This is a genomic window from Micromonospora sp. NPDC002717 (assembly GCF_040295705.1).
In the GTDB taxonomy this organism is placed as follows: Bacteria; Actinomycetota; Actinomycetes; order Mycobacteriales; family Micromonosporaceae; genus Micromonospora.
The window spans coordinates 57672-115342 of sequence record NZ_JBEOVW010000004.1 but is presented as its reverse complement, the minus strand read 5'-3'; the positions used below and the strand labels follow the sequence as shown (position 1 = coordinate 115342).

The window sequence follows — 57671 nt, the reverse complement described above, 5'->3', positions numbered from 1 at the left end:
CGTGGTCCGACTCGATCTTGCTCGACGGCACGACCGATGCGTCTGACCACGCGGTACGGCACTTGATCACGCCGGCTGCTACGTCAGGTCAGTTTCCCCCCCGGCGGGGGTCGTCCATCCGCGAGCGCCTTCCGGCCAGGTGAAGATCCGCCAAGTGCTACTCGGTCTTCCAGCCTCTGCGATCACGATGATCCCTCACCCTGCCCGCGCGCACGCCTGACACGGTTGTCGAGCCAGAGCGCCAGCCCTTCGCGACAGCGGTACGCCGCGATGCCGGTCACCAGGACGGTGATGAGGATGGTCCAGAACCAGAATCGCGGGCCCACCCCGTGGGGTGGGCTTGCGTCACGGGTGAGACCGCTGCGGATCACGTCGTCGGAAACGTCGATCGCGACGACGTCTTTTGGGGCGGTGAGCAGGGTGGTGGGAGCGTCCGCGCCACGGGCGAGGGCCAGCACCCGCACAGTGCCGACGTTGCCGTACGCCAGTCGCTGATCCATTTCGAGGGGCGCGTCGAACGCGGCGGGAGCGTGGGGTGCGGGTTGGTAAGCGACGACCCGCGCACTCCCATCCACCGCCCAGCCCAGCAGCCGAATGGCGGTCACACCGGAGACGGCCGGCGTGTCCATCGCGCCGAGGTCCCTGCCCGTGGCCGGGTCGATCCGCCGCAGGCTCCAGCTGCCGCCGTCCCGCCGGGTGACCGTCAGCGCCTGGCCGTCGGTGCTCCAGGCGCCCTTGCCGGCCAACTCCGTCTCGGGCGCGAGGGTGAACGAGGAGAGCCGCCGGCCGTCGAGGTCGGCGACGGAGACCGTCCGCCCGGTCTGGAAGGCGAGCCGTGCACCGTCCGGGGCGAATGCGACCGGGGACCCGTTCCCCTCGTAATCGTCGGCCAGCCGGGTCCGGCGGTCGCTGTCCAGCCAGATGATGCTCAGCACCTGCCGGTAGGCGCTGCGTTCCGGGTTGGCTGGCACAGTGTCTCGGACGACCAGCGCGCGCCCGTCCGGCGACCAGCCCGCCGGTTCGACCATGACGGTGCCGGAGACCCCGCTGGCCACGGTACGGCTGCGCCCGGTCACCAGGTCGACGATCTCCACTCGGGGACGTGTGTAGCCGACTGATCTGAAGGCGACCCGGCGACCGTCGGGAGACAGCACCGTGTCCTCACCGGCTTGCGCCTCGATCTCCCCATTGATGATCCGGTAGCGGTCGGCGTCCGCACCGACGACCGCGATGATGCTGCCCTCGTTGCCGTACATCAGGCGCGGGGCCTGACCGGTGAAGATCACCGAGGCGGGACCGGGGCGCGGTCGATCGGTGGCGTGCAGGCTGCCGAAGGGCGGCACGCCGACCCGGTCGGGCAGCGCGGCCTCAGCGCCGGCCGCCGGGTCGACGGCGGGGGTACCCGCCAGCGGCAGCACCGCCCCGGCCAGCGCGACCAGCACCAGCGCCGCCACGGCCGCGAGCGTGGTACGGCGGCGGGAGCGGTGGGCGGTGGCGAGCGCCCGTTCGTAGACCGGGTACGCGGGAACGTCGGCCGCCGCAGTGTGCAGCGACTCGCGTAGTCGGGCGGTCATCGCGGGCTCCTCTCCGCTGCACGGTCGACCAGGTCGGGGGCGATGGCACGCAGCCGGCGTACCGCGTCGTGGCCGTGCCGCTTCACCGTGCCGACGGAGCAGCCCAGCACCTCGGCGACCTGCGTCTCGGTCAGGTCCTCGTAGAACCGCAGCACGACCACGGCGCGTTGGCGCGGGGTGAGCTGGCGCAGCGCGGCCGCCAGGGTGAGCCGCAGGGCCGTCGCGTCGGAGTGGTCGTCGCCGGGCCGGTCGGTGGGCTCCGGGTCCAGCCGTTCGGCGAGGCGGCGGCGCCGCCACCAGGAGACTTGCTGGTGGTACATCACCCGCCGCACGTACGAATCCGGGTCGCTGTCGCGGATGCGTCGCCAGTGCTGGTACGTCTTGGCCAGCGCGCTCTGCAGCAGATCCTCGGCGAGCTGGTGATCACCGGTGAGCAGATAGGCCGTCCGGGACAGCGCTGGTGAGCGGTGTGCCACGAACTCGTGGAACGTCTTGGTCATGCCCACCCCCTCGCCAGGTAAGACGCCTCCCGTCGCCGCGATGGTTGAGGCCGGGCACGGCGACAACATCGCACCGCCGCGCCTGACGCCGGTCAGCCGGTGAAACCGCCGTCCACGTTGACCACCGCGCTGGTCACATACTCGCCGCTCAGCAAGGTTGGCCCGAACCGCCACGGACTATCCACGGACTGATCCTGGATGACCTGTCTTGGACTTGGCCCATAGCAGCAGGTCATAGGCCCAGCACGGGCGTTAGCCGTACTCCATTCCGTGTATCGCTGGCGCATGGACCTCCGACCCGGCATTGGTCCAACTGTTTCGGGCGCTGGACAACCGCGTGCCTCGCGACGTCGTTGCCAGCAGCGTGCCAGTAATGGGTGTCTCAGACGGTTAGCAGCGGTCATGATCGGGCAGCAGTAACCCCAGACGAGCTGGCGATCCCGACAGATCACGACAGCCGAGAACGATCTTCCAAACTGGCGCTCGCACCGTCGTACCGGTACGGGGCGTACTGGATACCGCGCGACCAACGCTGCCAGAAGGGTAGCGGCAGGCAACCGGCCGGCGCTTCGCCTCCGATCTCGGTCTCCACGGCTCCATCGGCGAGCGTGACCGAGATGGCCGAGCGACCCGGAGCGAACACCTCCCGAACCCTGCCGGCGATCACTGAGCGAGCGATGTCTTCGAGCAGGGCGACGTCTTCGGGGCCGGCTCCCAGTTCCCATCGGCCGCCATAGTTGCCGACCTGCAGGATGAGTTCATGGGAGAAGTCCGCCCATCCGAAGGCGCGAGCATCGCGGTTACATGGTGTGACGTCGACCGATATCCCGCCCTTGATGCCGGCGACCTCCACAGTCGCCACCCCTACCAACTCCCTTGCCAACTGCCTCGCGATTTTCAGAGTTGGTGTCCGGGGCGGCTGGTCAGTGTCGGGTTCGTCCTGGCTGTGCTCATCGGTCACGCCGTCAGTCTGCCAAGCCATCAGGGGTAAGGACCCAGCAGTCTTGATCTTGCAGGGCAGAGGCGGTCGCCGCGCTTGCGGCCCGCCTCCGGCCGTCCTCGGTCGCCGCAGCTGTTCCGGGCGTTAGCCTTCGAGCCGTGAGGTTCGCTGCCGGACCACCGACCCGCTGGGTCATTGAGCTGCATTCTGGCGCGGTCGTCGAGTTGGCGGCCGATGGGTACAGCCGGACGGACGGCGACCTCGTGTTCTCCATCCTGGCTGACGCAACCTCTGCCGAGCAGGCCGAAGTGCGCGTGCTCGGACGGGCGCCGGCTGACCCCGAGCGGGCGATTGTTCTCGTGGCACGGATCCCGGAACGCGAGGTGGCCGGTCTTCATGGGGGAGAGCCCTGGCCGGCTGCACAGCGGGGAAGTGCGGCAACCGAGCCAGCCGCAAGGGAGCAAACAGAGTCGGGTACTGCTGCTTGAGCGTGTACGGGATCGCTGCCAGGCTGCGTCATTCGCACGGCGGCACGGTTCACGCTGCTCGGCAACGGGTGGTGAGGCACAGCGTGCGGTGATCGGGATCCGGACAGTCGATCCGATCACCGCACGGCTCAACCGTGGTCAGCTCGTCCGCGGCTCACGCGGCGAACGCGGCGTCGATCGCATAGGTGTCTTCGTACATGTGATAGGTCGTGATCTTGCCGTTCTTGACACCGATGTGCAGCGCGAAGTGGTTGGTGAACGTCTTCCCCGTGGCGAGGACCTCGAACCTGTTGTGCCCGAGCACGACCGCGTTCTCCCCGTCGACGACCGTCGCCGTGACGTTGTACTCCTGAGCCGGTCCGAGTACGCGTCCGAACGAGCCGAAGAAGTCCGGCAGCTCGGCCGGGGTGGAGCGCTGCCCGGACCAGGGGACGTTGGGGGTCCCGTTGACCGCGAAGTCGAATGTGTCGGCGAAGAGGTCGACGAGTCCGGGTACATCACCGGCGCTGAATCGTGCGAAGAAGGATTCGACGACGGCGGCCGTGCTGGGAGGTGTCGCGTTGCTCATGCGGATGGAACTCCTCTGTGAGTGACGTGGTTAAAGCAGCGTCGCGTGCGAGGGCGGGCCTCAGGCGACGACGGAGAGGACGATCTTCCCGGTGGTGCTGTTGGTCTCGCCGCGCTCGTGGGCCTGAGCCGCCTCCCTCAACGGGAGAGTGGTGTCGACGAGTGGCCGCAGTTGCCCACGAGCGACGAGATCCGCGATCGCCTTCATGCCCGCATGGTCGGGCTCGACGAGGATTCGGGTGGCGCGGACGTCGAGTTCCTCGGCAAGGTCGGCGGGGAAGTCGGGGGCCATGGGCAGAAGCGAGATGAGGATCCCGCCCCCTGCGCAGGGTCCGGAGTGAGCGCGGGGTGTAGCCCCCGCCGACGGTGTCGAGCACGACATCGATGTCTCGGAGGACGCCGAAGTCCTCCGTCGTGTAGCCGATCAACTCGTCCGCGCCCAGCCCGCGAAGAAGGTCGTGCTTGCCGGCACTCGCGGTGCCGACGACCCATGCGCCGCGCGCCTTGGCGATCTGCACCGCCAGGTGCCCGCCGCCGCCGGCGGCGGCATGGACGAGGACGCGCTGGCCCGGCTGGACGTCGGCGGTGTCGACGAGAGCCTGCCACGCGGTCAGGGACGCCAGCGGCAACGCCGCGGCGGTCGTGTGATCGATGTTTGTCGGTTTGCGGCAGAAGTGCCGGGCGGGGGCGGTCACGAACTCCGCGTACGCGCCCGCCGGATGCGGGAAGCGCGGCATGCCGAACACCTCGTCGCCCGGCGCGAACAAGGTCACCCGGGCCCCACCTCTTCGACCACCCCGGAGACGTCGAAGCCCAGGACGAACGGAGGGAGCGCGCCGGTGGCGAACTGGCCGCGAGCGCGGGTCTTCCAGTCGGTGGGGTTCACTCCCGCGGCGTGGACGCGGACGAGGATCTCGCCGAGTGTGGGGACCGGACGCTGCGTCTCGATGATCTTCAGGACGTCGGGTGCCCCGGCCGCGTCTTGGCTGACCGCGAGCATCCGGTCGGGCGCTCGCCCTGAGCTGGTTGTCACTGTGCTCCTCACCTGTCGTGTCGGCCGCATCAGGGGCCGCGCCCGTCCAGCATCTCCGGAGGGGCAGGGCCGCTACAGTGGCCAGATAGACAACATGTGTCAGGATCTGGCCATGCATCGCGTCGTTGTGCTCGCGCTTCCCGGCGTCGTCCCGTTCGAGCTGGCCATCCCCTCGCGGCTCTTCGGCGCCGCCCTCGATTCCGACGGCAAGCCGCTGTACTCGGTGACCACCTGCTCGCTCGATGGCGGCCCGGTCGACACTTCGGCCGACTTCGCGATCGCCGTGGATCACGACCACACGGCGCTGGCCCAGGCGGATACCGTGGTGATCCCTCCCTCGGCGAGCGGGCGGGCATGGGGCGAACAGAAGGCGCTTCCTGCGCCGCTGCGTGACGCGCTGGGGCTTGTCCGCCCCGATGCGCGCGTCATGGCGATCTGCACGGGTTCGTTCGTCCTGGCGGCGGCGGGCATCCTCGACGGACGCCGGGTGACCACTCACTGGCGTGAGTCCGACCGCCTTCAGGGCCTCTACCCGGATCTCGTCGTCGATGCCGACGTTCTCTTCATCGACGACGGCAGCGTTCTCACCTCGGCAGGCGTCTCGGCGGGAATCGATCTGTGTCTGCACGTGATCCGACGCGACCACGGCAGTGAGATCGCCAATGAGGCGGCCCGTTCCTGCGTCGTCCCACCCTGGCGCGACGGAGGCCAGGCCCAGTACATCCGGCGGCCCGTGGTCGAAGCGGACTCGACGACGACGGCGCAGGCCCGAGCGTGGGCGCTCGAACATCTTGATCGCCCGCTGGTCCTGGCGGAGCTTGCCGCCCGATCGAACATGAGCGTGCGGACATTCAGCAGGCGGTTCCAGGACGAAGTGGGGGTGAGCCCGATGACCTGGCTCACCCAGCAGCGGGTCGAACGCGCCCGGGAACTGCTCGAGAGCACGGACCTGACGGTGGACAGGATCGCGGAGGAGGCCGGGTTCGGATCGGGCGGTTCGCTCCGGCAGCACCTGTTGGCCGCCACCGGGGTGTCGCCGCGTGCGTATCGGCGAACGTTCCGCGCGGCGCCGGTGGGCGACTAGCGGGCACGACAACCGGTCCTGCCGACTTCCGGGTCGTCGACAGGAGGCAGCCCGGGATCGCCGTGTAGACGGGCGTCGTCCAACGGGCGATCCCGGGCCGCCGAACTAGATCGGCTGCTGTCCCGGCTGCGTCACGACCATGCGCCGGCCGCGGCAGCCCTCGCGGCGTAGGTGTCGAAGTCGATCGGGTCGCGGCCGAGGAGTCGCCGCACCGCGTCGGTCGGCTCGGCGAGATACCCGGCACGCATCCCCGCGAACATGGCGTTGAGCGCCGTCGCGTCGGCCGTCGAGTAACCCTCGGCGAGCAGCTCGGTCCGGTACTCCTCCGGCGTCAACTCCACGTACCGGATGGATCGGTCGGCCGCCCTGGCGATCGTCGTCACCGCCTCCGCGAAGGTGAGCGCGTGGCGGCCTGACAGCTCGTACACCTGCCCGTGATGGCCGTCCTCGGTCAGCAGGGTCGCGGCGACGTCGGCGACGTCCTGGGCGTCGATGAAGGGCTCCGGCATGGCGCCCATCGGCAGGGCCAGGCGGCCGTCGGCCAGCGGCTGGCGCCACAGGTCCTCGTCGAAGTTCTGGTTGAAGTTGTTCGGGCGGATGATCGTCCACTCCGCGCCGGAGTCGCGCACGGCCTGCTCCGCGGCCACCATGCTCGGCGAGAAATCCCCGTCGATCTTGTCGATTCCGCGGCCGGAGAGCGCCACGAATCGGCCGACACCGGCCTTCACCGCCCGCGACACGAAGTCGTCAGCCGTCCCGGGGTCCGCCGGAGCGATGAGATAGACCGCCGACGCTCCCTCCACGGCCGGCCGCCAGGTGGTCGGCTGCGTCCAGTCGAATCGCACCTCGCCCGAGCGGGAAGCCGCCCGTACGCGCGCGCCCGCCGCCCGTAGCGCGCGCACCAGCCGGCGTCCGGTCTTCCCACTTCCCCCGATGACGAGGATCTCGTTCGTTTCTTTCGTCATGGCCACGAGTCAACCGGCCCGACCGCCGGCCGGACATGGTTGGTCGTACGCCGGGCATGCGTGATCGTCCGCGCCCTATCGTGAAGGGATGGACCCGTTCGACAGCCTGCTGCGGGACGTACGCGCGGAGGGTGCCGCCTTCGGCCGGTCGGTGCTGTCACCGTCGTGGGCGCTGCGGTTCACCGACGGCGCGCCCCTGACGCTCTGCGTGCCGCTGCGTGGCGAGGGCTGGATCGTCCACCCGGAGAGCGACAAGCCACTTCTGGTACGGGTCGGCGAGGCCGTCGTGGTGCGGGGACCGGAACCGTTCGTCTTCTCCGCCGAGCCCCGGTCGACCTTCCGACCGGACGAGCTGCGGGAGGTCAGCTGTGGCCAGTCACCGGTGGCCCAGCCACCGGACACCGGCCCGGCCGAGCAGATAGTGCTGCTGGCCGGGGCGTACCACGTCCGGAGCCAGGCGCCGCAGCGGCTGCTCGGAGTGCTCCCGCCGGTGCTGGTCGTACCGGATGAACACGACTGTTCATCGCTCCGTGACTTTCTGGACTTCCAGCTCGGCGGGTGCCGCCCGGGTCGGCAGATCGTGCTGGACCGTCTGCTGGACTGGCTGCTGGTCTGCACGATCCGGGACTGGTTCGACCAGCCGGGCGCCGAGGCCCCCCGGTGGTATCGGGCGCTGAGCGACGGCACGGTGGGCTCGGCGCTGCGCGCCATGCACGACGCCCCGGGTGAGCCGTGGACGCTCGCCTCCCTGGCCGCCCGGGCCGGGGTGTCCCGCACGACGCTGGCCAAACGGTTCACCGAACTGGTGGGCGAGCCGCCGCTGACCTACCTGACCGACTGGCGAATGACACTCGCCGCCGACATGCTGGCCGAGACCACCGAGACGGTCGCCGCCGTGGCGCGCCGGCTCGGGTACGCGGACGCCTTCGGCTTCAGCGCGGCCTTCAAGCGGATCCACGGCGTGAGCCCCGGCAAGCACCGCATGCTCGCACAATCCCCGGCGGCGAGCAGTGAGCCGCCCCCGGGACAGGTCCCTCGACAAACCTCGCCCGCTGACGCGCACGACCAGCCGTCCCCTCATGGCAGCCGCTGACCAGCCCACCACGCCGCTGACCCCGTTCGGGATGCCGCTCGTGCGGTTCCTATAGTTCTCTCGGTGGCGACTCCATCAGTGTTGCAAGAGTCATTGCGCGATCCGGTGTTCTGGGCGCGGTACACCTTCGCCCACGAGGAGGGACCCGGGGCGGATCGGCTCGGTGACCTCGAAGACCTGCTGGACGACGACGATGACGATGCGGATGAGGATTCCGACGACTCGTCGCTCGACGTGGCCTTCGAGGTCGGCGACGGCCACCACGTCGTACTGAGCATGGACGCCTCGGCCGACTCCTACAGCCTGGAGGTCACCACCCCTGACTCGGCCGAGCCGGCCGAGCTCGGATGGGACGATCTCGCCCACTGGCACCCGTACGCGTTGCGCTGGTCCGAACTCGACCTGATCTGCCGGGCGATCGCCGCGCGGGATCCGCAGCTGCAGCACCCCGGGGCTCCGTTGGCCCTGCTGTGCCGATTCGCCGCCGTCTTTGACGATGACGACGTGGACCAGGCCGTCGCCGCCGTCGACGAGGCATACGCCGCATTGCGCCCTCCGCACTGGGAGGGTTACTGGCCGTGCGGCGCCGACTGGCTCGACCGCGCCGACTTCCGTGGTGAGAACGTCACCTGGCAGCGGGACGAGGCCGGCGACCTGTGGGCCCGTCAGGACGACCGCCACGACGAACCCTTCTACAGCACCCGGCTAGGGCCGGATACCGGCACGGGCGACGGGTTTCCACACGCCCCGCTCCGGGCCGTGCTGAACGCTGCCGCGGCGACGGTGGGCGACGCGCGGCCCGACGGTGCCGGACGCACGCCTTGATCCACCCGGTCACGGGTAGGGGCCGGGCGGGTGCCGACCATCGTTGCCGCTGGTCGCGGGGCAGCGACTCTTGGTTCCCCGATGGGTTGCGGAGCGCCAGGGATCAGCCGCTGCGAGGGGCGTACATGATGACGGCGACGCCGACGAGGCAGATGGCTGCGCCGATGATGTCGTAGCGGTCGGGGCGGAACTTGTCGACGACCATGCCCCAGGCGAGGGAGCCGGCGACGAAGACGCCGCCGTAGGCGGCGAGGACGCGGCCGAAGTTCGGGTCGGGTTGGAAGGTGGCGACGAAGCCGTAGAACCCGAGCGCGATGATTCCGGCCGCGATCCACAGCAGCCCTCGGTGCTCGCGCCAGCCCTGCCACACCAGCCACGCGCCACCGATCTCGGCGAGCGCGGCGAGCAGGAACAGCAGGATCGAGCGGGCGACGGTCATCCGTCGGACGGTAGCGGAAGCACCTCCCGGTCAGCAGGACGACCCACTCCGCTGGGCCGGTCGGGCGGGGTGCGGCGTGCGGCCGCGCGGGTGGTCAGGGATGGACCCGCCCGAGGAAGTCGCGTACGAGTGGGACCACCTCGTCGAGGTGCGTCTCCAGCAGCCAGTGCCCGCCGTCGAGCAGGTGCAGTTCCGCGTAGGGCAGGTCGCGCAGATAGGCGCGCGCGGCGCCCTCGGGCATGTAGCCGTCGTGCGGTCCCCAGACGATCAGCGTCGGCGGCTGATGGTCGCGCAGGTACGCCTGCTGCCGGGGGAACCAGGCGACGGTGCTGCCCTGGTCGGCGAGGAGGCGGACCAGATTGGCGCGGCGCTGCGGGGTGCCGGCGGAAGCCGCGGCGAGTCGCCACAGGTCGGGGCTCACCCGGTCCCTGAGCCGGTCGGGCAGTTCGCCCAGGAACTCGCTGCGGAAGCCCTCCTCGCCGACCGCCGCGGCGAGGCGCTCCCGGCCCTCGTCGGTGGGGCTGCGCCAGAACTGCTTGAGCGGCTCGTACTTGGGGCCGTGCTGGTCGGGATAGATGTCGCCGTTCTGGATGACCAGGCCGGCGACCCGCTCCGGGGCGGACATCGCGAGGCGCAGCCCGAACTGGCTGCCGTAGTCCTGGAGGTAGATGACGTACCGGGTCAGGCCCAGCGTCTCGGCGAACCGGCGGAGCAGTTCGGCGTGGGCGTCGAAGGTGTACGCGAACCGGGCCGGGTCGGGTGCGTCGCTGTATCCGAAGCCGGGCTGGTCGGGCGCGATCGCCCGCCACCTGTCGCCGAGGGCGGGCAGGAGGTGACGGAACTGGAACGACGACGCGGGATAGCCGTGCGGCAGCAGCACCACCGGCGCGTCCGCCGGCCCGGCCTCCCGGTAGAAGATCCTGATCCCGTCGACGTCGACGGTCCTGTGGTGCACGGCGGCGTGGCCCACCATCGTCTCCTCACCGGGCGGTACGGGCGGCTCCTCTGACGGTGCCAGAAAACGATCCCGCGCGCAGGCGAGCCGGTGTCGGTAGGGCGCCGGGTCGCCGTGGCGCTCGCGGGAGGCGCTCCGGTGGCCGGTGCGGAGGTGGCGGGCAGGGTCCCGCCGGCGAGCGCGGTGACGACGGCGGGGATCCGACGTGGCACAGGGCCTCCACCGGTGCGGGCGGGGACGGGCGCGACATGGCCGGGCGGTACGGCCCGCAGCACAGTCTTCTCGGGCCACCCGGTCCGGAGGTGCCGACCGTTCGGCCTGACGCACTGTCACCATGCCGACACACAAGTTGTGAGCATTTCCCGCGATCGATGTGCTGGCGCGGACCAGCGCCGTCGGTGACGGCCATCGGACGAACGAGGTGGCTCATGGTGGCTCTACGACGGCTGCTAGCCGTGGCGATCGCGACGGCGGTGACCGCCGCGATGGGGTTGGTGTGGACGGCGGCGCCCGCCCAGGCCGACGAGGCGTGGGAGAGCGCGTTGAAGAACCTGATGTCCCGCACGGCCACCTGGGCCGACGGCGGACTCTCCCAACTGGGGCTGCTCGGCCAGCCGCTGCCTCTGCTCGGCGTCAGCCCTGGCGCGCTCGTCGACGCCGACACGCTCGTGGACAAGGCGTCCGACGCGTTGGCCAGTGGCCTGACCAAGGACGATGTCGACCTCGGCGGCGGCACCCGGCTCACCAGCTCGGTGAGCACCAGCGGCGGCGACCACCTGCTGGACGTGCTGCTGACCACGAAGCGCGAAATGGTCGACAAGGACCTCACCCTGGCCGGGGTGACGCTGGGCAAGGCGGTCAGCGTCACCGGCTGGGCGACCCTCCATTTGCGGGCCCGGCACACCGCCGCCGGGGAGACCTACCTGGTGCGCGACGGGGACACCCCGCGCATCGACATCGACGCGGCGGCGCGGCTGCGCGCCGACCTCGACCAGGCCACCGCCTCGGTCGGCATCCTCGGGGTCACGCTGACCGCCGGCAGCACCCTCACCGCGCGTACCCATCTCAAGGTCACCATGACCGACCCCAACGGCGACGGCCGGCTTGCCTTCGACACGGCCGCCGGCGCGAACACCGGCGAACTCGGCGCGGCGGGCTCCCTCGCCGGCCTGGTGCAGGTGGCCCTCGACAACTCCGGCGGTGGGAAGATCTCCGACACCGAGACCGAGCCCGGCCCCGGCTCGGTGCACGGCGTGGTCAAGCTCGGGGCGGCCGTCTCCGGCGCGCCCTTCGCGCTGCCCGCCGTGGCGGCGACCGTGAACGTCGACTGGAACGACATCTCCGTCGGCACCCCCACGGTGACCACCACCGGCCTGGACGAGACGATCGCCAAGTTCCGCAACATGAGCCCGCTGGACCTGGCCTCCGGGCTCGCGCAGCTCGCCACCCTGCTCAGCGGCGTGCAACAGAGCGGCCCGGCCGGCAACCTCAACCTGCCCTTCCTGCGCGGCACGTTCGCCGACGCCGTGAAGGTCAACGAGAAGCTCACCGACTTCCTCCGCAAGTACGTCCACCCGCGGCCGGACGACCCGCAGTTCGACCCGGCCACTGACGACCCGGCCCTGGCCGGGCAGCCGAAGTTCAGCTCCATCCAGCAGTTGCTCGCCCTGCTCGCCGCCGAGGGGCTGCCGGTGGACAACCTCTCCTTCGACAACGACAAGCTGGTGTTCCGGGTCAAGCTGGAGCGGGAGTCCACGGTGGAGGTCCCGCTCGACCCGGGTGCCGCGGAGCTGTCCGGGCGCGGGGCGACGTTCACCGCCAAGGGCTTCAGCGTCACCGGCAGCCGGTTCACGCCCGGCCAGCTGGTCGGCCAGCGGGTGGTGGCCGGCACCTCCGCCGGCACCGTCGCCGCCAACACCGCCAACTCCGTCACCCTCACCCAGGACTGGATCGGCGGGCAGCCGCCGAACGACAGCGTGTGGGTGATCAGCGGCTCCAGCCCGAACATCGGCGCCGTCGAGCTGGCCGGCACGCTGACCAAGCCGGTCGGCGGCGACAAGAAGGTCGGCCTGCGGGCGGCGAACGCGCAGGCCAGCTTCGCCAAGGTGAAGCCCCGTTACAGCGCGTCCGTGACGCTCGTGCTCGACCTGCGCAACGACCTCGGCAGCCCGGAGGCGAACGCCGACCGGGTGCTGCTGCGTACCGACCCGGCGACGCCGCTGTTCGCCGCCGACTTCCCGATCACCACCGGGGTGGACTTCTTCGCCACCGCCGGCTTCCTCAAGGTCAAGCTGGCCGGTGACCTCGCCGTCGGACCGGCCGCCGCCGGCGAGCGGATGCTCCAGGTCAGCTTCAAGCAGGCGCAGGACCTCAGCCTCGGCACGCTCTTCGAGCGGTTGAAGTCCGACCCGGGGAACCTGCTGGCCGTGTCGTCGTCGGTGAAGACCACCGGCCGGGTCACGGTCAGCGTGCCCGGCGCCACGGGCGCCCTCGGCGAGGGCATCGGCGTCGACGTGAGCTGGACGGCCGGTGGGCAGCCGGTGGTCGACACCTCGGCGCTGTCCGAGCTGTTCGCCGTCGACTTCAACCCCGACGACCCGAAGGCGCTCTTCGCGGTCGTCGTCGAGGCGCTGCGGCTGATCAACGTCGCGCTGTCCCAGCCCGGCGGCAGCGGCCCGCTGGACAAGGAGATCCCGCTGCTCGGCCGCTCCGCGCGGCAGCTGCTCGGCGCCGACGAGAGCGGCGTCGGCAAGGACGTCACGTTCGTCGCCGATGGGGCGAACTTCCTGCTCAAGGACGCCTCCCGCGACGGCGACTCCGGCTTCGACGCCCGGCTCGAGGGCCGGACCGTCGTGATCGGCAGCAAGGCGTACCGGGTACTGAAGCAGATCGACGGGCAGACCCTGCGCGTCGACGCGGCCGGTACGCCGAAGCCGGCCGACGGCAGCGCGTACGCCCTGCGCCCGGAGTTGGCCGACGCGCTGGACAAGCTGCTCGCCTCGCCCCCCGACAACCTCCAGGACGCCCTCGACAAGCTCAACGCGGCGATCGGCGAGGACAGCGGGATCAGCTTCACCCTGGACCAGCGCGAGGGCGGACCGTTCCTGCGCCTCGGGCTGGACTGGAAGCGCAAGTTCCACACCGGCGGGCCGCTCAACTTCGCCTGGGACGCCCACCGCGAGCTGATCACCCTGGACAGCTCCGGCACGTTCGCGGTCGACGTCGACGCCCGGGCGCAGCTCGGCCTGCTGCTGCCCCTGCGGCTGAACGCCGCGCCGCTGCTGGACCGCAGCTCCTCGGCCAACGTCACCGTCGCGGGCGGGGTCACCGACGCGGCGATCGCCGCGCGGGTCGGGCCGCTCGCCCTCGACCTCGGCAAGGCTCCGGACTTCGCCACCGTGAAGGCCAACCTGAGCGTCGGCCTCGACGGCCTGACGGAGGACGGGCCGATCACCGGCCTGCTCGGACTGACGCCGAAGTTCACCACCGCCGGCGTCGACTGCGGCGACGGGGTCGGCGGCGCGGACGTGCCGCTCTGCGCGAAGGCGCCGCTGTTCGTCAACAACTGCGACCCGGCCGACGACACCAACCTGCTCACCTTCACCGTCGGCCTGGACCTGACGCCCACGGCCGGCACCCCGAACCTCGACTCCTGCTTCGCCAACCTGTCGCTCAAGCTCACCGACTTCAACGTCGGTATCGACGGGTACCTGGCCAAGGTCGAGGAGGCGCTGCGGCTGGCCAGCTTCGACGGCAAGCTGCCCCTGGTCGGCGACGACCTGCAGCAGGGCCAGCGCTTCGTCGCGCAACTGCGTGAGGACGTCAAGGCCGCGATCGGGCCGGTGCTGGCCAACGCCACGCTCGACAGCGCGGGTGTGCAGGCGGCCCTCAACGAGGTGCTCGCCGACCTGGACCCGGGCGTGAGCGCGGTGGTCAGCTGCCGCAGCGGCGTCACGGCGCCCTGCGCGCCCGAGGACTTCCAGGCGATCCGGATCAAGCTCACCACCTCCAAGGGCGCACCCTCGGCAGCCGACGGGTGCAAGGACGCGAGCGCGTCCGACGAGTGCCTCAAGCTCAACGTGCCGCTCGACCTGGGCATCCCCGGCCTGTCGCTGAAGGCGAAGAAGGGCGCCCCGGACGGCATCCAGGCCAAGCTGGGCTGGAAGCTTCACCTGGACCTGGTCCTGGACCGGGACGAGGGCTTCTACGTCCCCACCCACGACGGGGACACCTCGCCCGAGGTGCAGGTCGGCGCCCAGTTCGACATGACCGGCGACCTCGCCGCCCAGCTCGCCTTCATCCAGGTGAAGGCGACGAAGCGGGCCACCGACCCGCTGGTGAAGGCGTACTTCGGCATCGACCTGAAGGGCTCTCCGGGGGAGAAGAGCTGCTTCGACCCCACCGTCACCGCCGACTGCACGGCCAACCCGGACGACCGGCTGACCCTGGCCGAGTTCGCCGACCTGGGTTCGCTGCTCGCCACCGACCTCACCGCCGAGGTCAAGATCGACTGGAAGCTGGCGGCGGCGGTGGACACCGGTGGCGAGGACTCCGCGCTGCCGGGCGTCAGCGCCACCTTCGGCCTGCAGTGGGGCCTGAAGCACAAGCGGGGCGGGCTCACCGCCACGGGCGACGGCGTCACCACGCCGCTGAAGGTGACGTTCACCGACATCGCCCTGGACGCGGGCGCCTTCTTCGACAAGATCCTCAAGCCGGTGGTGGAGAAGCTCAAGGCCGTCACCGGGCCGCTGCAGCCGGTCATCGACACCCTGTACGCGCCGATCCCTGTGCTGTCGGACCTGTCGAAGGCCACCGGCGGCCCCGACATCACCCTGGTCTGGCTCGCCAAGACCTTCAGCACCCTCAACGGCGGTCCGAAGCTCGACTTCATCGACACCGTCCGCGCCGTGGTCACCTTCATCAACCGGATACCCGACTGCGACTCCGGCTGCTCCATCCCGCTCGGCGGGTTCAAGATGGACAGCGCCAAGGCGTTGACCACGGAGGCCTCCCCGGCCTCGGCCGAGAGCCTGATCGACCGCACCTCCGAGTACAACCCGGCCTCGGGCGCGCAGGTGAAGGCGAAGGTCGACGAGGCCGCCGGCGACGACGGCGAGAAGCTGTTCACCCCGGCCGCCGACGGCAGGAGCAACGCCCAGAAGACCGGCTTCAGCTTCCCGATCTTCGATAACCCGGGCTCCCTGTTCGGGCTGCTGCTCGGCCAGGACGTCGAGCTGATCAGCTTCGACTCGGGACCGCTGGAGTTGGGCTTCAGCTGGCGGCAGTCCTTCGGCCCGGTCTACGCCCCGCCGCCGGTCTTCGTCACGCTGTCCGGCAGCGCCTCGGTGACCGCCCGGTTCATCGCCGGCCTGGACACCGCCGGCATCCGGCACGCGGTCGAGGCGGCCACCGACGGCACGGCCGTCGACGCGGTGAGCCTGCTCGACGGGCTGTACTTCAAGACCGCCGACAGCAGCGGCAAGGCCGTCCCGGTGGTCACCCTGCGCGGTGAGATCGCCGCCGGGGCCGAGGTGAGCGTGCTGATCGTCAAGGTCGGCATCGAGGGCGGCATCCAGCTCACCGTCGGCTTCAGCTGGAACGACCCGAACAACGACGGGAAGTTCCGCACCAGCGAGTTCCTCCAGGCGCTCCTGGTCAACCCGATCTGCCTGTTCACCACCAGCGGGCGGCTCTCGGTCTTCCTGCGGGTCTACGTCACCATCGACCTGTTCCTGTTCAAGAAGAAGTTCGCCTTCACCCTGGTCGACGCGACCCTGCTCGACTTCCGGGCCCAACCGGACTGCTCCCCGCCGCCACCGGAACTCGCCGGCACCGTCGGGGACACCCTGGTCGTCTTCGCCGGCAAGTTCGGCACCAAGGACCAGCGCGGCGACAAGGCGTGGGACAACGGCGCCGACACCTACGCCGGTGACGTGGTCAAGGTGTACGCGCTGCACTACGCCGACGCGGACACCCCGGGCGCCACGGACGACTTCGACGGCTTCGCGGTGGAGGCACTGGGCCGCCGGCAGGAGTTCCTCGACCCGGCCCTGACCCGGGTGGTCGTCGACGGGCGCGGCTACGAGGTCGCCGACCCGGACAAGACGTCCCTGTCGGTGCTGCTCCTCGGTGACGGCGACACCAGCGGCGACGGCACCAGGACCTCCGCGTTCGACAAGACCGCGGTGGTGCTCGGCTCCGACGGCAGGGACCGGATCCGCACCGGGACCGGGCCGGCGTACGTGGACGGCCGCGGCGGCGACGACGTGATCGTCACCGCCGAGGCGGCCGGTACGGTCAGCCGGGTCGCCGGCGGCGCCGGGCAGGACAGCATCACCACCGGCGACGGCGACAACGTGGTCGCCGGCGACAGCGGCCTCGGCGGCACCGACCGGGGCGCCACCACCGTGCGCACCGGGGCCGGCGACAAGACCCTCAACGGGCTGGTCGACTGGACCACGCTGGCCGCCCCGACCGCCGACCACGCCGGCGGGGACGACCACGTCACCGTCGGGCGCGGCGCCAGCACCGTCTACGGCAACGGCGGCGACGACGTGCTCGGCGTGCTCGTCGACGACCGGCCCAACGGCGCGAACACGCTGGTCGGCGGCCCTGGTGCGGACACCGTCAACGGCGGCCGGGGCGACGACACCATCCACACGTACGACACCGACGTCCCCGCCGACGCGGACCAGGCCGGCACCGGCGACGCCGGGCTGGTCAACCAGGTCGACACCGGTGCCGGCCAGGACGTCGTGCACGGCAGCGCCGGCGTGGACCTGGTCGTCTCGCACTCGGCGAACGGCCAGACCGGCCGCGTCTACGGCTACGGCGGCGACGACGTGCTGGTCGGCGGCTACGGCACCGACGAGCTGTTCGGCGGCCCCGACGAGGACTACGTGATCGCCGAGCCCTCCCAGGTCGGCGAGCCGGACGGGTCGGACGGCTACGGTCCGTTCCGCCAGGTCACCCACGAGCCGCTGCCGGCGGGCACGCAGTCGCAGACCAAGCTGCTCGTCGGCGGACTCGGCAGCGACCACGTGATCGGCGGCGACGGCGGCGCGACCGTCTTCGGCGACCGGCACCTGCCTGCCGAGACCTGCGCCGACGCCACCCTCGCCGACGCTCAGCCGGCCCCCGCCGACCAGGGCGCCCCTGACCTCATCCTCGGCGGCGCCGGGGTCGAGGTGGTCTCGGCCGGTGGCGGCAACGACCGGGCCGACCTGGGCGGCGGCGACGACCGCGCCTGCGGCCAACTCGGCGACGACACCCTGCACCTCGGCGACGGCGCCGACCGGGCCTGGGGCGCGGCGGGCGTCGACCAGCTGCACGGCGACGACGGCGACGACCTGCTCTTCGGCAACGCCGGCGACGACGGCCTCTTCGGCGACGCCGGCGCGGACACCGCCGAGGGCAACGCCGGCGGCGACCAGGTCTTCGGTGGTCGCGACGGCGACGTGCTCTACGGCGGTGGGCGCACCGCCGGCGCGGCCGACGGTGGAGACCGCCTCTACGGCGAGGAGGGGACGGACCGGATCGTCGGCGACAACGGCACCCCGCGCGTCGGCGACGTCGGGCCCTACCCGCTGGACCTGGCCGGCGACGTTGCCGGGGCCGGCGCCGGGGACGTGATCTCCGGCGGCGGGGACGACGACCTCGCCTACGGCGGGCTCGGCGACGACCGGATCAACGGCGACGGCGGGCACGACCGGTTGGAGGGCAACAACGGCGCCGACCTGGTCCACGGCGACCACGGCCGGGACGAGATCGTCGGCGGCTCCGGCCAGGAGCCGGTTGCCGGCACGGGCCGGCCCGACGTCGGCGACCAGCTCCACGGTGACGGCGACAGCGACCTGATCGCCGGGGACAACGCCCGCTTCGTGCCGGCGGACGCCGACGCGACCCGGGTGACCCAGGGCCGGGCCGGGCCGCCGCGCAAGGTGACGCTGCTCGACCTCGGATTCACCCCGGCGGCCGGCACCAGCGGCGGCGACCTGATCTTCGGTGGGGACTCCGACGACGTCATCTTCGGCCAGGGCGGGCCCGACCGGGTGCACGCCGACGGCGGCGCCGACTTCGCCGAGGGCGGCCCCGGCGCCGACTGGGTCGAGGGCAACCACGGCGACGACGACCTCGTGGGTGGTTCCAGCACCGCGTACGACGGAACCGGGGCGGCCACCACGGGCCAGCCGGACACCGCGGACGCCGTCTTCGGCGGCCCCGGGTCCGACGCCGTCATCGGCGACAACGGCGCGGTGCTGCGCCCGCTCGCCGGTGAGCAGCCGACCTCGGCGACCGTCCGGGTCGGTGCCGGCGGCGCCCTGTTCGGCCCGCGGATCGTGGTGCTGCTGGACCGGGCGGCGGCCACCGCCGGCCGGTACGGCGACGACCGGATCAGCGGCGGCGACGGCGTCGACACGCTCTGGGGTCAGGACGGCGACGACGCCCTGACCGGTGACGGCGACGGCGACTACCTGGAGGGCAACGGCGGGGCGGACGTCCTGCGTGGGGACAGCGCCCTCGGCGCGGCGGGACGGACCACTGTCGCCCCGCTGCCCGACCCGGGCTGGCCGGGCGACCCGGCGGCCGTGGCCGACCTGGTCGGCGACGGCGCGCCGGCCGGGCAGGACGACCTGATCGGCGGCAGCTCGGCCCCGGGCTTCCGGGACACCGGGGACGTGATGGAGGGCAACGGCGCCGACGACGTGCTCCTCGGCGACAACGGGTCGCTGCTGCGGACCGTGACCGTGGTCCAGGGCAGCCCGACCGAGCGGGTCTACACCGAGCGGTATCCGACCGGCGCCGTGCCGGCCGACGCCACCCGGGCCCGTGCCCACGATCCGGCCCTGCCCGGCCCGTCCACCCGGTTCTGCACCACCGCCCAGGCCACGTGCGAGCCGGCCGGCGCGTTCGGCGGCGACCAGCTCTACGGCGACGCCGGCAACGACGGCGTCTGGGGCCAGGACGGCGACGACACGATCCGCGGCGGCGACGGCGACGACGACCTCCTCGGTGAGCTCGGCGCCGACACCCTGTACGGCGACGACGGCCGGGACGCCATCCTCGGCGACCGGGGCGGCGTGGTGAGCCAGTACCTCAACCCCGACGACGTGGCGGCGCTGGGCTTCACCACCACGCTGTCGTCGGTGCCGCAGGAGACGTACACCGGATTCCGGGCCGGTGCCTACGACCGGCGCGTGGATCTGTTGCACGACACCGACGGGGACGCCTGGATCGGCAGCTCCACCTCGGCGCCGATGCCGCACTCGGGGTTGACCGCCGGCGCGGGGGACCGCGTCCGGGGCGGCGCCGGGGCGGACAACATCCACACCGGGTTCGGTGACGACGTCGCCAACGGCGACAGCGGAGGCGACGAGCTGTTCGGGTCGGAGGGGTCGGACGTGCTGTGGGGCGGCAAGGGCTGCGACCCGGTGCTCGACGCGACCAACCCGCAGTGCCAGGTGGACGGCGTCTTCAGTGCCGCCGCCCGAGGTGACAGCGACCAGTACGTCGACCACCTCTTCGGCGGCGCCGGGGCGACCGACGGCCCGGCCGTGGCCGCGGTGCTCAGTTCCGACCTGCTCGACTTCCGTCCCCGCGGGTCGTACCCGGACAACTGCGCGGCCGGGGCCTGGCCGGTGGACCTGGCGGCGGGCACCATCGACCCGTGCCTGTGGTTCGAGATGACGGGCCTGGACAACGACGTCGTGGCCGACAACCAGCACCACCACGGCACCGACTGGATGTACGGCGGCTGGGACCGGGACGTGTTGCAGGGTGACGTGACGGCGAACGGGCCGAACAACGGCGACCGGATGTTCGACTGGAACGGCGCCTACAACCTGTTCACCCACTGCAACTCGGCCTACGGCGGGTTCAACGACGTCCGCCAGCACAGCCCGGCCATGCAGGAGTTCCTGACCAGCCTGGCCTGGGCCTCCGGCGCCGGTCGAAGCGCGACCGACGTGACCACGGCCGGCACCTCGGCGTTCCTCGAGTTGTCGTACGTCTACCCACGCGACAACCGCGAACAGGGCGCCGGGGTGGCGTTCCCTGGCACCCCGGGGCACTTCGACCAGCCGTCCTGCACGGACTGACCGTCGAAGCGGATCGGGCCCGGCTCTCCCACGGGAGGGTCGGGCCCTGCCCGTCGCCGGTCCTCGGGCCGGCCGGCCGGCCCGTCGTCGCCACCGTCCCCTCAGAGCCGACGTCGGCGCTGCCGTCCGCGCCGCGGCGGGCATCGTCAGCGCGACGTCGGTAGGGTCGTTCCGTGCATCGTCATCCCGCGTCCCTCGCCGGGCGCGCGCCAGAACGGACGACCCGTCCGTGACCGGCCCGCACGGCGACGACGCCGTGTCGTTGGCCCGCCAGTTACCCGTGTTCGGCGCGGTCGCCCGAGCCGCCCGCCGGGCGGTGCGTCGGCAGGCGGACGTGCCGAGGCTGGCCGAGGCGCAGGTCGAGGTCCTGCGGACCGTCGAGGCGAACCCGGGCGTCGGCATCCGGTCGGTGGCCGAGCGCCTCCAACTGGTGCCGAACACGGTGTCGACCATCGTCGGCGAGCTGGTCGGCGCGGGCCTGCTGGTCCGCGAGCGCGACGAGGCGGACCGCCGCGCCGCGCGGCTGCGGCTCACGCCGGCGGCCGTCGAGCGACTGGCGTCGTGGGGAGCCGCCCGGGAGGAGGTGCTGTCGGCCGCGCTGCTGCGCCTCGACGACGCCGACCGCCGGGCGATCGGGCAGGCCGTGCCGGCGGTCCGCCGACTGCTGGCCGTCCTGGAGGCAGCGGCCGGTCAGGACGCCAGCCGCAGGGGCACCACGACCGGGCAGTCGGTGGCCGGGTCGCGCAGCACGGCGGACTCGACCCCGTAGAGCCGCCGCACCAGCTCGGTGGTGACGATCGTGTCCGGCGCGCCCTCGGCGACGACCCGGCCCGCGCGCATGGCCACGAGGTGGTCGGCGTAGCGGCAGGCCGAGGTCAGGTCGTGGACCACGACCACGACCGTGCGACCGGCGGCGGCCAGCTCACGGAGCAGCTCGAAGACCTCGAGCTGGTGACCCAGGTCGAGCGCCGCGGTGGGTTCGTCGAGCAGCAGTACGGGGGTGTCCTGCGCGACCGCCATCGCGATCCAGGCCCGCTGCCGCTGCCCACCCGACAGGGTCTCCAGGGGCCGGTCGGCCAGGTCGGCGACGTTGGCGGCGGCGAGCGCCCGGTGCACGGCCTCCTGGTCCTGCGCGGACCACTGCCGCAGCAACCCCTGGTGCGGCTGCCGGCCGAAGCGCACGAGGTCGGTCACGGTGAGCCCGTCCGGGGCCTCGGCCGACTGCGGCAGCAGGCCGATCGCGCGGGCCGCCTCGCGGGCCGGCAGCTTCGCCAGTACGCGCCCGTCGAGCAGGACGGCGCCGCCCTTCGGCCGGTGCTGCCGGCTGAGCCCGCCGAGCAGCGTGCTCTTGCCGCAGCCGTTCGGCCCGACGACGGCGGTGAGGCGACCGGGCGGCAGGGTCAGCCGTACGGCGTCGACGACGACGGTGCGCTCGTACGCCAGGGTCAGGTCGTCGGCGTGCAGGACGGCGGGTGTGGTCACGGGACTCTCCGGGGGCGTGAGCTGAGCAGGAGCCAGATGAGGTAGGGGCCGCCGACGACGGCGGTGACGAGCCCGACCGGCACCTCGACCGGGGCGGCGACCGTGCGTCCGAGGGTGTCGGCGAGCAGCACCAGCGCGGCGCCGGCGAGGGCGCTGGCGAGGACGGGGACGCCGCGCGGGCCGCAGATGCGGCGTGCGGCCTCGGGGGCGACGAGCGCGACGAGGCCGAGGGGACCGCCGACGGCGACCGCCAGTCCCGCGCACGTCACGCAGACCGCCAGCGCGGCGAGCCGGACGACGCGGACCCGCACGCCGAGCCCGGCGGCCACCGCGTCCGGGAACCGCAGCGCCGCGAGTCGCCGGCCCACCAGCATCCCGGCCGGCAGGCACAGCAGGAGCCCGACGGCGAGCAGGGTGACCGGCACTGCGGGCCGGGCGTTCAGCGTGCCGACCGACCAGGGGAACGCGGCGTTGGCGGCGTCGATCGGCGCGCGGACGAGCATCAGGTTGGTCACCGCGCCGAGCACCGCACCCACGCCGAGTCCCACCACGACGAACCGGTAGCCGGAGGTGCCGGCGCCGCCGGCGAGCCCCAGGGCCAGCGCGGCCGCGGTGGCCGCGCCGACGAGCGCCATGCCCGAGGGCGCGTACGTGGTGGCGACGCCGACGACGGAGGCGACGGCGAACGCGGTGGCCCCGTCGTCGATGCCGACCGTGCCGGGGGTGGCGAGCCGGTTGCGCGCCAGGGTCTGCATGAGGCACCCGGAGGCGCCGAGCGCGGCACCGACCAGCAGGCCTGCGACCAGGCGTGGCAGCCGGAGCCGCTGCACGACGAGGACGTCGGCAGGGTCGCCGACGCCCGCGATGGCGGGCAGCGACCGCAGTGGACCCATGGACACCGTGCCGACCGCCAGGGCGGCGCCGACGGCGAGGGTGAGCAGCACGACGAGGACGGCGCAGCCGACCGTGGCGCGTACCGGCAGCAGCACGGACATCCGGCCGAGCCGCAGCAGGCGGGTGCCGCGCGGGGCACGCGGGCCGGCGGGGACGATGACCGGCGCGGCGGGGGAGGCGCTCACAGCGCGGGCACCCGTCGGGCGCGTACCACGGCGACGAGGACCGGGGCGCCGAGCAGCGCGGTGACCACGCCGAGCGGCATCTCGTATGGCCGCACGAGCAGCCGGGACAGCACGTCGGCGGCCAGTACGACGGCCGGCCCCAGCAGCAGCGACGGCACCAGCACGCGACGCAGGTCCGGCCCCACCAGCGCGCGGGCGGCGAAGGGCACCACCAGGCCGACGAACGCGATCGGGCCGGCGACGGCGGTGGCCGCGCCCACCAGCAGGGCCACGGCGACCACCGCGCCGAGCCGGACCCGCCGCGGGCGGTGGCCCAGCCCGGCGGCCACCTGCTCGCCGAGGGCGAGGGCGGCGAGCGGGCGGGCCACCAGGAGGACCAGCAGGCCACCGAGCAGCAGCGCGGGGACGACCGACGCCAGCACGCCGAGGTCCCGGCCGGCGACCGCGCCGACGGTCCAGAACCGGACCTCGTCGGCGCTGCGCTGGTCGACGAGCAGCAGCACGGAGGTGCAGGAGCCCAGCAGACCGCTCAACGCCGCCCCGGCGAGTACCAGCCGCACCGGGTCGTTGCCGACCCCGCGCAGCCGCGCCGCGCCGAGCGCGGCCAGGCACCCGAGCAGGGCGCCGAGCACGGCGACGTGCGGGCCGAGCGTCGCGACGCTGCCGCCGAACGCGATGACCAGCACGACGGCGGTGGACGCGCCGGCGCTGATGCCCAACAGGCCGGGCTCGGCGAGCGGGTTGCGCGCGGCGGCCTGGAGCACGGCGCCTGCCGTGCCCAACGCGGCTCCGACGACGACGGCGACGACCGTACGGTCCCAGCGTAGTTGCCACACCGCGAACGCCGCCTCGGCGTCACCCGCGCCCACGAGCACCCGCAGCGCCCGCCCGGGACCCACCTGACCACTGCCGAACAGCAGCGACGCGACGACGGCCAGCGCCAGTACGGCGAGCGGCACGACGATCCCCGCCACCCGAGGCCGGTGCGGGCCTGCTGTTTCCGCCTGCCGTGCCGGGGGACGGGGCACGGCCCGCCGGCGTTCCTGCACGACCACGTGCCCTCCGAGCTGTCTCGCGCCCCGCCGGGCGGATGTGGTTAGGTAAGGCATACCATACCTCCCTCACAGAGGTTTATTTCGAGCACCTTCGGAGCCATCCATGAGCACCTCGCGCACCGGCCTGTCCCGACGACGTCTCGCCGCCGGGCTCGCCGCCCTGCCGCTGATCCTGCTGACCGCCTGCGGCGGATCGTCCGACCTGACGCCCGCCTCGGCGGGCGGATCGCAGGCCGGAGCCACGGTGGAGACGGCGTTCGGCTCCGTCCAGGTACCGGCCGCGCCGAAGCGGGTCGTCGCGCTGGGCGACACGGCCCTGGACAGCGCGCTCGCGCTGGGCGTCGTGCCGGTCGGGACACTGTCGAGCCGGGGCGGCACGGGCGTGTCCGCCTACCTGGCCGACCGGGTCCCCGGCATCACCCTGGTCGGCACCGTGCGGGAGATCAACCTGGAGGCTGTCGTCGGGGCCAAGCCCGACCTCGTGCTGGCCGCGTCCAGCACGACCCAGGAACAGTACGACGCGCTCAAGGCGATCGCGCCGACCGTCGTCCCGAAGCCGCAGGCGTTCGGGAACTGGGAGAGCGAGACCCGCACCATCGCGACCGCCCTCGGCAGGCAGGCCGAGGGCGACAAGCTCCTCGCCGACATCGAGCAGCGCGCCAAGGACGTCGCGGCCAAGCGGACCGGCGCCGGCACCGCCGCCGTCGTCCGGTGGATGCCCACCGGCCCGCTCATCATGTCCTCGTCCCTGATGGCCGGACGGCTGGTCGAGCTGACCGGCGACACCCTGCCGGCGGCCGCCGACTTCACCGACAAGCCACACACCGACCCGCTCAGCCTGGAGAACCTCGGCCAGCTCGACGCCGACTTCATCTACGTCGCCACCCTCAACGCCGACGGCGAGAAGGCCCTCGCGGCGGCCAGGGCGCAGCCCGCGTTCGCCCGCCTCGAAGCCGCCCGCAACGACCGGGTCGCGGCCGTCGACGGCAGCGTGTGGAGCAGCGGGGCCGGGCCCATCGCCGCCGGCAAGGTGCTCGACGACATCGAGCGGCTCCGCGCCGCCGCCTGATCCCTCTCGGACGGATCCGCAGCGCCGGACGGATCCGCGGCGCCGTACGGCACCGCCCGCCGGGGTGGACGGATGACGCTCCACCCCGGTCGGTCGCCCGCCCGCCGCCGTCCAGGTGGGACGCGGCGCGACTCCGACGGGCGGGTGCCGCCGTCGACGCCCGCCCGGGCCAGGGGGCGGCCACGCCCCGTCCCCGCCGGCGCGTCGCACCGGCGTGTCGCCGGGCCCCCTGGGCACAATCGCCTCATGGAGAAGCCCCGGACGGTGTCGGCCGACGAGTGGCAGCAGGCCCGTGACGACCTGCTGAAGGCCGAGAAGGAGCTGACCCGCGCGCAGGACGCGCTCGCCGCCCGGCGTCGCCGCCTCCCGATGGTCAGGTTCGACAGCGGCTACCGCTTCGACACGCCCACCGGCCCGGCCACCCTGCTCGACCTGTTCGAGGGCCGGGGCCAGCTCGTGGTCTACCAGTTCATGGACAACGGCCCCGACCACCACTGCCCCGGCTGCACCTGGTTCACCGACAGCGTCCCCGTGACCGGGCTGGCGCGGCTGGCGGAGCGGGGGATCAGCTGGGCGACCGTGTCGGACATGCCGCTGGCGCAGATCGAGGCGTACAAGGCGCGTCGCGGCTGGACCCTGCCGTTCGTGTCGTCGCGCGGCACGTCGTTCGCGGCGGACTGCGGGGCGCAGCGCGGCTTCATGCTCAGCGTCTTCCTGCGCGACGGCGCAGACGTCTACCGGACGTACAACACGACGGCGCGCGGCGTCGACCGGCTCGTCTTCGTCAACAGCATCCTCGACCTCACCCCGTACGGCCGGCAGGAGGACTGGGAGGACTCCCCGCCCGGCTGGCCGCAGCAGCCCACCTACGGCTGACGGCTCGGGCCGGCGCCGCACCTGGACGGCGCGACGGTGAGCCGACGCCACCGCGTACCACCAGTCGGTGGTCACATGATCGCGATTCCTGGCAGTGTTGGGGAATGGCCGCGCTGCTCCGTTCACGTCTGACCGACTGGACCGTCTCCGTACCGCTGCTCGCGGTCGTGGCGTTGATCCTCACCTGGGGACGCGACCTACCCGGTCCGGTCGTGGTCGTGGTGGCCGCGTTCCTGGCCGGAGCGGTGCTGGCTGCCGTCCACCACGCCGAGGTGGTCGCGCACCGGGTGGGGGAGCCGTACGGCTCGCTGCTCCTCGCCGTGGCCGTCACCGTCATCGAGGTCGCGCTGATCGTCACCCTCATGATCAGCGGCGGCGAGAAGACGCAGTCCCTCGCGCGGGACACCGTCTTCGCCGCCGTCATGATCACGTGCAACGGCATCCTCGGGTTGTCGCTGCTGATCGGCGCGCTGCGCCGCAAAGTGGCGGTGTTCAACTCCGAGGGCACCGGTGGCGCGCTGGCCACCGTGACCACCCTCGCCGCCCTGAGCCTCGTGGTGCCGACCTTCACCACCAGCCGGCCGGGTCCGCAGTTCAGCCCCGCCCAGCTGGCCTTCGCCGCCGTGGCGTCGCTCGCGCTCTACGGCCTGTTCGTGATGGTGCAGACCGGCCGCCACCGCGACTACTTCCTGCCGGTCACCGCCGAGGGGCGGGTGGTGGACGCCGATGGGCACGCCGCGCCCCCGTCGAACCGGGCCGCACTGCTCAGCCTCGGCCTGCTGCTGGTGGCGCTGGTCGCCGTGGTCGGCGACGCCAAGACGGTGTCCCCGGCGATCGAGTCCGCCGTCGCCGGGGCGAACCTGCCGCAGTCCTTCGTCGGCGTGGTCATCGCGCTGCTGGTGCTGCTGCCCGAGACGATCGCCGCCGCCCGGGCGGCCCGCCGCGACCGGGTGCAGATCAGCCTGAACCTGGCGCTGGGCTCGGCCATGGCCAGCATCGGGCTGACCATCCCGGCGATAGCGCTGGCCTCGATCTGGCTGGAAGGGCCGCTGCTGCTCGGCCTCGGTGGCACGCAGCTGACCCTGCTCGCCCTCACCGTCGTCACGGGCGTGCTGACCGTGGTGCCGGGGCGGGCCACCGTGCTCCAGGGCGGCGTGCACCTGGTGCTGCTCGCCGCGTTCGTGTTCCTCGCCGCCAGCCCCTGACCACCCGACCGGGCGGTGGGCTCAAGCGCCGCGCGCCGGGGATCCGGCCCCGTCCCGCCGGCCGGACCCGCGCACCGCCGCCGCCCCGACCGGCGTCGTTGACTGCGGCCGGGCATGACCCGCAAACCGCCGGGGTACTGCACACGGCATCGCCGACGCCGGGGAGGGCCCAGTGACGACGCGCGTGGGACGCCGGCCGCCGAGCGTGCTCGCCGGCCTCGCGGTGGCTCTCGTCGTGGCGGCCGGGTGCGTGGTCGGCGGGACGTCCGAACCCGCGGGGCAGGAGCCCGGCGGCGCGGCCTCGCCCGGCGCCGCGCAGACCCGCGCCGACGGCACCACCAGCGTCGAGGAGTTCCAGCGGGACGTCACCGACGCGCGGCGCATCGCCGAGCGGTACTGGGCCGACCGGTTCCGCGGCTCGGGGGAGCGGTTCCGCCCGATCCGGCGAGTCGTCCCGTACCAGCGCGACGGCGAGGTGTCCTGCGGCGGGCAGGGCCTACCGCGCAACAACGCGGTCTACTGCTCGGCCGGCGACTTCATCGCCTACGACGTGACCTGGTCCGTCGGGGCGTTCCGCCTGGTCGGTGACGCGTTCGTGTTCTACCTGCTCGGCCACGAGTACGCCCACGGCGTCCAGACCCGGCTCGGCATCCAGTACCGCTTCACCATCGAGCAGGAACTCCAGGCCGACTGCATGGCCGGGGCGTACCTGGGCGACTCGGTGCGCTCGGGGGTGCTGGAACTCGACGACGGCGACCTGGAGGAGTTCCGCGAGGGGCTGCTCGCCGTCGGCGACGACCCCGGTCAGCCGTGGTTCGCCGAGGGCTCGCACGGCACCGCCGAGCAGCGCACCGAGGCCTTCTTCCGCGGCTACGAGCAGTCCCTGGGCGCCTGCGGCCTCGGCTGAGCGGCACCCGCGGCTCGCCTGGCACCGGGCGACGGCGTCCGGCGTCGTCCGGTCTCGCCGCCGCCCGCAACCCGTCGGCCAGGTCACGCCGGCGGCACCTGGGCGCGCCGGCGGCGTCCCGGCTGAGAGGATCCCCGGGGTACGCCACCCGAGGGAGGATGTCCTGAGCAGCCACCACCCCGCCGCCGTGCTCTTCGACATGGACGGCACCCTGGTCGACAGCGAGAAGCTGTGGGACGTCGCGCTGCGCGAGCTGGCGGCCGAGTACGGCGCCACCCTCTCCGAGGCGGCCCGCAAGGCGATGGTCGGCACCAGCATGGCCGCGTCGATGCGCATCCTGCACGACGACCTGGGCCAGCCGCACCGCGACCCCGACATCAGCGCGGCGTGGATCAACGCCCGGATCCTGGAGCTGTTCCGCACCGGACTGCGCTGGCGTCCCGGCGCGCTGACGCTGCTGCGGGCGGTCCGCGCGGCGGGCATCCCGACGGCGCTGGTGACCTCCAGCGTCCGGCCCCTGGTGGAGGTCGCGCTGGACACCCTCGGGCGGGACAGCTTCGACGCGGTGGTCTGCGGCGACGAGGTCGACGCGGCCAAGCCGCACCCGGAGCCGTACCTGACCGCCGCCCGGCTGCTCGACGTGCCGATCGCCCGCTGCGTGGCGATCGAGGACTCGCCGACCGGGGTGGCCAGCGCGCTCGCCGCCGGCGCGGCGGTGCTGGCCGTGCCGGCGGAGGTGCCGATCGGGCCGCTGGACGGCGTACACCAGTTGGAGAGCCTGACCGGCGCGGACCTGGAGCTGCTGGCGGCCCTGCTCGGCGCGCCGCCGGCCGGCGTCTGACGCGACGAGGGGCCCCGCCGGTCGGCGGGGCCCCTCGTCGTGCCTGGTGGGTCAGTCGTGGGCGATGGCGCCCAGGACGTTGATCCGGGCGGCCCGGACCGCCGGCAGCACCGCGGCGATGACCCCGATGATCGCGGCCAGGCCGAGGAAGACCCCCATCTGGGACCAGGGCAGCACCAGGTCCGTGATCCCCTCGTCCCGCAGCGCCTCGACCACGGCCGCGCCGAGACCGGTGCCGACGGCGACGCCGAGCAGCGCGCCGAAGACCGAGATCACCACCGCCTCGACGGTGACCATCCGCATGGTCTGTGCCCGGCGCAGGCCGATGGCCCGCAGCAGTCCCAGCTCCCGGGTGCGCTCCAGCACCGACAGCGCCAGGGTGTTGATGATGCCGAGCACGGCGATCACGATGGCCAGCGCCAGCAGGATCTGGATCATCGTGAGCAGGCCGTCGAGCTGGCCGGTCTGCTGGTCGATGAACGCCTCCCGGTCGGCCACCGACACCTCGGGGGAGTCGGCCAGCAACGCCTCGATCTGCGGCTGCACGTCGGCGACCCGGGTGCCCGGGGCCAACTGGATGAAGCCCTGGATCGGCTGCGGGATGGTGAAGTCGCGCGCCGCCTGCGGCGGCAGCACCACCGGGTTCGTCAGCTGCGAGCTGGCGTAGATGCCGGTCACCGTGTAGGTCCGCGCCTCGCCCCGGGACAGCTGCACCGGCACCTGCGACCCGACGGAGAGCCCGCGCGACTTCGCGGTGTCCGAGCTGACCAGCATGCCGTCCGGCGCGAGCCGGTCGATGTCGCCGGCGGTGGCCTCGGCACCGAAGACCTGCCGCAGCGCGGCGACGTCGCTGCTCGCCGCCACCCAGGTGCGTTCGCCGCCGACCACGGCCATGTCGCCGTACTCGCCGTCGGCCAGGCGCACCCCGGGGATCGCCGCGGCCTTCTCCAGCACCGCCGGGTCGAAGCTCGGCGGCCGGGGGCCGCTCTGCGCCCCGGAGATCACCAGCTCCGCCTTGAGGGTGTCCTGCGCGAGCGCGCCGATGCTGCTCTTCGCCGAGTCCAGGATCACCGTCACGCCGGTGACCAGGGCGATGCCCACCATCAGCGCCGCGGCGGTGATGGCGGTGCGGCGCGGGTTGCGGCCGGAATTGAGTCGACCCAGCTTGCCCGGCACGGACCAGGCGAAGATCGCGCCGAGCAGGCTCACCACCGGGCGGCTGATCAGCGGGGTCAGCAGCGCCACGCCGATGAAGGCGAACAGCACGCCGCCGAGGATGGTGGCCAGGGTGTTGCCTCCGGCGTTGCCGGTGAGTCCCAGGGCCAGCAGCCCGGCGCCGACGGCGGTGACGATCGCGCCGGCCACGGTGACCTTGGTCAGCGGGCGGTCCGGGTTGGCCACGTCCTGCATCGCCGCGATCGGCGGGATCCGGGACGCCCGCAGGGCCGGCAGCAGCGCCGCCACCACGGTGATCACCAGACCGACGGCGAACGCGCCGATCACCGCGGACAGCGGCACGCCGACCCCGGCCAGGGTCAGCCCGCCGGCGAAGGTGCTGAACAGGAACGCCAGCAGCGCGCCGATGCCGATGCCGGCGCCGAGGCCGAGCACCGAGGCGATCAGCCCCACCGCGATGGCCTCCAGCACCACCGACCCGATGATCTGCCGGCCGCTGGCCCCGATGGCACGCATCAGCGCCAGCTCGCGGGTGCGCTGGGCCACGATGATCGAGAAGGTGTTGAGGATCAGGAAGGTGCCCACCAGCAGCGCCACCGCGGCGAAGCCGAGCAGGATCCGGTTGAAGAAGGACAGCGCCTCCTTCATGCTGGCCGCCGCCTCCTCGGAGAGCTGCTCGCCGGTCTTGACCTCGTAGTCGGCGCCCACCGCGGCGGCCACGGCGTCGCGCAGCGCCTCGTCGGACGTCCCGCCGGCGGCGGTGACCGTGATGCTGCTGAAGGTGTCCGGTGCGCCGAGCATCAGCCGCTGCGCGACGGGCGTGGTGAACATGATCTCGTTGGCGCCGCCGATGGAGTCCCGGCCGCCGCTGTAGCCGAAGACGCCGACGATGGTGAACTCCTGCTTCGGCTGGAGGGTCAGCACGCCGACCCGGTCACCGACCTTCACCTTGCCGGCCGTGGCCAGCGCCTTGTTGACCACGATCTCGTCGTCGGCCTGCGGCGGCCGTCCCTCGCGCAGTTGCACCAGGTCGTTCTCGCCGGTCCAGTTCTCGCCCAACTGCGGCGGACCGAACGACGTGACCACCTTGCCGTTGCTGCCGATCAGCCGTGCCCCGTCGACGCCGACGACGCCGCTCGCCTCGGCCACGCCGGGCACCGCCCGGACCTTGTCCAGGGTGGCCGCCGGCAACGGCTGGGCCGCCTGCATGCCCTCGGCCTCGGCGACGTCGATCTTCGGCTTGGCGGCGACGTTGACGTCCACCCCCTCGTACGCGTCGGCGAAGATCGCGTCGAACGAGCGGCCGAGCGTGTCGGTGAGCACGAACGCGCCGGAGACGAACATGACGCCCAGCACCACGGCCAGGCCGGAGAGGATCAGCCGGACCTTGCGGGCCAGCAGGCTCTTCAGAGTCGCCCGGAACATCAGCGGGCCACCTCGGTGGGGGTGTCCAGCTTCTTCATCGTGTCGAGCACGGTGTCGGCGGTCGGCTCGATCAGCTCGGAGACGATCTGCCCGTCGGCGAGGAAGACCACCCGGTCGGCGTACGCGGCGGCGGTCGGGTCGTGGGTGACCATGACGATCGTCTGCCCGTGCTCGCGTACGGAGTTGCGCAGGAAGTTGAGCACCTCCGCGCCGGAGCGGGAGTCGAGGTTGCCCGTCGGCTCGTCGGCGAAGATCACCTCGGGGCGGGAGACCAGCGCGCGGGCGCAGGCCACGCGCTGCTGCTGCCCACCGGAGAGCTGCGCCGGGCGGTGGCCCAGCCGGTCCTGCAGCCCCACCGTGGCGATGACCGTGTCGTACCACGCCGGGTCGGGCTTGCGCCCGGCGATCGACAGCGGCAGCAGGATGTTCTCCTTCGCCGTCAGGGTCGGCAGCAGGTTGAACTGCTGGAAGATGAAGCCGACCTTGTCCCGGCGCAGCTTGGTCAGGCCCGCGTCGCCCAGGCCCGTGACGGTGGTGTCGCCGATCGACACGGTGCCACGGGTGACCGAGTCGAGGCCGGCGAGGCAGTGCATCAGCGTCGACTTGCCCGAGCCCGACGGGCCCATGATCGCCGTGAACCGGCCCCGCTCGAATTCCGCGCTGACCCCCCGCAGCGCGATGACCTGCGCCTCGCCGCTGCCGTACACCTTCCACACATCGTTCGCCCGGGCCGCGGCCTGCGCCTGCTGGCCTACCGTCGCGGTCACGTCATCTACCTCTTCCGTCTGATTTTGATCCGCGCCGCCCCAGCTGGTCCGGCGCGGCAGTTTCATCATCGGTGCTCGTCGGCGCCGATCCGTCCGACTCCGGGCGGAGCCGGTGCCTATTTCGCGGTGCGGGTGCCCCCGACCCTGGCTCAGGGTTGCCCCTGACCCGGCGCCCGGTCGAGCGTGTTTCCCGCCCGTCGGGGACCGATCCTGCACAGTGACGCCACGTCAGGGTCAACCGCGCCGCGCCATCTCCGGTCACGGTAGGTGACGACGGCAACGGCCCCCTCCCGGCCGCGGGGAATCTTCGGGGTACGCCTGCGGAAACAGCCAGGGCGGGCGCCACTACGCTCGGGGGCGCACCAGACCCGACTCGTACGCCAGCACCACGGCCTGCACCCGGTCGCGCAGCCCCAGCTTGGTGAGCACGTGCCCCACGTGGGTCTTGATGGTGGTCTCGCTGACCGTCAGCGCACGGGCGATCTCGGCGTTGGACAGCCCCCGGGCCACCTGCACCAGCACCTCGCGTTCCCGCTCCGTCAGCGCGCCGAGGCCCTTGGGCGGGGCCGCCGCCGGGTCCGGCAGCACGTCGGCGAAGCGGTCCAGCAGCCGCTTGAGGATCCGGGGCGCCACCACCGCGTCCCCGGCCGCCACCGTGCGGATCGCGGTGACCAGGTCCTCCGCCGGCACGTCCTTGGCCAGGAAGCCACTCGCCCCGGCCCGCAGCGCCCCCACCACGTACTCGTCCAGGTCGAAGGTGGTCAGGATCAGCACCCGCACCGGCAGCCGGGCGTCGACGATCGCCCGGGTCGCCGCGACCCCGTCCATCCGCGGCATCCGGATGTCCATCAGCACCACGTCGGGCAGCAGCCGGCGCGACAGGTCCACCGCCTCGACGCCGTCCGCGGCCTCGGCCACGATGTCCAGGTCGTCCTCCGTGCCGAGCACCATCCGGAAGCCGGTACGCAGCAACGGCTGGTCGTCGGCGAGCAGGATGCGCACCGGCCGCGCCGGCACCGTCGCCTCGGTCACCTGATCCCCCGTCCCTGATCCCCGGTCACGCCGTCCCCCCGTCCCGCGGCCCGGCCGCAATTCTCCCGTACGCCCCCGAGCCGGTCATGCCGCCACCGCGCCACGGCCTTCCACCGGGATCCGCGCGGAAACCCGGAAGCCGCCGCCGGGGCGTGCCCCGGTGCGTAGGACCCCACCGTAGAGGGCGACCCGTTCGCGCATCCCGACCAGGCCGTGCCCGATCCGGTCGCCACCCGGCCCCGGGCCGCGCCCGGTGTCGGCCACCTCGACGCCGACCGCACCCTCGTCGAAGGTCAGCCGCACCTCCGCCGTGGCCGCGCCGGCGTGCTTGAGCGCGTTGGTCAGCGCCTCCTGGGCGATCCGGTAGAGGGTCAGGGCCACCCCCTCCTCCAGCGCCCCCGGGGTGCCCTCGACCCGCAGCGTCACCGGCAGGCCGGCCTCGCGCACCTGGTCGACCAGGGCCTCGATGCCGGCGAGCCCCGGCTGCGGGGCCAGGTCGGCGGCCGGCTCGGCGTCGGTACGCAGCACGTCCAGCAGCCGGCGCAGCTCCCGCAGGGTGGCCCGGCTGGTCGCCTCGATGGTGGCGATCGCCTCGTCGGCCGCGTCCGGGTTCTTCGGCAGCACCCGGCGGGCGCCGGTGGCCAGCACCCCCATCACGCTGACGTGGTGCGCGACGACGTCGTGCAGCTCCCGGGCGATGCGGCGGCGCTCGTCGGCGACCGCCTGCTCGGCGAGTGAACGCTGGTTCTCCTCGGCGGCCCGGGCCCGCTCCCGCAGCGCCTCCGTGGCGGCCCGGCGCCCGTGCACGGCCCGGCCCACCGAGTACGACACCGCCCCGATCAGCAGGGTGTTCAACGCCAGGTACGCGGAGCTGACGCCCTCCACCACCCCGGCGGGCGGGGCGACGGTGTTCACCACCGCGACCGGCAGCCAGAGCGCCAGCGTCGCCGTGACCGCCGTCCGGAGCGGCCGGGTGGCGGCCACCGTGTAGGTGAGCACCATGAAGGTCAGGCCCTGCGCGGTCGGCGCGAAGCCGTGCAGGAGGGGCAACGCCAGCGTCGCCACGGCCGCGGCGACGGCGGGCCACGGCGCGACCCGGCGCAGGGCCACCGGCGCGGCGCAGACCGGGCTCCAGGCCAGCGCCGCCAGCAGGTGCGGCGGCCAGTACTCGCGGGGGGTGAGGCTGGTGAGCACCACCTCCGTCGCGACGAGCCCGACGGCGAGGAGAGCGTCCGCGGCGAGCGGGTGCTGGCGCAGCCACGCCTTCGGGCCCGAAGTCATACCGCGACGCTAGCCGCCGCCACGCCGGATTGATCGTCGCCGACGGTGAGCCCGGCCTCATCCCTGAGGAGGAGACTGCCTCCACCGCGCCAGGGCCCGACCGCCGGCTCCCCGGGCCGGGCATCCGGGCGGCTCGTTGGCCCTCGCGCCGGCCGGCTCCCCGGGCCGTTCGCCCGGTGGTTCGCCGGCCCGCGCGTCCGGTCGCTCACCGGTCCGTGTGGTCGCTGCGCCACCGGTCGACCGTGGGCATCCCGTTGACGACGTGGGGCCGCGGTCGCGCGCGCGGCGGCGTCACTCGTCGGCGCCGGGGGCCGCCGGGCGGGACCGGGCGTCGCGCAGCGGATCCGTCGCCACCTGCGCCGGGAACGGCGGCGGGGTGCCGCCGAAGCTCGGGCAGAGGGCCTGATGGCTGCACCAGTCGCAGAGCCGGCTCGGCCGGGGACGGAAGTCCTGGCGGGCGGTCGCCTGCTCGATCGCCTGCCACAGGGCCACCACCGTGCGCTCGAAGCGGAGCAGCTCCTCGGCGTCCGGGGCGTAGTCGCAGACCTCCGCGTCCTTGAGGTAGAGCAGCCGCAGCACCCGGGGGACCACGCCCCGGGTGCGCCACAGCACCAGCGCGTAGAACTTGAGCTGGAACAGCGCCCGCGCCTCGAACGCCTCCCGCGGCGCGCCGCCGGTCTTGTAGTCGACCACCCGCAGCGCGCCGTCCGGCGCCACGTCGAGCCGGTCGAGATAGCCCCGGATCAGCAGCTCCTCGTCGACCACCGCCGAGATCAGGCTCTCCCGCTCGGCCGGCTCCAGCCGGCGCGGGTCCTCCACCGCGAAGTAGCCCTCCAGCAGCGCGGCGGCCGAGCGGAGGAACTCGGCCGCGGCCGGGGTGTCGCCGTCGGCGAACAGCCCCGCCAGCTCCGGCTGCTCGGTGACCAGCCGGTCCCACTGCGGGGCCACCAGGTCGCCCGCCGCCGTCGGGGTGCGCCCGCCGGCGGGCAGGTCGAACAGCCGCTCCAGCACGGCGTGCACGAGCGTGCCCCGGGCCTGCTCGACGGTCGGCCGCTCCGGCAGCCGGTCGATGCTGCGGAACCGGTAGAGCAGCGGGCAGGTCTTGAAATCCGCCGCCCGCGACGGCGACAACGAGGCCCGCACCGTCGCCGGTATCTCGGCCGGGGTCGCGGGCTGCTGCGTGGTCACCGGTTCCGCCGTCATGCCCGGAAGGTTAGGGCACCGGTGTGACACCTCCGCCGTCGCCGCTCCGGTGCATGATCTCTCGCCGCGTAGCATCGGTCCGATGGAGCAGACGAGGCAACCGCGGCGCCGGCCCGACCCGCGGCCCGGCCTGACCGTGGGCCGGGTCTTCGGGGTGCCGCTGCACCTCAACGGCTCGATGGTGCTGCTCACCCTGCTGGTGACCGTGCTGTACGCGGAGTTCGCCCGCCGCCAGCTCGACCTGTCCCAGCTCGCCGGCTACCTGATCGGCTTCGGCTTCGTGGTCTCCCTGCTCGGCTCGGTGCTCCTGCACGAGCTCGGCCACGCCCTGACCGCCCGCCGGTACGGCATCGGTGTGCGCGGCATCACCCTGGAGCTGCTCGGCGGCTACACCGAGATGGACCGCGACGCCCCGTCTCCCCGCGTCGACCTGCTGGTGTCGCTCGCCGGTCCCGCCGTCTCCGCCGTGCTCGGCGCGGTCGCCGTCGCCGCCACCCTCGCCCTGCCCGACCGCACCCTGGCCAACCAGCTCGCGTTCCAGCTGGCGGTGAGCAACGTCATCGTCGCGCTGTTCAACATCCTGCCGGGGCTGCCGCTCGACGGCGGCCGGGCGCTGCGGGCGGCGGTCTGGGCGGTGACCCACGACCGGCACCGGGGCACCGAGGTCGCCGGGTGGGTGGGGCGCGCCGTCGCCGTCGGCACCGTCGCGCTGGTCACCCTGTTCACCCTCACCGGCGACCTGGCGCCGCTGGCGCTGCCGCTGATGCTGCTCGTCGCGTTCACCCTCTGGCGCGGCGCCGGACAGTCGATCCGGATGGCGCGGATCAGCCGCCGCTTCCCGCTGATCGACCTGTCCCGGCTGTCCCGGCCGGTGCTCGCCGTGCCCACCGGCACGCCGCTGGCCGAGGCGCAGCGCCGGGCCGCCGGCGCCACGCCGGGCGCCGCGCTCCTGGTCACCGACTCCGCCGGCCGACCGGTCGCCCTGGTCGACCCCACCGCGGCGGAGGCCGTTCCGGCGGAACGCCGCCCCTGGCTGGCCGTCGACGCGGTCGCCCGGTCCCTGGCCGACCTGCCCGCCATGCCGGTCGGGCTCGACGGGGAGCGGGTGATGGAGGCGGTACAGACCCACCCGGGCGCGCAGTACCTGGTGACCTCAGGCGAAGATGTCGTCGGCATCCTGCACATCGCGGATCTGGCTCAGCTCCTCGAACCTCAACGGAAGATGAACACGTGACCGCAACTCCCCCCGCCGCCCCGGCCGACCCGGGCACCCCGGTGCCCGCCGACACCCGGGCGCTGCCCCCCGTGCACCGCGGGCCGTTCCGGCCCGGCGACCGGGTGCAGCTGACCGACCCCAAGGGGCGGATGCACACGGTCACCCTGGAGCCGGGCAAGGCGTTCCACACCCACCGGGGCATCCTGGAGCACGACACCCTGATCGGCCTGCCCGACGGCAGCGTCGTCACCACCTCCGGCGGCGGCACCGCGTTCCTGGCCCTGCGCCCGCTGCTGTCGGACTACGTGCTCTCCATGCCGCGCGGCGCGCAGGTGATCTACCCGAAGGACTCCGCCCAGATCGTCGCCATGGGCGACATCTTCCCGGGCGCCAAGGTCCTGGAGGCCGGGGCCGGCTCCGGAGCGCTGTCCTGCTCGCTGCTGCGCGCCGTCGGCACCGAGGGCGAGCTGCACTCGTTCGAGGTGCGCGACGACTTCGCCCAAATCGCCAAGCGCAACGTCGAGGCGTTCTTCAACGGGCCGCACCCGGCGTGGCACCTGCACGTCGGCGACGTCGCCACCTGCACCGAGACGGGCTTCGACCGGATCATCCTCGACATGCTCACCCCGTGGGAGACCCTCGACATGGTCGAGCGGGCCCTGGTGCCCGGCGGCGTGTTCATCGGTTACGTCGCCACCACCCCGCAGCTGTCCGAGCTGGTCGAGGCGCTGCGCGAGCGCGGCGGCTGGACCGAGCCGCGCGCCTGGGAGTCGCTGGTGCGCGACTGGCACGCCGAAGGGCTGGCGGTCCGCCCGGACCACCGCATGATCGCGCACACCGCGTTCCTGGTGTCCGCGCGTAAGCTCGCTCCGGGCGTCACCGCGCCGCCGCGGCGCCGCAAGCCCAGCAAGGGCGCCGAGGCGTACGCCGAACGCCGGCAGGCGCTGCGCGAGGCGGAGGCGGCCCGGCAGGCCGCAGCCGCGCGGGCCGCCGCGGCGGAGCCGGCAGCGGCCGGGGACACGACGCAGCCGTGACCGTGGGACGGGGCGGCTGGGAGTGAGCGGACGGAACCTGCCGGCCGGTGCGGGCCGGTGGCACGGCTACGGGGAGGTGGCATGAACCGGCCGGGTTTCGGCGGCGGAGACCTGCCGGCGGTGTTCCCGGACTGGTCGCCCTACCAGGACCTCGAATCGGCGGCCCGCGCCTACCTGCGCGACCCCGACGTCGCCCTGGAGGCGCTGGGCGGGGTGCTGCGTGGGGCGTCGGTGCTCGGCTTCACCCTGGAACGCTTCGTCAACGAGGTCAACGGGGTGTGGCAGGAGGTCGTGGTCTGCGACGGCAGCCGGCTCGTCCTCTGGCACGGCGAGGACGTGCCGCCGGGGGAGGGGCCACCCGGGTCGATGACGTCCTCGCTGCGCGTGGTGCCGGTCTCCACCGTCACCGAGGTCGGCTGCCGGCGGCGGCTCACCCGCGACGACAACGGCGGGATCCGGGTCGACAGCATCGACGTCTACCTGCTGCTGACCTCGCTCGACGAGGCGCCGCCCAGCGACGAGGCGGTGGGCGCGCCCCGGCACGACGCGCTGCGTTTCGGCAAGACCCTCGACGACGGGGGCGCCGGGCAGATCGCCCGGCTGGAGGAGTTCGCCCGCCTGGTCGCCTCGGTGGTCGGCCGCCCGATGCTCTGAGGCGTACGCCCGGCCGCCCTCCCGCCCCCGGCGGCGCGGGAGGGCGGGGCGCTCAGTCCTCCTCGGCCTCCGGACCGGCGACCTCCACGCCGTCGCTGCCGCGTACGACGTGGATGCACTCGCCCGGGCACTCCTTCGCCGAGTCGATCACCTCGAGGCGCAGGTGCTCGGGCACGTCGACCCGGCTGCCCGGCGCGAGCCGCAGCTCACCGTCGGGGCCCTTGACGTAGGCGAGCCCGTCGACGTCGAACTCGAAGACCTCGGGCGCGTACTGCACGCAGAGCCCGTCGCCCGTGCAGAGATCCTGGTCCACCCAGACCTGCAGCTGGTCGGTCATGACCTCCGCCACGGCGCACCCCCCATGTTCTCCCGTCCCACGCCCCGACGGTACCCGAACGCCCGGACCGGCCCTCGGGGCCACCCTTGGCGATCAAGGTTCGGTGACGAGCGCGTTGCGTGGGACCGAATCGGCCTCATAGCGGCTAGTGTTAGGGCAGAACGTTCAAGCCCCCCGGGGAGGTGGGACGTGGCACGCAGCGACGACGCGGACTCGCGCGCCGCACGGTGGGAGAAGGAGGCCCACGATCTCTCCACGCAGGTCGCGTTCCTTCAAGAGGAACTCGCTCTGGTGCGGCGCAAGTTGACCGAAAGCCCCCGACACGTCCGGCAGCTCGAAGAGCGGCTGGCGGCCACCCAGGCACAGTTGGCGCGGCTGACCGAGAACAACGACCGGCTCGTGAGCACCCTCAAGGAGGCTCGCGCGCAGATCGTGACGCTCAAGGAGGAGATCGACCGCCTCGCGCAGCCACCGAGTGGCTACGGCGTCTTCCTCGCGCGGCACGACGACGGCACGGTGGACGTGTTCACCGGCGGGCGCAAGCTCCGGGTCGCCGTCTCGCCCTCGCTGGACGTCGCCGAGCTGCGGCGCGGCCAGGAGGTCCTGCTCAACGACGCGCTCAACATCGTCGACGCGTTCGGCTACGAGCGGGTCGGCGAGGTGGTCATGCTCAAGGAGATCCTCGCGGGTCCCGACGGCAGCCCGGGCGACCGGGCGCTGGTGGTCTCGCACTCCGACGAGGAGCGGATCGTGCACCTCGCCGAGACCCTGATCGGCTCGCCGATCCGGGCCGGCGACTCGCTCATGATCGAGCCCCGCTCGGCGTACGCCTACGAGCGGATCCCGAAGAGCGAGGTCGAGGAGCTGGTCCTGGAGGAGGTGCCCGACGTCGACTACACCGACATCGGCGGCCTCCACGCCCAGATCGAGCAGATCCGCGACGCGGTGGAGCTGCCCTTCCTGCACGCCGATCTGTTCCGGGAGCACCAGCTCCGCCCGCCGAAGGGCATCCTGCTCTACGGCCCGCCCGGCTGCGGCAAGACGCTGATCGCCAAGGCGGTGGCCAACTCGCTGGCGAAGAAGATCGCCGAGCGGGAGGGCAAGGAGCGGCACACCAGCTTCTTCCTCAACATCAAGGGCCCGGAGCTGCTCAACAAATACGTCGGCGAGACCGAGCGGCACATCCGGCTGATCTTCCAGCGGGCCCGCGAGAAGGCCGGCGAGGGCACCCCGGTCATCGTGTTCTTCGACGAGATGGACTCGGTGTTCCGGACCCGGGGCTCCGGTGTCTCCTCCGACGTGGAGAACACGATCGTCCCGCAGCTGCTCAGCGAGATCGACGGCGTGGAGGGCCTGGAGAACGTCATCGTCATCGGCGCCTCCAACCGGGAAGACATGATCGACCCGGCGATCCTGCGCCCCGGCCGGCTCGACGTGAAGATCAAGATCGAGCGGCCGGACGCCGAGGCGGCCAAGGACATCTTCTCCAAGTACATCCTCTCCGGGCTGCCCCTGCACCCGGACGACCTGGCCGAGCACGGCGGCGACCCCCAGGCCACCGTCGCGGCCATGATCGACGCGGTCGTGCTGCGGATGTACTCGGAGACCGAGGAGAACCGCTTCCTCGAGGTCACCTACGCCAACGGCGACAAGGAAGTCCTCTACTTCAAGGACTTCAACTCGGGCGCGATGATCCAGAACATCGTCGACCGGGGCAAGAAGATGGCCATCAAGGAGTTCCTCACCTCCGGCCGCAAGGGCCTGCGCCTGCAGCACCTCCTCGACGCCTGCGTCGACGAGTTCCGGGAGAACGAGGACCTGCCCAACACCACCAACCCCGACGACTGGGCCCGCATCTCCGGCAAGAAGGGCGAGCGGATCGTCTACATCCGCACGCTCGTCTCCGGGGGCAAGGGCGCGGAGGCCGGCCGGTCGATAGAGACCGCCAGCAACACCGGTCAGTACCTCTGACCCACACCCGCACGGGGCCCGCGGCGCGACGCGCCGCGGGCCCCGTCCCGTCCGGACCCACCCGTCCCCGCTCGGCCCGCGCCTGCCGCCCCGGTCCGGCGCGCCCCCATCCGCCGCGCGGCCGACTACGCTCGACGTGACGGGGGACCGGGTCGGGCGAGCGAAGCAGGTAGGTCGATGAGCGTAAGACGGATCATGGGCACCGAGGTCGAGTACGGCATCTCCGTGCCCGGCCAGGCCGGCGCCAACCCCATGGTCACCTCCTCCCAGGTGGTCAACGCCTACGGGGCGCGCCCGGAACTCAACCGGGGCGGCCGGGCCCGCTGGGACTACGAGGAGGAGTCGCCGCTGCGGGACGCGCGCGGCTTCACCTACTCCGGCGCCGCGTACGACCCGGCCGAGGCGCTCGCCGACGAGGACCTCGGGCTGGCCAACGTGATACTCACCAACGGCGCGCGGCTCTACGTCGACCACGCCCACCCGGAATACTCCACACCCGAGGTGACCAACCCGCGGGACCTGGTGCGCTGGGACAAGGCGGGGGAGCGGGTGATGGCCGAGGCGGCCCGCCGCGCCGCCACCATCCCCGGCACCCAGCCCATCCACCTCTACAAGAACAACACCGACAACAAGGGCGCCAGCTACGGCTCCCACGAGAACTACCTGATGCGCCGCCAGACGGCCTTCGCCGACATCGTGGCGTACCTGACGCCGTTCTTCGTGACCCGGCAGATCGTCTGCGGCGCCGGCCGCGTCGGCATCGGGCAGGACGGCGGGCAGACCGGTTTCCAGATCTCCCAGCGCGCCGACTTCTTCGAGGTCGAGGTCGGCCTGGAGACCACCCTCAAGCGGCCGATCATCAACACCCGCGACGAGCCGCACGCCGACGCCGACAAGTACCGGCGGCTGCACGTCATCATCGGCGACGCGAACCTGTCGGAGATCTCCACCTACCTCAAGGTCGGCACCACCGCGCTGATCCTCACCATGATCGAGGAGAAGGCGCTCGGCTCCGACCTGGGCATCGCCGACCCGGTCAGCGAGCTGCGCGCGGTCAGCCACGACCCGTCGCTCACGCACCTGATGCGGCTGCGCGACGGGCGGCGACTCACCGCCCTGGACGTGCAGTGGGCGTACTACGAGCGGGTGCGGTCCTTCGTGGACGACCGATACGGCGCCGACGCCGACGAGCAGACCCTGGACGTGCTCGCCCGCTGGGAGAGCGTGCTGGACCGGCTGGGCCGCGACGTCATGCTCTGCGCCGACGAACTGGACTGGGTGGCGAAGCTGCGGCTGCTGGAGGGCTACCGGGAGCGCGAGAAGCTCGGCTGGGGCTCGCACAAGCTCCAGTTGGTCGACCTGCAGTACTCGGACGTCCGCCCGGAGAAGGGCCTCTACCACCGGCTGGTCTCCCGGGGCGCGATGAAGACCCTGCTCGACGACGAGCAGACCCGCACCGCGATGACCGAGCCGCCGGAGGACACCCGCGCCTACTTCCGCGGCCGCTGCCTGGCCCAGTACGCCTCGGAGGTGGTCGCGGCCAGTTGGGACTCGGTCATCTTCGACGTGGGCCGGGAGTCGCTGGTGCGGGTGCCGATGATGGAGCCCGAGCGCGGCACCCGCAAGCACGTCGGCGCGCTCTTCGACCGCTGCCCCAGCGCGAAGGACCTGCTCGAGACCCTCACCGGCGGCTGATCGGCGTGGACGGATTCCCGCCGCGTGCCGAAGCCGGCGCGCGGCGGGCTTTTCGTCGCCTCCGCGAGGTAAGTTGATCGCAGGCGATCGTGGAGGAGGCAGCAATGGCCACTCGTGACAGCGGCGGGCAGTCGCAGTCGGGCAAGTCCCGGCAGGGCGAGGAGATCGAGGACGTCACCACCGAGGCGAACCCGGAGGTCGCCGAGCGGCACGCCGAGATCACCGAGGACGTCGACGACCTGCTCGACGAGATCGACTCCGTCCTGGAGGAGAACGCCGAAGAGTTCGTGCGCGGCTATGTCCAGAAAGGGGGCGAATAGGGCATATAGGGCATTCCGGGCATGCCTCGACAGGCGGATGACCGCGACGGTGAGCGCCGTTGCCGTGACTGCGGCGCGTGGAAGCCCTTAGCGGATTTCTGCGCCAACAGCCGGAGGCCTGACGGTCGCGGTAGCTACTGCAAGCCCTGCTTCAATGCCCGCTCGAAGGTGAGCTACGCCAAACGTGTCCGTGAACAGAGCGGACGCGACGTGCGTCAACTGCCGGCGGTGCCGGAAGGGCACCGCCGATGTCCGGCGTGCGGCGCGACCAAGATGCTGGAGGACTTTCCCCGAAATCGCTCCGGGCGGGGCGGTTACGGTCGGTACTGCAAGCCGTGTCACAACGAGAAGGGCAAAGAGTCGCGGCAACGCCTTCACGGCGGCAGTCGCGAGTACCACCTGCGGCGGCGTTACGGGATCGGTGAGCAGGAGTTCCAGGAGCTCCTGGCCGAGCAGGGCGGCGTCTGCGCCATCTGCGGCGCGCCGGACCCCCAACATCTGGACCACGATCATCGCACCGGCTGGGTGCGCGGGATATTGTGCTTCAACTGCAACGGTGGTCTCGGCCAGTTCCGTGACGATCAGTCGCGGCTGGCCGGGGCGATCACATATCTGAGAGGAACCACGTGGCAGCGGGTTTTGATCCATCCGGGCGTCTACCAGATGTGTTCACCAACGCGGGGACGTCCTCCTTCACCTCGTTCCTGAGCAAGGTGGCCCCCGAGATGCTGCCCGGCCGACGGCCGCTGCCGCCGGGCATGGCCGCCGACATGGCGCCACACGCGACGACCATCGTGGCCATCTCGGCCGTCGGCGGCGTCGTGATGGCGGGCGACCGGCGGGCCACCATGGGCAACCTGATCGCCCAGCGCGACATCGAGAAGGTGCACCCGGCCGACGCGTACTCCCTGGTGGGCATCGCGGGCACGGCGGGCATCGGCATCGAGCTGATGCGACTGTTCCAGGTGGAGCTGGAGCACTACGAGAAGATCGAGGGCGCGATGCTCTCGCTCGACGGCAAGGCCAACCGGCTCGCCTCGATGATCCGCGGCAACCTGGGCGCCGCCATGCAGGGACTGGCGGTGATCCCGCTCTTCGCCGGCTTCGACCTGGCCGCGAAGGACCCGGCGCGGGCCGGCCGCATCTTCAGCTTCGACGTCACCGGCGGCCCCTACGAGGAGACCGGCTACGACGCGATCGGCTCCGGTTCGTTGTTCGCCCGCTCCGCGCTGAAGAAGCGCTTCCAGCCGGGTCTCTCGATCGACGAGGCGGTCCGGCTCGCGGTCGAGGCGCTCTACGACGCGGCCGACGACGACACCGCCACCGGCGGGCCGGACCTGATCCGCCGGATCTACCCGGTGGTGATGACGGCGACGGCGGAGGGCACCCACCGGCTCACCGACGAGGAGATGTCGGCGATCGCCGAGAGCGTGGTCTCCGGCCGGATGGAGAACCCGGGCGGTTGATCCGCTCCCGCCCGCACCAGTCAGCAGCCGTCAGCACAGCGCCCTGAAGGAGAACCGCCGCCGTGGCCATGCAGTTCTACGCCTCGCCCGAGCAGATCATGCGCGACCGCTCCGAGCTGGCCCGCAAGGGCATCGCCCGGGGCCGCAGCGCGGTCGTCCTGAGCTACGAGGGCGGGGTGCTCTTCGTCGCCGAGAACCTCTCCAGCGCCCTGCACAAGGTCAGTGAGATCTACGACCGGATCGGCTTCGCCGCCGTCGGTCGCTACAACGAGTTCGAGAACCTGCGCCGCGCCGGCGTGCGGATGGCCGACCTGAACGGCCTGAGCTACGACCGGCGCGACGTCACCGGCCGGGCCCTGGCGAACGCGTTCGCACAGACCCTGGGCGCCATCTTCACCGAGCAGTCGAAGCCGTTCGAGGTGGAGATCTGCGTGGCCGAGGTCGGCGCCAGCGCCGAGGACGACGAGCTCTACCGGCTCACCTACGACGGCTCCGTCAACGACGAGCCGGGCCGGATGGCGATGGGCGGGCAGGCCGAGGCGATCACCGGCGTGCTGAAGTCCCACCACCGTCCGGACATGTCGCTGGGCGAGGCGGTGCAGGTCGCGGTGCAGGCGCTGGGCAGCGTCGGGGGCGAGGGCGGCGCGTCCCGCACCATCGCCGCGAACCAGCTGGAGGTGGCGGTCCTGGACCGGCGCCGGGTGGGGCGGACGTTCCGCCGCATCACCGGGGCGGCGCTGACCGCCCTGCTGGACGGCGGCAAGGCCGAGGAGCCGGCCGTGCCGGCCCGTCCGGAGACCCCGACCGCGCCGACCGGGGAGGCGGGGAAGCCCACCACGTCGGCCGGCTCGGCGGATCTGGAGGGCCAGCAGCCGGAGGCCCCCGAGGCGTAGCGGAGTCGATCGCGCGGGCGTCGGGGCCGTGGGCCCGGGCGTCCGCGCGGTCGTCGTACGCCCGCAGGTCGACGGTCCGGCCGCGGCGGGCCGGTCCCGACCGACCCGCGTGGATCAACGGGCCGGACGACGCCCGCACCGGCGTGACGCCGTCCCTTCGTGCCGGTGCGCCCCGTGCGGCGGCATGGTCCACCTGGGACGCGCCGGCGGGGCGTACGGCGGGGTCGTGCCCGGGTGACGGTGGGGCCGGCGCGTCGGCGTGGCCCCCGGCGGGCCGGCGGGTGTTTCCGGCGTGAGACGACGTGGTGAGCGCTGCCCATCTGGGGCCTCGGGCGGCTAATGTCTCATCATGGAGCGGCGAATCTTCGGCCTTGAGACCGAGTACGGCGTCACCTGCACCTACCGCGGGCAGCGGCGGCTGTCCCCCGACGAGGTCGCCCGGTACCTCTTCCGCCGAGTGGTGTCCTGGGGCCGGTCGAGCAACGTGTTCCTGCGCAACGGCGCCCGGCTCTACCTCGACGTCGGCTCGCACCCGGAGTACGCCACCCCGGAGTGCGACTCGGTGGTGGACCTGGTCGCGCACGACCGGGCGGGCGAGCGGATCCTGGAGGGGCTGCTGGTCGACGCGGAGAAGCGGTTGCACGACGAGGGCATCGCGGGCGAGATCTACCTGTTCAAGAACAACACCGACTCGGCCGGAAACTCGTACGGCTGCCACGAGAACTACCTGGTCTCCCGGCACGGCGAGTTCGGCCGGCTGGCCGACGTGCTGATTCCGTTCCTGGTCACGCGGCAGTTGATCTGCGGCGCGGGCAAGGTGTTGCAGACGCCGCGCGGGGCGGTCTACTGCCTGTCGCAGCGGGCCGAGCACATCTGGGAGGGCGTCTCGTCGGCGACCACCCGGAGCCGGCCGATCATCAACACGCGGGACGAGCCGCACGCGGACGCGGAGCGCTACCGCCGGCTGCACGTGATCGTCGGCGACTCCAACATGAACGAGGTCACCACGCTGCTCAAGGTCGGCACCGCCGACATCGTGCTGCGGATGATCGAGGCCGGGGTGGTGATGCGGGACCTGACGCTGGAGAACCCGATCCGGGCGATCCGCGAGGTGTCGCACGACATCACGGGCCGGCGTAAGGTGCGGCTGTCCTCCGGCAAGGAGGTCAGCGCGCTGGAGATCCAGCAGGAATATCTGGCGAAGGCGACCGAGTTCGTGGAGCGGCGCGGCGGCGACCAGACCGCCAAGCGGGTGGTGGAGTTGTGGGGTCGGGTGCTGCGCGCGGTGGAGACCGGCGACCTGGAGCCGGTGGCCCGGGAGATCGACTGGGTGAGCAAGCTGCGGCTGATCGAGCGCTACCAGCGCAAGCACGACCTGCCGCTGTCGCACCCGCGGGTCGCCCAGATGGATCTCGCCTACCACGACCTGCGTCGGGGCCGGGGCCTCTACGGGCTGCTGGAGCGGCGCGGCGAGGTGGACCGGGTGGCCACCGACCCGGAGATTTTCGAGGCGAAGGAGACTCCGCCGCAGACGACCCGGGCCCGGCTGCGCGGCGAGTTCATCCGGCACGCCCAGGAGAAGCGGCGTGACTTCACCGTCGACTGGGTGCACCTGAAGCTGAACGACCAGGCGCAGCGCACGGTGCTCTGCAAGGATCCGTTCCGGGCGTACGACGAGCGGGTGGAGCGGCTGATCGCCAGCATGTGACGGTGCGGGCCGGCCCGGTGTGGTGGTGACCGCCTGCCGGGTCGGCCGGCCCGGTAGGCTGACCGCGCCATGACGACTTCCGAACCTCCTGACAGCGGCCGGGCGCGGCAGAACTGGGTCGAGCGCCGCCGCGAGAAGATCCGCGCCGAGATCGAGCGCAACCGGCGCGGCGAGTACACGGTGCCGACCTGGGTGCTGGCGCTCGCGCTGGTGCTGATCGTGGGCGCCTGGCTCACCCTGATCTTCATGGCCTGACCGGGCCCCGGTGGCGCTGGTCGTCACGGCCTGACGCGGCCCCGGCGGCACCGCAAGCTCGAAGTGGCCTCGGCCCGGCGGCGCTGGGACGATCGTCCCGTTCGGCGTCGTCGGTCCGTGGACCGGGCACGCCCCGCCGCGGCGGCAAGGGATGGTGACGTCATCGCACACATCGACCTCGGTATCGACGAGCGGGAGCATCCGGGCATCCGGGGCCCGATGCGGTTCCGGCCGGAGACGGCCAAGCCCCTCAACGCGCTGGCGGAGGCGCTGCTGCGCGCCCCGCACCCGACGCTGACGCCGGGGGAGCGGGAGCTGATCGCGGCGTACGTGTCGGGGCTGAACGAGTGCCGGTTCTGCTGCGCGACGCACTCCGCCTTCGCGGCGGCGCAGCTCCCCTCCGGCATGCCGCTGGTGGACCGGGTCCTCGTCGATCCGGTGGGCGCGGAGGTCAGCGACAAGCTGCGGGCGCTGCTGCGCATCGCCGAGGCCGTGCAGCGCAGCGGCCGGGACGTGACGGTGGACCTGGTGGAGGCCGCCCGGGGTGCCGGCGCGACGGACCTGGAGATCCACGACACGGTGCTGATCGCGGCGGCGTTCTGCATGTACAACCGCTACGTGGACGGGTTGGGCACCCTGGTCCCGGACGACCCGGCGGTGTACGAGAAGGCCGCGGAGCGCATCGTGCGGCAGGGCTACCTGGCGACCTGAAGCCCGCCGCCGGGCAGGTCGGTCGTCGGGCGTCCGGGTCGGGCGCGGGCCGGGTCAGGTCAGCAGGCGGGCGGCGTGCCGGCCGGCCGCGGCGGCAGCCAGGAAGTACGCGTGGTCGGCGTCGAGGCCCCGGCCCATGGTGGACAGCGGCACCGGCGTCGCCCGCAGCGCGGCGTCGAGCCCGTCGGTGGGCACCCGGACGACGGTGTGCCGCACCGCGAGGGGGGCCAGCGCGGCGTCCACCTCGCGGGCCAGCGCCGGGTCCAGTCCGTCGGGCACCACCAGTTCGGCGGGGGCGAGGGCCACCCGGCCGTACGCGGTGAGGCTGTGGTGCGACACGCCCCGGTGGCGGGGCCGGGGGTCGGCGTCGGAGATCCGCAGCGACCCGACCGGGCGCCCGCCCAGCGTGGCGACGGCGTTGACGGCCTCGCCGACGGCGACGCCGGAGAATCCCCACCGGGTGCCGGTGCCGAGGTTGCCGGGCCCCTGGGCGACGATCGCCACGTCGGCGCCCAGGACGTGGCGGGCGGCCAGCAGGCCGCTGTGCACGGTGCTCGCCTCCAGGTCGCCGCCGAACGCCTGGCCGACGCTGACCGTGCCGGCGAGGTGGTCGCGCAGCCCGGCGAGGGTGCGGGAGAACCAGGCGGGCAGCGCCCCGCCGTCGGTCAGCACGTACGCCACCCGGGCGTCCGGGGCGTCGGCGTGGATGCCGGCCAGGACCGCCGGCAGCGCGGAGTGCAGGTCGGCGGTGACGACCGGCAGGCCGCCCAGGTCGTCGGCGGCGGCCAGGACCTCGCGGTGCGGGGACGCCTCCTCGTCGACGCCGAGCAGGATCGGCTGCAGCGGGGTGTAGCGGGCCTTGACGAGGTGGCCGGCGTCGCGGGTGTCGAGGGCCTGTGGCGGGTCCGGCGGCAGCCGGTCGGGCAGTGCCACGACCAGGGCGTACCCGCCGGTGCCGAGGCCCATCAGCAGCGCGCCGGCGTTGAGCAGCACCCGGTCGCCGGGTTCGGGTCGGCCGACCAGTTCGGGGTAGGCCAGGGCGCGGACCGTGGCGCCGTCGGGCAGGTCGACGTCGAGTTCCACCGCCCCGGTCCACTGCCGCCGCAGCGCCGTCACCGTTCCGGACCGCCATCGCACCATGCCCGGCACGCTAGCGTCGCCGCCCCGGCCGGCCGCGCCCGGGGGCGGCCGGGCACTGCCGCGGGCGGGGCGGCTGGAGGAGAGCAGGGCGGCCCGGCCCGGGGAGAGCAGGGCGGGGCGGCCGGGCGAGGGCAGGGCGGTCAGCCGGCGGAGTCGTCCGGCCGCCGGGGGTCGCCGCGTGGGGCGCCGGTGGGGTCGAGGAAGACGTACCGGATCTGCGGGTAGCGGGCGGTGAGGCGGCGCTCGGCCTCGTCGGCAACGGCCTCGATGGTCGCGCCGCTCGCCTCGTCGTCGAAGTCCAGCTTCGCGGCGACCAGGACGTCGTCCGGGCCGAGCTGCATGGTCAGCAGCGTGTCGAGTCGGCGCACGGTGGCCAGCCCGGCGAGTTCGCCGGCGATCTCGTGGTGCACCCGCTCCGGCACCGCCCGGCCGACCAGCAGCGAGATGTTGCTGCGGGCCAGGACGGTGGCGACCACGAGCAGCAGTACCCCGATCAGGATGGACGCCAGGCCGTCCCACAGCTCCTCGCCGGTGAGCTGGGACAGGGCCAGCCCGACGGCGGCCAGCACCAACCCGATCAGGGCCGCGGCGTCCTCGAAGAACACCGCCTTGACGGCGGGGTCGGCGGTCAGCCGCAGGAACCGGCGTGGGGTGGTGTGCAACTGCAGGGACTCGGTGCGGATCTGGCGTACGGCGCGGGCCAGCGAGACCGACTCGATGGCGAACGACACGGCCAGCACGACGTACGCGGCCAGGTAGTCGTTCCTGTGCTCGTGCACCAGGATGGTGGTGACGCCGTGGGTGATGGCGAAGCCGGCGCCGGCGACGAACGTGAACACCGCCGCCAGGAAGGCCCAGACGTAGCTCTCCTTTCCGTACCCGAACGGGTGGCGGGCGTCTGCCGGGCGCGCCCCGCGCCGCAGCGCGAGGTAGAGCAGCACCTCGGTGGTGGTGTCGGCGACGGAGTGCACGGCCTCGGAGAGCATCGCCGCCGACCCGGAGATCAGCCCGGCGACCAGCTTGGCGACGGCGATGGCGAGGTTGGCGGCCCCGGCGACCACGACGGTGCCGACGCTCTCCGTCTTGACTTCCGGCCGCGCCACCAGGTCACTGTATGACCGCCGGACGTGCCGTGCGGGCTGACCGGACGCGGGCCGGTGCGACGCGACCCACGTGGTGCCCGCGTGGGTGCACGTGCCCGGAGCGCGGGCTGCTAGCGTCTACCCGTGTCGCGGACCCGCACCGAACGCCTGGTCAACCTGGTGATCTGCCTGCTGTCCACGCGACGGTTCCTGACCGCCGCGCAGATCGCCGCGACCGTGCCCGGCTACGAGCACGATCCGGAGGACGCGCGCGACCACGAGGCGTTCCAGCGCAAGTTCGAGCGGGACAAGGCCGAGCTGCGTGAGCTGGGCGTACCGCTGGAGACCGGGACGGCGAGCGTCTTCGACGCGGAGCCCGGCTACCGGATCGCCCACCGCGAGTACGCGCTGCCGGACATTCCCCTCGAACCGGACGAGGCCGCCGCGGTGGGCATCGCCGCGCGGCTGTGGCAGCACGCCGGGCTGGCCGCCGCCGCCTCCTCCGGGCTGGCGAAGCTGCGCGCCGCCGGCGTCGACGTGGACCCGCAGGCCACGCTGGGCCTGGAGCCGATGGTGACGGTGGACCCGGCGTTCGCGCCGCTCACCGCCGCCGCCCGGGACCGGCGGGAGGTCACCTTCGACTACCGGGTGCCCGACCGCGACGAGCCGAACCGCCGCCGGTTGCAGCCGTGGGGTGTGGTGTGCTGGCGGGGCCGGTGGTACGTGGTCGGCCACGACCTCGACCGCGAGGCGACCCGCTGCTTCCGGCTGTCGCGGGTGGTCGGCGCGGTCCGGGTGACGGGCGCGCCGGGCGGCTACGAGCCGCCGGCCGGTGTCGACCTGATCAGTCACGTGGCCCGCTGGTCGGGGCCGGTGGAGCGCACCGGGCGGGCCACCGTGCTGGCCGCCCCGGGCCGCGCCGCCGGGCTGCGCCGCTGGGCGGTCGGCGTCACCACCGGGCCCGACGGCGACCGGCTCGTCCTGCCGTACGCCGACGTGGACGTCCTCGCCGGTCAGCTCGTCGGCTACGGTCCGGACGTGCGGGTGCTCGACCCGCCCGAGGTGCGGGAGGCGGTCATCCAGCGACTCAAGGAGATCGCGGCCCGGCACGACGACCTCGCCGTCGTCGGGGGTGCCCGGTGACCCGGCCGGCCACCCGTGGCGGCTCCCGCGCGTCGGCCGACCGGCTGGCCCGGCTGCTGAACCTGGTGCCCTACCTGCTCGCCCGGCCCGGCATCGAGATCGCCGAGGCCGCCGGTGACCTGGGCGTCACCGAGCGGCAGCTGCGTGAGGACCTGGAACTGCTGTGGGTGTGCGGGCTGCCCGGCTACGGCCCGGGCGACCTGATCGACATGGCCTTCGACGGCGACCGGGTGACCATCACCTACGACGCCGGCATCGACCGGCCGCTGCGGCTCACCCCCGACGAGGCCCTCGCGCTGGTGGTGGCGCTGCGGATGCTCGCCGAGACGCCCGGGGTGGCCAACCGGGACGCCGTGGAGCGGGCCCTCGCCAAGATCGAGAATGCGGCCGGCGACCTGGTGGCCGCGCCCGTCGAGGTCCGGCTGCCCGCCGACACCCGTCGGGTGCAGGAGCTGCGGGCCGCCGTCGAGAGCGGCCGGGCGCTGCGCATCACCTACTACACGGCGGCGCGGGACGAGAGCACGGACCGCGTCGTCGATCCGCTGCGGATGCTGATGGTCGGTGGCCGGGCGTACGTGGAGGCGTGGTGCCGCCGGGCGGAGGCGGTGCGGCTGTTCCGGGCCGACCGGATCGACGCGGTCACCGAGCTGGACGAGCCGGCGACGGTGCCGCCGCAGGCCCGCCCGCACGACCTCACCGACGGCGTGTTCCGGCCCTCGCCGGACCTGCCGCTGATCACCCTGCGGGTCGGCCGGGGCGAGCGGTGGATCACCGAGTACTACCCGTGCGAGCGGGTCGAGGCCGGCGGCGGCGACCAGTGGCTGGTCTCGCTGCGGGTCACCGACCTGGGCTGGGCCCGCCGCTTCGTGCTGGGGCTGGGGCCGGACGTCGCCGTGGTCGCCCCGGCCGAGCTGGCCGAGCAGGTCCGGGCCGCGGCGACCGCCGCGCTCGACGCGTACGCGACGCCGACCCCGGCCGCGCCCCGGCGCCCGGCGGACGGGTCGGACACGCCGCCGGCGGTGCCCTCGGCCGACCCGGCGGTGACCGCGGGCACCCAGTAGGCTGGCCGCCGTGGTGAAGTGGATCGTGCTCGCGGTGGTGCTGTTCGCGCTCGTCGTGTTGGCCCTGGCCGTCCGGCCGGTGCTGGCGCGGCTGCCCCGGCTGCGCCGCGCGGCCGTCGCCCTGCAACGCCGGGCGACCGAGGCGGAGGCGCTGCGGGACACCGCGGAGGCCCTTCAGCAGCGGGCCGAGGCGCTCCAGCAGCAGCTCGAGGTCACCCACCGGCGAGTCGAGCTGATCAAGGCCAAGCGCGGCGGTTGATCGATCGGTGTCGCGTCCCTGCGCGATCCGGTCCGGTACCGCGCAGGAACGATCCGTCTGGGGAGTGTTGACGGGACATCCCGGGTTGGTCAAGACTTCACCGGCCGGGACGAACCCGGCGGGTGGCAACGGCCGTCGGCGCACGTACGATGGCTGAGGTACACCCCTCACGACGACACAGAGCGACTGGAGCTTCCCATGGGTGCCCTCAAGCCGTGGCACATCGCCGTACTCGTGGTCGTGCTGATCCTGCTCTTCGGCGCGAAGCGGCTCCCCGACGCGGCCCGTTCGCTGGGCCGGTCGCTGCGGATCATCAAGGCCGAGACCAAGAGCCTGCACGACGACGACCGCGACCTCGCCGAGAAGGCCGACGCGCAGGCCGGCTACCAGCCGCTTCCGCCGCACACCGGTCAGCAGGCTCCGCAGCAGGCGCCTCACCAGGCCCCGCCGCAGCAGCAGCCGGTCGTTGACCCGGTGCACCGCGTCCGCGACAACTGACCGAGGGCCCGAGACCCGTGGCCTTCGCCCTCAAGAAGCGCGGTCCGAGCAACTTCGAGCGGGCCGCCGACGGCTCGATGACGCTGGTCGAGCACATCCGCGAGCTGCGGGACCGGCTGCTCAAGGCGTCCCTGGCGATCATGGTAGGGCTGATCGCTGGTTGGCTGCTTGCCCAGCCGGCGTTCGACCTGCTCAAGCAGCCGTACTGCCGGCTCCCAGGCATGGTGGTGGACGGTGAGTGCCAGAACTTCCTCCAGCTTGCGCCCACGGACGGCTTCGTTCTCAAGCTGAAGCTGGCGCTCTGGATCGGGTTGATCATCGGTGCCCCGGTCTGGCTTTACCAGCTGTGGGCGTTCATCGCGCCCGGCCTGCACCGGCACGAGCGCAAGTGGGCGTACGTCTTCGTGTCGATCGCGGCGCCCCTGTTCGCCGCCGGCGCGGTGTTGGCGTTCTTCGTGGTGGACAAGGGCCTGGCTTTCCTGCTGGAGGCCGGTGTCACCGGTACCGACTCCCAGCTGGAGGTGACTCGGTACATCTCGTTCGTCACCAACATGATCCTGCTCTTCGGGGTGGCGTTCGAGTTCCCTCTCACCCTGCTGATGCTCAACTTCACCGGCGTGGTGACCGCTCGCCGGTTGCTCAGCTGGTGGCGGGCCGTGGTGTTCGTATGCTTCGCGTTCGCGGCGGTGGCCACCCCGGACCCGGGTCCGTTCGGCATGACGCTGCTGGCGTTCTGCCTGTCCTTGCTCTACTTCATTGCCGTCGGTGTTGCGTTCCTCAACGACAAGCGCAAGGGCCGCGGCAAGGAGATCTACGCCGGCGTCGACGACGACGAGGTGTCGCCGCTGGAGTTCGAGCCGGAGCCGGTCGAGGCCGGGCAGCGGGTCGACGCCAGCTCCCCGGTCGCTGCCCCGGAGCCGGTCGCCGCGCCGGCGCCGATCGACCGCCGCTACGACGACATGACCTGATCGCGGCTCGACCGCACCACCCGCGTACGACACCAGCCCCCTTCGCCGGGGGCTGGTGTCGTTTCGGGCCGGTGCCCGGCGTCGGCGCGCCCAGCGCACGCCACCCCCGTCGTGAACGATCCAGTCGGCAATCCGTCACCAGGCGTTCACAAGATGCGGTCGGGTGATCGCGTCTTTACGATGTGTCGACGTTCCCGACACGGGGAGGTCGCTGCCCAGTGCGTCGCCCGACGTTCCGTCCTCCGCCCGTCGCCGCGCCGGGGGCCGCCCCCCTCGCCGGGCGGCGCAGGCTGCCCGTCGCCCGGTCGACCGCCCTGCTGAGGGCCGCCGGGCGGGGCGCGCCGCCCTACGCCCGTGCTGCTCTCGGCCCGGCGTGGCCGTCCCCACAGAGCCAGCGGTGGCATCCGGCGACCGGCTCCACCGTATGAGCGCACGCCCCGGCTGAGTTCCGGCGGCCCCGCCCGCGCGGTCGTCCGGCCCGTCCGGTCGCACCGCCCGGCGCGTGGTCACACGGTGCCCGTGACCGTCGCCACGTCCGACGTCGCGGGCGGGACCCCACAATCCGTCCACGCGGCCGGCCCGCACAGTCCCGTCCAGGGGACTCGGTCGCCACCGCGTACCCGAGATCGGAGCCACGCGTTGATCCGCGTTGTCGTTGCCGAGGAGATGGGGCTGCTGCGCACCGCGCTGTGCGCCGCGCTGTCGAGCCAGGAGGACATCGAGGTCGCTGCCGAGGTGACCGGGGTGGCGGAGCTGTCCGCCGTGGTGCGTCGGCACCGGCCCGACGTGGTGGTGGTGGACCTGGCGTCGGACGCGCCGCAGCCGGTCGAGGTGGTCGCCGAGATCATCGGCGCGGCGCCCGAGACGGCCGTGCTGGGCATGGGCCGCCGGTGGAGCCAGGCCGCGGTCGGGGACCTGCTGGCCGCCGGGGTACGCGGCCTGGTCGGCAAGGACGCGTCGCTCGAGGCGCTGGTCGAGGCCGTCCGGGAACTCGCCGCCGGCGGAAAGGTCATCGATGCGGCGGCCGCCGTGACGGCGCTGCGACCCCCGTCCAGCCCGTTGACCCGTCGGGAGGTGGAGGTGCTGCGGGTGGCCGCCGAGGGCCTGCCGCTCAAGGAGATCGCCCGCCGGCTGTTCATCGCGCACGGCACGGTACGTAACCACCTGTCGGCGGTCATGCGTAAGACGGGCGCCCGCAACCGGATGGAGGCGGTGTGGCGCGCCCGCCGCGACGGCTGGATCTGACGTTCTCCGTCGCCCCGGAGGACAGGGGTTTCTCTCCGCGCTGCGCGCGGAACAGCGCGCGGCGCCTGAGCCGAGCGGCGCCGCTCGGTACGTGTTTGAATGCGGACGGTTGTGCTCGGTCCGACGACGCTCGGGAAGGTCAACGGTGATCCGTACCCTGCTGGCCCTCGACGGTGCCCTGGTCCGTGGCGCCCTTTCGCTCGTCCTCGCCGCCGAGGATGACATCAGTGTGGTGGCGGAGCTGGACCGGGAGGACGCCCTCCCGCCGGCGGTCCGGGCGCAGCGCCCCGACGTGGCGGTCGTCGACCTCGATCTCGTCGGGGCGGGGGTGGCCGGGCAGTGCCCCCTGCTGGTGCTCGCCGACCGCCGCCGCGCGCGCAGCCTGCACCGGGTCCTCACGCCGGGTCGGACCGTCGGCATCCTCGGCAACGACGTCGCTCCGCAGCGGGTGGTGGACGGGGTCCGGCGGCTGGCCCGGCGGGAGTCGGTGATCGACGCCGACCTGGTGATGGCGGCGCTGGTCCGGGACAGCCCGCTGACCGTGCGGGAGACCGAGATCCTCGACCTGACGGCGGCCGGGGCGCCGGTCGTGGAGATCGCCCGGATGCTCGGGCTCTCGCCGGGGACCGTGCGCAACCACCTCGGGCGGATCACCCGTAAGGCGGGCGCGCGCACCAGGGTGGAGGCGGTGCGGGTCGCCCGCGAGGCCGGCTGGATCTGACGGCGCCGTCTCCTACCACGATCGGGCCCAGGCACGGACCGTTCGGCGCGGAGCCGCATCCCACCACGATCCGGCACCGCCGGTGGCGTCCCGGGCGTGACCGGCCACGCGGGCGGTCACACCCGGCCGAGAGGCACGCGGGCCGGCGGTGCGACGTCCTGCCAGTGGCCGACCAGTTCGCGGTACGTGGGGGAGCGGGCCAGCAGGTCGTCGTGGGTGCCGACGAGCGGCCGGTCGCCGTCGAACACCAGCACCCGGCGGGCGCGGGTCGCCGAGCTGATCCGGTGCGCGATCACCACCAGCGTGCCGGGGCGGCGGGCGAAGGCACGTTCGACGGTCGCCTCCAGCGTCGGGTCCAGGTGGCACGTCGCCTCGTCGAGGATCACCAGCGGCGCCGGGGCCAGGTAGGCCCGGACCGCGGCGACGAGCTGCCGTTCCCCGGCGGACAGGGCGGCGGGGTCGAGCTCGGCGTCGAGCCCCCCGAGGCGGGTCACGAGGGGACGGGCCCCGAGGGCGTCCACGGCGGCCGCCACGGTCGCGTCGTCCACCTCGGGGTGCAGGTAGCGCAGGTTGTCGGCGAGGGTGCCGCTGCGCACGTACGCCTCCTGCGGCACCAGCACCCGCAGCCGGGCCAGCGCCTCGGGCGGGGTGGTGGCGACGGGTGTGCCGGCCAGGTGCACCGTGCCGGACTCCGGCGGCACCAGCCCGGCGACCAGGGCGGCCAGCGTGGATTTGCCGGCGCCGCTGGGCCCCACCACCGCCAGGTGCTCGCCGTCGGCCACGGTCAGGGTGAGGTCCGCCAGGACGGGCCGGGCGTGCGGGCCGTACCGGAAGGTCAGCCCGCGCAGCCGGACCGCGGGCGGGGCGGCCGTCGGGTCGGCGCGGCACGGCGCCTGGCCGGGCACGGCGGGCGGGCGCGGCACCGGCCCGGGCGGCGGGCAGGTGCGCAGGATCCGGTCGAGGGTGACGGCGTAGCGCAGGCCGCCGCCGCCCACGCCCTGCACGACCGCGTGCAGGGCGGGCTGCAGGCCGGTGGTGACGTAGACCAGCGCGCCCAGCACGGCGCCGGTGCTGAGCCCCTGCCGCACCAGCCACGGCGCGGCCAGCAGCAGCACCACCACCGGCAGCCAGCCGCCGAGCCCGAGGCTGAGGCTGCGCAGCGCCGCCATCCGGGCCAGCGTCCGCTCGACGTCGGCCTGCGCCGAGACCCGCCGGGCGACCCCGGCCACGACCCGGTCCTGCGCGCCGCAGGCGACCACGTCGCGGTGCCCGGCCAGCGCGGACGCCGCCGACCGGCCGAGTTCCTCCCCGGCGGCCACCTGGGCCCGCTGGTGCG

At 73.1% G+C, this 57671-nt stretch carries 50 protein-coding genes and 1 pseudogene (1 of these 51 only partly in view); 29 read left to right on the top strand and 22 right to left on the bottom strand.

Annotation, left to right across the window (positions count from 1 at the left end; genetic code table 11):
* Nucleotides 1-182: 182 nt before the first annotated feature.
* The 7 genes and pseudogenes from ABT006_RS08650 to ABT006_RS08620 form a co-directional block, all read right to left on the bottom strand.
* Nucleotides 183-1574 carry a hypothetical protein gene (locus tag ABT006_RS08650; RefSeq protein ID WP_350704330.1) on the bottom strand — a complete coding sequence of 464 codons (1392 nt, stop codon included), beginning with the start codon at nt 1572-1574 and terminating at the stop codon, nt 183-185.
* Complete coding sequence (locus ABT006_RS08645) at nt 1571-2074, bottom strand: SigE family RNA polymerase sigma factor (RefSeq protein WP_350704328.1); 504 nt, start codon at nt 2072-2074, stop codon at nt 1571-1573. Before ABT006_RS08645 ends, ABT006_RS08650 begins: the two co-directional genes overlap by 4 nt.
* Before the next feature lie 448 nt (nt 2075-2522).
* Entirely contained in the window at nt 2523-3035 is a 513-nt protein-coding gene (locus ABT006_RS08640; RefSeq protein ID WP_350704326.1) for a hypothetical protein, read from the bottom strand.
* 621 nt (nt 3036-3656) lie between these two features.
* Complete coding sequence (locus ABT006_RS08635) at nt 3657-4070, bottom strand: nuclear transport factor 2 family protein (RefSeq protein ID WP_350704324.1); 414 nt, start codon at nt 4068-4070, stop codon at nt 3657-3659.
* A 60-nt stretch (nt 4071-4130) separates the two neighbouring features.
* Entirely contained in the window at nt 4131-4451 is a 321-nt protein-coding gene (locus ABT006_RS08630) for a zinc-binding dehydrogenase (protein WP_350704323.1), read from the bottom strand.
* Nucleotide 4452: 1 nt separating this feature from the next.
* Nucleotides 4453-4806: pseudogene (locus ABT006_RS08625) on the bottom strand (MDR/zinc-dependent alcohol dehydrogenase-like family protein); the annotation flags it as partial.
* Between the two features lie 32 nt (nt 4807-4838).
* Complete coding sequence (locus ABT006_RS08620) at nt 4839-5102, bottom strand: alcohol dehydrogenase catalytic domain-containing protein (protein WP_350704321.1); 264 nt, start codon at nt 5100-5102, stop codon at nt 4839-4841.
* A 112-nt stretch (nt 5103-5214) separates the two neighbouring features.
* Here ABT006_RS08620 and ABT006_RS08615 point away from each other — a divergent pair, with 112 nt between their 5' ends.
* Entirely contained in the window at nt 5215-6186 is a 972-nt protein-coding gene (locus tag ABT006_RS08615) for a GlxA family transcriptional regulator (protein WP_350704319.1), read from the top strand.
* A 131-nt stretch (nt 6187-6317) separates the two neighbouring features.
* On the opposite strand, the gene ABT006_RS08610 is transcribed toward ABT006_RS08615, so the two are convergent.
* Nucleotides 6318-7151, bottom strand: coding sequence for an NAD(P)H-binding protein (locus ABT006_RS08610; RefSeq protein ID WP_350704317.1), 834 nt, complete (start codon nt 7149-7151; stop codon nt 6318-6320).
* 88 nt (nt 7152-7239) lie between these two features.
* On the opposite strand from ABT006_RS08610, the gene ABT006_RS08605 reads away from it, so the two are divergent.
* Both ABT006_RS08605 and ABT006_RS08600 read left to right on the top strand, forming a co-directional pair.
* Nucleotides 7240-8244, top strand: a complete 1005-nt coding sequence (locus ABT006_RS08605; RefSeq protein ID WP_350704315.1) for an AraC family transcriptional regulator — start codon at nt 7240-7242, stop codon at nt 8242-8244.
* 63 nt (nt 8245-8307) lie between these two features.
* Nucleotides 8308-9069, top strand: coding sequence for a hypothetical protein (locus ABT006_RS08600; RefSeq protein ID WP_350704313.1), 762 nt, complete (start codon nt 8308-8310; stop codon nt 9067-9069).
* Between the two features lie 103 nt (nt 9070-9172).
* Here ABT006_RS08600 and ABT006_RS08595 read toward each other — a convergent pair whose 3' ends face one another.
* Together ABT006_RS08595 and ABT006_RS08590 are read right to left on the bottom strand one after the other, a co-directional pair.
* Nucleotides 9173-9508 (bottom strand): YnfA family protein, encoded by a 336-nt coding sequence (locus ABT006_RS08595; protein WP_350704311.1) that lies wholly within the window; start codon nt 9506-9508, stop codon nt 9173-9175.
* 94 nt (nt 9509-9602) lie between these two features.
* Nucleotides 9603-10478, bottom strand: a complete 876-nt coding sequence (locus tag ABT006_RS08590; RefSeq protein WP_350704309.1) for an alpha/beta fold hydrolase — start codon at nt 10476-10478, stop codon at nt 9603-9605.
* 413 nt (nt 10479-10891) lie between these two features.
* Here ABT006_RS08590 and ABT006_RS08585 point away from each other — a divergent pair, with 413 nt between their 5' ends.
* Complete coding sequence (locus ABT006_RS08585) at nt 10892-20560, top strand: calcium-binding protein (protein ID WP_350704308.1); 9669 nt, start codon at nt 10892-10894, stop codon at nt 20558-20560.
* A gap of 229 nt (nt 20561-20789) precedes the next feature.
* The gene (locus ABT006_RS08580; RefSeq protein ID WP_350704307.1) at nt 20790-21329 is read left to right on the top strand and encodes a MarR family winged helix-turn-helix transcriptional regulator; all 540 of its coding nucleotides are present in this window, start codon (nt 20790-20792) and stop codon (nt 21327-21329) included.
* Here ABT006_RS08580 and ABT006_RS08575 read toward each other — a convergent pair.
* The 3 genes from ABT006_RS08575 to ABT006_RS08565 are packed head-to-tail and all read right to left on the bottom strand — an operon-like array spanning nt 21251 to nt 24095.
* Nucleotides 21251-22042, bottom strand: coding sequence for an ABC transporter ATP-binding protein (locus ABT006_RS08575; RefSeq protein WP_350704305.1), 792 nt, complete (start codon nt 22040-22042; stop codon nt 21251-21253). The two genes, ABT006_RS08580 and ABT006_RS08575, sit on opposite strands and share 79 nt — an antisense overlap.
* Nucleotides 22039-23121, bottom strand: coding sequence for a FecCD family ABC transporter permease (locus tag ABT006_RS08570; protein ID WP_350704303.1), 1083 nt, complete (start codon nt 23119-23121; stop codon nt 22039-22041). Before ABT006_RS08570 ends, ABT006_RS08575 begins: the two co-directional genes overlap by 4 nt.
* Nucleotides 23118-24095 carry a FecCD family ABC transporter permease gene (locus ABT006_RS08565; protein WP_350704301.1) on the bottom strand — a complete coding sequence of 326 codons (978 nt, stop codon included), beginning with the start codon at nt 24093-24095 and terminating at the stop codon, nt 23118-23120. Before ABT006_RS08565 ends, ABT006_RS08570 begins: the two co-directional genes overlap by 4 nt.
* A 184-nt stretch (nt 24096-24279) precedes the next feature.
* Between ABT006_RS08565 and ABT006_RS08560 the strand changes: the two genes are divergently transcribed.
* The 5 genes from ABT006_RS08560 (at nt 24280) to ABT006_RS08540 (ending at nt 29074) form a co-directional block, all read left to right on the top strand.
* On the top strand, nt 24280-25245 hold the full coding sequence (locus tag ABT006_RS08560) for an ABC transporter substrate-binding protein (RefSeq protein WP_350704299.1): 966 nt from the start codon (nt 24280-24282) through the stop codon (nt 25243-25245).
* Nucleotides 25246-25491: 246 nt separating this feature from the next.
* Nucleotides 25492-26121 carry a DUF899 domain-containing protein gene (locus tag ABT006_RS08555; protein WP_350704297.1) on the top strand — a complete coding sequence of 210 codons (630 nt, stop codon included), beginning with the start codon at nt 25492-25494 and terminating at the stop codon, nt 26119-26121.
* Between the two features lie 104 nt (nt 26122-26225).
* Entirely contained in the window at nt 26226-27326 is a 1101-nt protein-coding gene (locus ABT006_RS08550; protein WP_350704295.1) for a calcium:cation antiporter, read from the top strand.
* Between the two features lie 148 nt (nt 27327-27474).
* Nucleotides 27475-28233 (top strand): neutral zinc metallopeptidase, encoded by a 759-nt coding sequence (locus ABT006_RS08545; RefSeq protein WP_350704633.1) that lies wholly within the window; start codon nt 27475-27477, stop codon nt 28231-28233.
* Between the two features lie 187 nt (nt 28234-28420).
* Entirely contained in the window at nt 28421-29074 is a 654-nt protein-coding gene (locus tag ABT006_RS08540) for an HAD family hydrolase (RefSeq protein WP_350704294.1), read from the top strand.
* 51 nt (nt 29075-29125) lie between these two features.
* On the opposite strand, the gene ABT006_RS08535 is transcribed toward ABT006_RS08540, so the two are convergent.
* From ABT006_RS08535 to ABT006_RS08515, 5 genes are all read right to left on the bottom strand, one after another.
* On the bottom strand, nt 29126-31675 hold the full coding sequence (locus tag ABT006_RS08535) for an ABC transporter permease (RefSeq protein WP_350704292.1): 2550 nt from the start codon (nt 31673-31675) through the stop codon (nt 29126-29128).
* The gene (locus ABT006_RS08530) at nt 31675-32442 is read right to left on the bottom strand and encodes an ABC transporter ATP-binding protein (protein ID WP_350704290.1); all 768 of its coding nucleotides are present in this window, start codon (nt 32440-32442) and stop codon (nt 31675-31677) included. The genes ABT006_RS08535 and ABT006_RS08530 overlap by 1 nt, the downstream gene beginning before the upstream one ends.
* 345 nt (nt 32443-32787) lie before the next feature.
* Nucleotides 32788-33474, bottom strand: a complete 687-nt coding sequence (locus tag ABT006_RS08525; protein ID WP_350704288.1) for a response regulator — start codon at nt 33472-33474, stop codon at nt 32788-32790.
* Nucleotides 33475-33558: 84 nt separating this feature from the next.
* Nucleotides 33559-34755 carry a sensor histidine kinase gene (locus tag ABT006_RS08520; RefSeq protein WP_350704286.1) on the bottom strand — a complete coding sequence of 399 codons (1197 nt, stop codon included), beginning with the start codon at nt 34753-34755 and terminating at the stop codon, nt 33559-33561.
* A gap of 291 nt (nt 34756-35046) precedes the next feature.
* The gene (locus tag ABT006_RS08515) at nt 35047-35958 is read right to left on the bottom strand and encodes a RecB family exonuclease (RefSeq protein ID WP_350704284.1); all 912 of its coding nucleotides are present in this window, start codon (nt 35956-35958) and stop codon (nt 35047-35049) included.
* An 82-nt stretch (nt 35959-36040) separates the two neighbouring features.
* Here ABT006_RS08515 and ABT006_RS08510 point away from each other — a divergent pair, with 82 nt between their 5' ends.
* The 3 genes from ABT006_RS08510 to ABT006_RS08500 all read left to right on the top strand — a co-directional run bounded on the left by ABT006_RS08510 (nt 36041) and on the right by ABT006_RS08500 (nt 38862).
* Nucleotides 36041-37192, top strand: a complete 1152-nt coding sequence (locus ABT006_RS08510) for a M50 family metallopeptidase (protein WP_350704282.1) — start codon at nt 36041-36043, stop codon at nt 37190-37192.
* On the top strand, nt 37189-38208 hold the full coding sequence (locus tag ABT006_RS08505; protein WP_466023562.1) for a tRNA (adenine-N1)-methyltransferase: 1020 nt from the start codon (nt 37189-37191) through the stop codon (nt 38206-38208). The genes ABT006_RS08510 and ABT006_RS08505 overlap by 4 nt, the downstream gene beginning before the upstream one ends.
* A gap of 81 nt (nt 38209-38289) precedes the next feature.
* Nucleotides 38290-38862, top strand: coding sequence for a hypothetical protein (locus tag ABT006_RS08500; RefSeq protein ID WP_350704280.1), 573 nt, complete (start codon nt 38290-38292; stop codon nt 38860-38862).
* Between the two features lie 52 nt (nt 38863-38914).
* Here the strand turns inward: ABT006_RS08500 and ABT006_RS08495 are convergent, their stop codons facing one another.
* Nucleotides 38915-39211 carry a ferredoxin gene (locus tag ABT006_RS08495; protein ID WP_350685639.1) on the bottom strand — a complete coding sequence of 99 codons (297 nt, stop codon included), beginning with the start codon at nt 39209-39211 and terminating at the stop codon, nt 38915-38917.
* 177 nt (nt 39212-39388) lie between these two features.
* Between ABT006_RS08495 and arc the strand changes: the two genes are divergently transcribed.
* From arc to ABT006_RS08450, 9 genes are all read left to right on the top strand, one after another.
* On the top strand, nt 39389-41170 hold the full coding sequence (gene arc / locus ABT006_RS08490; RefSeq protein ID WP_350685640.1) for a proteasome ATPase: 1782 nt from the start codon (nt 39389-39391) through the stop codon (nt 41168-41170).
* Between the two features lie 177 nt (nt 41171-41347).
* Nucleotides 41348-42865 carry a depupylase/deamidase Dop gene (gene dop, locus ABT006_RS08485; RefSeq protein WP_350704279.1) on the top strand — a complete coding sequence of 506 codons (1518 nt, stop codon included), beginning with the start codon at nt 41348-41350 and terminating at the stop codon, nt 42863-42865.
* A gap of 104 nt (nt 42866-42969) precedes the next feature.
* Entirely contained in the window at nt 42970-43185 is a 216-nt protein-coding gene (locus ABT006_RS08480; RefSeq protein ID WP_088993750.1) for a ubiquitin-like protein Pup, read from the top strand.
* Nucleotides 43186-43353: 168 nt separating this feature from the next.
* Complete coding sequence (locus ABT006_RS08475; RefSeq protein ID WP_350704277.1) at nt 43354-43893, top strand: endonuclease VII domain-containing protein; 540 nt, start codon at nt 43354-43356, stop codon at nt 43891-43893.
* Nucleotides 43812-44651, top strand: a complete 840-nt coding sequence (gene prcB, locus ABT006_RS08470; protein ID WP_350704275.1) for a proteasome subunit beta — start codon at nt 43812-43814, stop codon at nt 44649-44651. The genes ABT006_RS08475 and prcB overlap by 82 nt, the downstream gene beginning before the upstream one ends.
* Before the next feature lie 62 nt (nt 44652-44713).
* Nucleotides 44714-45544, top strand: coding sequence for a proteasome subunit alpha (gene prcA / locus ABT006_RS08465; protein ID WP_350704273.1), 831 nt, complete (start codon nt 44714-44716; stop codon nt 45542-45544).
* Nucleotides 45545-45893: 349 nt separating this feature from the next.
* Nucleotides 45894-47252 carry a Pup--protein ligase gene (gene pafA, locus ABT006_RS08460; RefSeq protein ID WP_350704271.1) on the top strand — a complete coding sequence of 453 codons (1359 nt, stop codon included), beginning with the start codon at nt 45894-45896 and terminating at the stop codon, nt 47250-47252.
* Between the two features lie 69 nt (nt 47253-47321).
* Nucleotides 47322-47507: a hypothetical protein gene (locus ABT006_RS08455; RefSeq protein ID WP_350704269.1), complete on the top strand. Its 186-nt coding sequence runs from the start codon at nt 47322-47324 to the stop codon at nt 47505-47507.
* 162 nt (nt 47508-47669) lie between these two features.
* Entirely contained in the window at nt 47670-48218 is a 549-nt protein-coding gene (locus tag ABT006_RS08450; RefSeq protein WP_350704629.1) for a carboxymuconolactone decarboxylase family protein, read from the top strand.
* 54 nt (nt 48219-48272) lie between these two features.
* Here the strand turns inward: ABT006_RS08450 and ABT006_RS08445 are convergent, their stop codons facing one another.
* A complete protein-coding gene (locus tag ABT006_RS08445; RefSeq protein WP_350704267.1) occupies nt 48273-49358 on the bottom strand; it encodes a DUF3866 family protein in 1086 nt (361 codons plus the stop codon).
* Between the two features lie 140 nt (nt 49359-49498).
* Nucleotides 49499-50461, bottom strand: a complete 963-nt coding sequence (locus ABT006_RS08440; protein WP_350704265.1) for a cation diffusion facilitator family transporter — start codon at nt 50459-50461, stop codon at nt 49499-49501.
* Nucleotides 50462-50584: 123 nt separating this feature from the next.
* Between ABT006_RS08440 and ABT006_RS08435 the strand changes: the two genes are divergently transcribed.
* The 7 genes from ABT006_RS08435 (at nt 50585) to ABT006_RS08405 (ending at nt 56335) form a co-directional block, all read left to right on the top strand.
* On the top strand, nt 50585-51583 hold the full coding sequence (locus tag ABT006_RS08435) for a helix-turn-helix transcriptional regulator (RefSeq protein ID WP_350704263.1): 999 nt from the start codon (nt 50585-50587) through the stop codon (nt 51581-51583).
* Nucleotides 51580-52644 (top strand): helix-turn-helix transcriptional regulator, encoded by a 1065-nt coding sequence (locus tag ABT006_RS08430; RefSeq protein WP_350704261.1) that lies wholly within the window; start codon nt 51580-51582, stop codon nt 52642-52644. Before ABT006_RS08435 ends, ABT006_RS08430 begins: the two co-directional genes overlap by 4 nt.
* 10 nt (nt 52645-52654) lie before the next feature.
* Complete coding sequence (locus ABT006_RS08425) at nt 52655-52903, top strand: hypothetical protein (RefSeq protein ID WP_350704260.1); 249 nt, start codon at nt 52655-52657, stop codon at nt 52901-52903.
* Nucleotides 52904-53101: 198 nt separating this feature from the next.
* Nucleotides 53102-53401: a Sec-independent protein translocase subunit TatA gene (gene tatA / locus ABT006_RS08420; RefSeq protein ID WP_350704258.1), complete on the top strand. Its 300-nt coding sequence runs from the start codon at nt 53102-53104 to the stop codon at nt 53399-53401.
* A 17-nt stretch (nt 53402-53418) separates the two neighbouring features.
* Nucleotides 53419-54369 carry a twin-arginine translocase subunit TatC gene (gene tatC, locus ABT006_RS08415; protein ID WP_350704256.1) on the top strand — a complete coding sequence of 317 codons (951 nt, stop codon included), beginning with the start codon at nt 53419-53421 and terminating at the stop codon, nt 54367-54369.
* 639 nt (nt 54370-55008) lie between these two features.
* The gene (locus ABT006_RS08410; protein ID WP_350704254.1) at nt 55009-55614 is read left to right on the top strand and encodes a LuxR C-terminal-related transcriptional regulator; all 606 of its coding nucleotides are present in this window, start codon (nt 55009-55011) and stop codon (nt 55612-55614) included.
* A gap of 145 nt (nt 55615-55759) precedes the next feature.
* Nucleotides 55760-56335, top strand: a complete 576-nt coding sequence (locus ABT006_RS08405; protein WP_350704252.1) for a response regulator transcription factor — start codon at nt 55760-55762, stop codon at nt 56333-56335.
* A 116-nt stretch (nt 56336-56451) separates the two neighbouring features.
* Here ABT006_RS08405 and ABT006_RS08400 read toward each other — a convergent pair whose 3' ends face one another.
* Nucleotides 56452-57671 carry the 3' portion of an ATP-binding cassette domain-containing protein gene (locus ABT006_RS08400; protein WP_350704251.1) on the bottom strand. It continues 544 nt past the right edge of the window, so the window shows 1220 of its 1764 coding nt (coding positions 545-1764); its start codon lies beyond the right edge, outside the window; the stop codon is at nt 56452-56454.

What these genes read in the sequence shown, in the direction of transcription:
- ABT006_RS08555 (WP_350704297.1), top strand. Translation starts at nt 25,492, where the DNA reads ATGGAGAAGCCCCGGACGGTGTCGGCCGACGAGTGGCAGCAGGCCCGT.
- pafA (WP_350704271.1), top strand. Translation starts at nt 45,894, where the DNA reads ATGGAGCGGCGAATCTTCGGCCTTGAGACCGAGTACGGCGTCACCTGC.
- tatA (WP_350704258.1), top strand. Translation starts at nt 53,102, where the DNA reads ATGGGTGCCCTCAAGCCGTGGCACATCGCCGTACTCGTGGTCGTGCTG.
- ABT006_RS08510 (WP_350704282.1), top strand. Translation starts at nt 36,041, where the DNA reads ATGGAGCAGACGAGGCAACCGCGGCGCCGGCCCGACCCGCGGCCCGGC.
- ABT006_RS08585 (WP_350704308.1), top strand. Translation starts at nt 10,892, where the DNA reads ATGGTGGCTCTACGACGGCTGCTAGCCGTGGCGATCGCGACGGCGGTG.
- ABT006_RS08500 (WP_350704280.1), top strand. Translation starts at nt 38,290, where the DNA reads ATGAACCGGCCGGGTTTCGGCGGCGGAGACCTGCCGGCGGTGTTCCCG.
- ABT006_RS08455 (WP_350704269.1), top strand. Translation starts at nt 47,322, where the DNA reads ATGACGACTTCCGAACCTCCTGACAGCGGCCGGGCGCGGCAGAACTGG.
- ABT006_RS08445 (WP_350704267.1), bottom strand. Translation starts at nt 49,358, where the DNA reads ATGGTGCGATGGCGGTCCGGAACGGTGACGGCGCTGCGGCGGCAGTGG.
- ABT006_RS08650 (WP_350704330.1), bottom strand. Translation starts at nt 1,574, where the DNA reads ATGACCGCCCGACTACGCGAGTCGCTGCACACTGCGGCGGCCGACGTT.
- ABT006_RS08645 (WP_350704328.1), bottom strand. Translation starts at nt 2,074, where the DNA reads ATGACCAAGACGTTCCACGAGTTCGTGGCACACCGCTCACCAGCGCTG.
- ABT006_RS08535 (WP_350704292.1), bottom strand. Translation starts at nt 31,675, where the DNA reads ATGTTCCGGGCGACTCTGAAGAGCCTGCTGGCCCGCAAGGTCCGGCTG.
- ABT006_RS08560 (WP_350704299.1), top strand. Translation starts at nt 24,280, where the DNA reads ATGAGCACCTCGCGCACCGGCCTGTCCCGACGACGTCTCGCCGCCGGG.
- dop (WP_350704279.1), top strand. Translation starts at nt 41,348, where the DNA reads ATGAGCGTAAGACGGATCATGGGCACCGAGGTCGAGTACGGCATCTCC.
- ABT006_RS08595 (WP_350704311.1), bottom strand. Translation starts at nt 9,508, where the DNA reads ATGACCGTCGCCCGCTCGATCCTGCTGTTCCTGCTCGCCGCGCTCGCC.
- ABT006_RS08605 (WP_350704315.1), top strand. Translation starts at nt 7,240, where the DNA reads ATGGACCCGTTCGACAGCCTGCTGCGGGACGTACGCGCGGAGGGTGCC.
- ABT006_RS08635 (WP_350704324.1), bottom strand. Translation starts at nt 4,070, where the DNA reads ATGAGCAACGCGACACCTCCCAGCACGGCCGCCGTCGTCGAATCCTTC.
- ABT006_RS08615 (WP_350704319.1), top strand. Translation starts at nt 5,215, where the DNA reads ATGCATCGCGTCGTTGTGCTCGCGCTTCCCGGCGTCGTCCCGTTCGAG.
- ABT006_RS08610 (WP_350704317.1), bottom strand. Translation starts at nt 7,151, where the DNA reads ATGACGAAAGAAACGAACGAGATCCTCGTCATCGGGGGAAGTGGGAAG.
- ABT006_RS08480 (WP_088993750.1), top strand. Translation starts at nt 42,970, where the DNA reads ATGGCCACTCGTGACAGCGGCGGGCAGTCGCAGTCGGGCAAGTCCCGG.
- ABT006_RS08630 (WP_350704323.1), bottom strand. Translation starts at nt 4,451, where the DNA reads ATGTCGTGCTCGACACCGTCGGCGGGGGCTACACCCCGCGCTCACTCC.
- ABT006_RS08520 (WP_350704286.1), bottom strand. Translation starts at nt 34,755, where the DNA reads ATGACTTCGGGCCCGAAGGCGTGGCTGCGCCAGCACCCGCTCGCCGCG.
- ABT006_RS08515 (WP_350704284.1), bottom strand. Translation starts at nt 35,958, where the DNA reads ATGACGGCGGAACCGGTGACCACGCAGCAGCCCGCGACCCCGGCCGAG.
- ABT006_RS08550 (WP_350704295.1), top strand. Translation starts at nt 26,226, where the DNA reads ATGGCCGCGCTGCTCCGTTCACGTCTGACCGACTGGACCGTCTCCGTA.